Here is a 53,993-nt window from a genome sequence, read left to right as displayed (position 1 = left end):
TCGACGAAGACGCCGTTCGGCACGAGGATCGCCTTGTCGGCGAAGGGCAACCGCATTTCCGTGCCGAGGCCGAGGTGCGGCATCACCGCCTTCAGGCTGAACAGCCGGTCGATATCCGTGCCGCCGATGTGGACGCCCTTATTGGCGAGCACGTCGCTCGCGCGGTCGGCCTTCGCCCTCCCCTGCGGCGAAACGCGCACGACGGAGAAATCCGAGGTGCCGCCGCCGATATCGCAGATGAGCGCATATTGCTCCTGGGGCGCCGTCTGCTCATAGGCGAGCGCGGCCGCGATCGGCTCGTATTGGAAGGCGATGTCGCGAAAGCCTTGCGCGCGGGCGATTTCCTCGAGCGCATCCTGCGCCCGGCGGTCTGCGGCCGGATCGTCGTCGACAAAATGCACGGGCCGTCCGAGCACGACTTGCGTCACCGGCGCCCCCGCTGCGGCGTCCGCCGCCTGCTTCAGCCGCCCGACGATCAGGCCGATAATGTCCTTGAAAGTATAAGCCTTCGTCTTGATCCGGACCGTCTCGTCCATCAGCGCCGTGCCCAGCACTGATTTCAAGCTGCGCATCAGCCGCCCGTCGGCCCCGTCTACATAAGCCTGGATCGCGGCGCGGCCGAAGATCGGCTGGCCATTCGAGAAGTCGAAGAAAATGGAGCTCGGCAGGGTGCGGCTTCCGCCTTCGAGCTCCGCCAGCGCGACCCCGTCAGCGCCCTCGACCGCGACGGTCGAATTGGACGTGCCGAAGTCGAGGCCGCAAAATGACTTCGCTTCCATGCCGCACTCTTTTGGAAAAGGTCAAAGAAACAGCGCGGCCCGGGCTTCCCGGGCCGGTGTTTCCAAGATCAGCGGCTGATCGACTTGTCGATCGCCGCGCTGACGTCGTCAATGGACGCCATGCCGTCAACTTGCTTCAACTCGCCGCGCGCGGCGTAATGGGCCGAAACCGGCGCCGTTTGTATGCGGTAAGCGTCGAGCCGCGTCTTGAAGCTTTCCGGATTGTCGTCGGCGCGCACTTCCTTGCCGGCCGCGAGCGTCTCGGCGACGCGCTTGCGCATGCGGTCGACGAGGGCGTTCTCGTCCACGACCAATTCAACGACGGCGTCCAGATTCATGCGCTTGCGCGCGAGCAGCTCGCGCAGCGCTTCGGCCTGAGCGACGGTGCGGGGAAAGCCGTCGAGGATGAAGCCATTGGCGCAATCCGGCGCGTCGATGCGCTGATCGATGATGCCAATCACCACGTCGTCGGGCACAAGCTGCCCCGCGTCCATGAGCGCCTTGGCTTTGAGGCCGATGGGAGAGCCGGCGGCGACGGCGGCGCGAAGCATGTCGCCCGTCGAGAGCTGGGGAATCCCCAATTTCTCGACAAGCCTCGCCGACTGCGTTCCCTTGCCGGCGCCCGGAGGGCCGAGAAGGACCAGTCTCATCTGCGGCGTCCCTTGAGCTTCGTCTTGCGAATCAGCCCCTCATATTGCTGCGCCTGCATATGGCCGTGGATCTGGGCGACGGTGTCCATGGTCACGCTCACCACGATGAGCAGCGACGTGCCGCCAAAGTAGAAGGGGAGATTCGCATAAGCGATGAGCCCTTCCGGCAGCAGGCAGATGATCGCGAGATAGGCGGCGCCGAGCACGGTGATGCGCATGAGCACGTCGTCGATGAACTTCGCCGTGCGCTCGCCGGGGCGAATGCCGGGAATGAAGCCGCCATGCTTCTTGAGATTGTCCGCGGTCTCCGTCGGATTGAAGACGATGGCCGTGTAGAAGAAGGCGAAGAAGACGATGAGGCCGACATAGGCCAGCATATAGAGCGGGCGACCATGGCCGAAATAGGCGGAGATCGTCGCGAAAATGCTCTCGGACCCGGTCGACTGGTAGAAATTCGCAACCGTCGTCGGCAGCAGCAGCAGGGAGGAGGCGAAAATCGGCGGGATGACGCCGGCCGTGTTGAGCTTCAGCGGCAGGAAGGACGTCTGGCCTTCGTAAACGCGGTTGCCGTGCTGGCGCTTGGGATAGGTGATCAGCAGCCGACGCTGCGCGCGCTCCATGAAGACAATGAAGGCGATCACCAGGAAGGACATGGCGATGACGCCGACGATGATGCCGGTCGAGATCGCCCCCTGCCGTCCGAGCTCGAGCGTCGAGACGATGGCTGAGGGAAAGGCGGCCACGATACCCGCAAAGATGATCAGCGAAGACCCGTTGCCGATGCCGCGCGACGTGATCTGCTCGCCGAGCCACATCAGGAACATCGTGCCGCCGACGAGAGTCACGACCGTGGTGATGCGGAAGAAGAGACCTGGCTCCGTCACCACGCCCTGCTGGCCTTCGAGGCCGATCGCCATCGCATAAGCCTGGAAGGTCGCGAGCGCGACGGTGAGATAGCGGGTGTATTGGTTGAGAACCTTGCGGCCCTGCTCGCCCTCCTTCTTCAGCGACTCGAGACTCGGAAACACCGAGGTGAGCAGCTGAATGATGATCGACGCCGAAATATACGGCATGATGTTCAGAGCGAAGATGGCGCGGCGCTGCACGGCGCCGCCGGCGAACATGTTGAAGAGCTCCAACATGCCCTTCGACTGACCGAAGAAGCTTTTCGCGAAGGCGTCGGGATCGATGCCCGGCAGCGGCACATAGGTGCCGAGGCGATAGACGATGAGCGCGCCCAGCGTGAACCAGATGCGCTTCTTGAGTTCCTCGGACTTGCCGAAGGCGGAGAGATTGACGTTGGCCGCGAGCTGCTCGGCTGCCGATGCCATGGAGGAACTCCCCTTTGTCGCGCCGGTTCGTGGTCGGCGCCTTTTTGTTAGTGGCGGGCGCGGGGAGCTGGAGGGCCGCCCGTTCGCGCGCCCGGCGATTGCGTGACGCTTCTATAAGACAAAGCGGCCGCTCATGCGAGAGCGGCCGCCCAAAAACATTGCATCAGGCGCTGGCGGCGTCGCCCACGAGGAGCTTGACCGAACCGCCTGCGCCCTCGATCGCCGCAATGGCGCCCTTGGAGGCGGCCGCGACTTCGAAAGCGAGCTTCGCCTTGATCTCGCCCTGACCGAGGATCTTGACGCCGTCGCGCGGCTTGGTCACCAGACCGGCCGCGATGAGCGCATCGACGGTCACCGGCGCGGCGGCGTCCAGCTTGCCCGCGTCGACCGCCTGCTGAATGCGGCCAATGTTGACCTCATTGTAGTCGGTCGAGAACGGGTTGAAGAAGCCGCGCTTCGGCAGGCGACGATGCAGCGGCATCTGGCCGCCCTCGAAGCCCTTGATCGAGACGCCCGTGCGGGCCTTCTGACCCTTGACGCCACGGCCGCCGGTCTTGCCCTTGCCGGAGCCAATGCCGCGGCCAACGCGCATCCGGTTCTTGGTGGAGCCCGGATTGTCGGAGAGTTCGTTGAGTTTCATTGCCGCGTCCTCACTTCTCGTCGACGATTTTGACGAGATGCGCCACCTTGGCGATCATGCCGCGCACCGCCGGGGTGTCTTCCAGCTGGCGTTTGCGGCCGATGCGCGTCAGGCCGAGGCCGAGAAGGGTCCTGCGCTGACGCTCCGGACGGCCGATCGGGCTGCCCGTCTGCTCGACGGTGATCTGCTTGGTGTTCGCCATGTCAGATCCCTCCCTTAAGCGTCGACGGCGTCGGCGTCGACGCCCTGGCGGCGCGCCTGCAGCGCGGACACCTTGAGCGAACGACGCGCGGCGACCGAACGCGGCGAGTCCTCACGGCCCAGCGCGTCGAAGGTCGCGCGGATCATGTTGTAGGGGTTCGACGAGCCCTGGCTCTTGGCGACGACGTCGTGCATGCCGAGCGTCTCGAAGACGGCGCGCATCGGGCCGCCGGCGATGATGCCCGTGCCGGCCGGGGCGGCGCGCAGGATCACGCGGCCCGAGCCATGGCGGCCGTAGACGTCATGATGCAGCGTGCGGCCCTCGCGCAGCGGCACGCGGATCAGCGCGCGCTTGGCGGCTTCCGTCGCCTTGCGGATCGCTTCCGGCACTTCGCGCGCCTTGCCGTGGCCAAAGCCCACGCGGCCTTTCTGGTCGCCGACGACGACGAGGGCGGCGAAACCGAAACGACGGCCGCCCTTCACCACTTTCGCGACGCGATTGATGTGGACCAGACGATCCACGAATTCGCTGTCGCGCTCTTCCCGATCGCGATCGCGACCGCGACCGCCTTCACCTTCACGCGCCATTGTTTCTTCCGTCACTTACGCGGCGCCAGCGCCGCTCGCTTCGTTTCTCTGTCCCCCCGCGCGCGGGGAGAAGAATGCTTAGAACTGCAACCCGCCTTCGCGCGCGCCGTCGGCCAGCGCCTTGACGCGGCCGTGATACATATAGGCGCCGCGGTCGAACACCACCTCGGTGACGCCCTTCGCGGTCGCGCGCTCCGCCAGCAGCTTGCCGACGGTCTTGGCCGCTTCGACATTCGCGCCGGTCTTCAGAGCCTCGCGATTGGCCTTTTCGATCGACGAGGCGGCGACCAGAGTCTGGCCGTTCTCGTCGTCGATGATCTGGGCGTAGATCTGCTTCGACGAGCGGAACACGGAGAGACGCGGGCGGCCATAGGCGCGCTCGCGGATCGCCTTGCGGACACGCGCCTTGCGGCGCTGTTCGATGCTGACATCCTTGGCCATGGCGGCGAGTCCTTACTTCTTCTTGCCTTCCTTGCGGAAGATAAATTCGTTGGCGTATTTGACGCCCTTGCCCTTGTAGGGCTCGGGGCCGCGCAGCGCGCGGATCTCGGCCGCAACCTGGCCGACCTGCTGCTTGTCGATGCCGCTGATCGTGATCTCCGTCGGCTTCGGCGTCGCGATCGCGATGCCCGCCGGGATCGGATAATTCACGTCATGCGAATAACCGAGCGCGAGTTGCAGGACCTTGCCCTGAACCGCGGCGCGATAGCCGACGCCGGTGATCTCCAGCTTCTTTTCGAAGCCGTTCGTCACGCCGACGACGAGATTGTTGACGCGGGCGCGCGAGGTGCCCCACAGCGCGCGGGCGCGCTTGGAGTCGTTGCGCGGGTCGACCTTGATTGCGTTGTCCTGATAAGCGACGGCGACGTCGTCGGGCACCAGGAACTCGAGCTGGCCCTTCGAGCCCTTCACGGACACGAGCTGGCCGTCGACCTTGGCGGTGACGCCGGCCGGAACGACCACAGGCTTCTTGCCGATACGAGACATTGTTGCAATTCCTGTTCAGTCTGAGCGCTTGTGCGAGGTCAGAAGACCTTGCACAGCACCTCGCCGCCGACGTTGTTCTCACGCGCCGCGTGATCGGCCATCACGCCCTTGGGCGTCGACATGATGGTGACGCCCAGGCCATTGGCCACGCGCGGCACCGCGTCGACCGCCGCATAGACGCGACGACCCGGACGCGAAACGCGCTCGATCTGCTTGATCACCGGTTCGCCGTCGAAATATTTCAGCTCGATCTCGAACTCGGTCCGGCCATTGCCGAAATCGGTCGTCGAATAGCCGCGGATGTAACCCTCGTCCTTGAGCACGTCGAGGACGTGGGCGCGCAGCTTCGAGCCGGGCGTCGACACTTTCGACTTGCGGCGCATCTGCGCATTGCGGATGCGGGTGAGGAGATCTCCCAAAGGATCGTTGATCGCCATCTCTCAGGGTCTCCTTACCAGCTCGACTTCACCAGGCCCGGGATCAGGCCGCGGGACCCGAGCTCGCGCAGCGCGATGCGCGACATCTTCAGCTTGCGATAAAAGGCGCGCGGACGGCCGGAAACCTCGCAGCGGTTGCGAATCCGGATCGCCGCCGAGTTGCGCGGCAGCTGCGCCAGTTTGAGGCGCGCCTCGAACTGCTCCTCGATGCTCAAGGAGTCGTCGTTGGCCCTCGCCTTCAGCCGCTCGCGGCGGCCGGCGTAGGACTTCACGAGCCTCGCCTTCTTCTTGTTGTTCTCGATCGCGCTTTTCTTCGCCATGAGTGGTCTTGCCTTTCGGTATCCGCGTTTGAGGGCTTAGAGAGCCCTCACTGCCGGAACGGGAAATTGAACGCCTTGAGCAGGGCGCGCGCTTCTTCGTCGGTCTTGGCCGTCGTGCAGACGATCACGTCCATGCCCACAATCGACTCGGTCTTGTCGTAGTCGATTTCCGGGAACACGATGTGCTCCTTGATGCCGAGCGCGTAATTGCCGCGGCCGTCGAAGGACTTCGGATTGAGGCCGCGGAAGTCGCGCACGCGCGGCAGCGCCACGGTGATCAGACGGTCGAGGAATTCGTACATGCGGGTCTTGCGAAGGGTCACCTTCGCGCCGATCGGCATGTTCTCGCGCACCTTGAAGGTCGAAATGGCCTTGCGGGCGCGGGTGACGACCGCCCTCTGGCCGGCGATCAATCCGAGCTCGCTCGCCGCCGAGGTCACCTTCTTGGTGTCGTTGACCGCTTCGCCGACGCCCATGTTGAGAACGATCTTCTCGATCGTCGGCACTTCGAGCGGGTTCTTGTAGCCGAACTGCTGGATGAGCTGCTCGCGCACGACCTCGTCGTAATGCTTCTTCATGCGCGGCGTATAGCCCGCGACGCTCGCCTTGGCGACGGCGGCGGTTTCAGCCTTCGCCGGCTTCTCCTTGGCGGCGGCCTTCGGAGCCTTGGCGGCGGACTTTTCCGCCTTGGGCTTCTTTTCCTCAGCCATCGATCAATTCTCCGGAACGCTTGGCGACGCGGACCTTGCGGCCGTCGTCGAGAATCTTGAAGCCGACGCGCGTCGCCTTGCCGTCCTTGGGATCGGCGATCGCGAGATTGGACAAATCGATCGGCGCCGCCTTGTTGACGATGCCCGCTTCGCGGTCCTTCGTCTGACGCTGATGGCGCTTCACCATATTGACGCCGTCGACGAGCGCGCGGCCCTCGTCGGGGATCACGCGCAGCACCTCGCCCGACTTGCCCTTGTCGCGGCCGGCGAGAACGACGACCTTGTCGCCCTTCTTGATCTTGGCGGCCATTACAGCACCTCCGGCGCGAGCGAAATGATCTTCATGTGGTTCTTGGCGCGCAATTCGCGCGGCACCGGCCCGAAGATGCGCGTGCCGATCGGCTCCTGCTGATTGTTGATCAGCACCGCGGCGTTCGAATCGAAGCGGATCACCGAACCGTCCGAACGCTTGATGTCCTTCGAGGTGCGCACGACGACGGCCTTGAGCACGTCGCCCTTCTTCACGCGGCCGCGCGGAATCGCCTCTTTGATGGAGACGACGATAATGTCGCCCACGCCGGCGTATTTCCGCTTCGAGCCGCCCAGCACCTTGATGCACATCACACGGCGGGCGCCGGAATTGTCGGCGACGTCGAGATTTGTTTGCATCTGAATCATGGCTTACCCGCCTTTCACTCCGGTCTGGTTTCGGCCCCGCCCGATCGCGGCGGCCGACTTCGTCCGGAAAACCTGATGTTCAATTTCAGCGCGCTTCCCCAGCGCATGAGACATGCGTTGGGGAAGCGCGCCAGATTTTCAAGGGCTCGAGCGGTCTCTATAAAGGGCTACGACCCTTTTCTCAACCGGCTCGAGCGGCGTATTTACGCGTTCGCGCCGTTTTCGACAACCCGCCAGCGCTTCAATTTCGAAATCGGCGCCGTCTCTTCGATCGTCACGGCGTCGCCGACCTTGAACGCGCCGCTCTCATCGTGCGCGTGATAATGTTTCGTGCGGCGCACCGTCTTCTGGAACAGCGGGTGGGTGAAACGGCGCTCGACCTTCACGACCACGGTCTTGTTCTGCTTGTCGCTGACGACGACGCCCTGGAGAATTCGCTTCGGCATGGCGCTCTCTTACCTTACTTTCCGGCGCTTTTCTGCGCGGCGATGGTCTTGGCCCGGGCGATGTCGCGGCGGATGACGCGCACGCGGGCGGTGTTCTCGAGCTGGCCGGTCGCCCGCTGGAAGCGCAGGTTGAACTGCTCCTTCTTGAGCTTCAGCACTTCGTCGTTGAGCTGGTCCTCGGTCATCGCCTTGATGTCCGAGAGGCGCTGCTTGGATTTCATGTCGTCCTCCCCCTTACTCGGCGATGCGTTCGATGAAACGGGTCTTGATCGGCAGCTTGGCGGCGGCGAGCGTCAGCGCCTCGCGGGCGAGCGGCGCGGGAACGCCGTCGACCTCGAACATGATGCGGCCGGGCGCCACGCGCACCGCCCACAATTCCGGCGCGCCCTTGCCCTTACCCATGCGGACTTCGGTCGGCTTCTTGGAAACCGGCACATCCGGGAAGATGCGGATCCACACGCGGCCGGCGCGCTTCATGTGGCGCGTCATGGCGCGGCGGGCCGCCTCGATCTGACGCGCGGTGATGCGCTCGGGCTCGAGCGCCTTCAGGCCGAACTGACCAAAGTTCAGCGAGAAGCCGCCCTTCGCGGCGCCGTGGATGCGGCCCTTGAAGGCCTTGCGGAACTTGGTGCGCTTTGGTGACAGCATGAGTGGTGCTCTTTAATCTTGTGCGTGTTGCGCCTCAGGCGGCGTCGCCGCGGGGTTCGCGCGGCTCGCGACGGCGGCGGTCGCGGTCGCCGCGCTCGCGGTCACGCTCGCCGTGGTGATCGCCGCCGGCGGAAGCCGCCTCGGCCGCACGGCGCTCCTGCGCCATCGGATCGTGCTCGAGAATCTCGCCCTTGAAGATCCAGACCTTGATGCCGCAGGCGCCATAGGCGGTGTGGGCGGTCGCGGTGCCGTAGTCCACGTCGGCGCGCAGCGTATGCAGCGGCACGCGGCCCTCGCGGTACCATTCGAGACGGGCGATTTCGGCGCCGCCGAGACGGCCCGAGCAGTTGATGCGGATGCCCTGCGCGCCGAGACGAATGGCCGACTGGACCGCCCGCTTCATGGCGCGACGGAAGGCGACGCGGCGCTCGAGCTGCTGCGCGATCGATTCGGCGACCAGCGCCGCCTCGGTCTCGGGCTTGCGCACCTCGACGATGTTGATGACGACCTCGGAGCCCGTGAGCTTGGCGACGAGTTTGCGGATCTTGTCGATGTCCGCGCCCTTCTTGCCAATCACCACGCCCGGACGGGCGGAGTGGATCGTGACGCGGCACTTCTTGTGCGGGCGCTCGATGACGATCTTGGAGACCGCCGCCTGCTTCAGCGTCTTCGACACCGCCTCGCGGATCGCCATGTCCTCGTGCAGGAGCTTGGCGTATTCGCCCTTGCCCGCGAACCAGCGCGAGTCCCAGGTGCGGTTGACGCCGAGGCGCAGCCCGATCGGATTAACCTTCTGACCCATGGTTCGTAATCCTTTAGGCGTTCGCTTGCGCTTCGACTTCGCGCACGATGATCGTGAGGTTCGAGAACGGCTTCTCGATCCGGCTGGCGCGACCGCGGGCGCGGGCGTGGAAGCGCTTCATGACCAGCGCCTTGCCGACGAAGGCCTGGGCGACGATCAGGTCGTCGACGTCGAGGCCATGATTGTTCTCGGCGTTGGCGATGGCGCTCTCCAGCGTCTTCTTGACCTCGTGCGCGATGCGCTTTCTGGAAAACTCCAGATCGGCGAGCGCGCGATCGACCTTCTTGCCGCGGATGAGCTGGGCGAGAAGATTGAGCTTCTGCGGCGACACGCGGATCATGCGGGCGACGGCGCGCGCCTCATTGTCCGCGTTTCGGGGCGGGTTGGCCTGCTTGGACATTTGCGCTTAGCCCCTCTTCGCCTTCTTGTCCGCCGCATGACCGTGGAAGGTGCGCGTCGGAGCAAATTCGCCGAACTTGTGCCCGATCATGTCTTCCGACACGGACACGGGAATATGTTTCTGGCCGTTGTGGACGCCGAAGGTCAATCCGACGAACTGCGGCAGAATGGTGGAGCGGCGGCTCCAGATCTTGATGACTTCGGAGCGGCCCGACGCGCGCGATGTCTCCGCCTTCTTCAGCAGATAGCCGTCGACGAACGGGCCTTTCCAGATCGAGCGAGCCATGGATCAGCCCTTCTTCTTGCGGTTGTGCCGCGAGGACACGATGAAACGGTCGGTGGACTTGTTGCTGCGGGTCTTCTTGCCCTTCGTCGGCTTGCCCCACGGGGTCACCGGATGGCGGCCGCCCGAGGTGCGGCCCTCGCCGCCGCCGTGCGGATGGTCGATCGGGTTCATGGTGACGCCGCGGTTATGCGGGCGACGGCCGAGCCAGCGCGAGCGACCGGCCTTGCCGATCGAGGTGTTCATGTGGTCCGGGTTCGACACCGCGCCGATGGTGGCGAAGCATTGGCCGTGAACCAGGCGCTGCTCGCCGGAGTTCAGGCGGATGATGACATAGCCCTGATCGCGGCCGACGATCTGCGCATAGGCGCCGGCCGAACGCGCGATCGCGCCACCCTTGCCGATCTTCATCTCCACATTGTGGACGATAGTGCCGACGGGGATATTGGCGATCGGCATGGCGTTGCCGGGCTTCACGTCGACCTGCTGGCCCGAGACCACCTCGTCGCCGACCGCGAGACGCTGCGGCGCGAGGATGTAGGCCAGCGTGTCGTCCGCATAGCGGATCAGCGCGATGAAGGCCGTGCGGTTCGGGTCATATTCCAGCCGCTCCACCTTGCCGACGACGTCGAGCTTGCGCCGCTTGAAGTCGACGAGGCGATAGGCCTGCTTGTGGCCGCCGCCGCGGAAACGGACCGTCACGCGGCCCATATTGTTGCGGCCGCCCTTGGAGGTCTTGCCCTCGGTCAGGGCTTTGACCGGCTTGCCCTTGTAAAGGTCGCTGCGGTCGACGATGACGAGCTGGCGAAGGCTCGGCGTGACCGGCTTGAATGTCTTCAGCGCCATTGTTCTGTCCTCACGCCTTCTCTTTACAGTCCGGTCGTCACGTCGATCTTGTGGCCCTCGGCGAGCGTGACGACGGCTTTCTTGACGTCGCTCTGCTGGCCGCGGACGCCACGGAACGCCTTCACCTTGCCCTTGCGGACCAGGGTGTTCACGGACTCGACCTTCACGTCGAAAAGACCCTCGACCGCCGCCTTGATCTGCGGCTTGGTCGCGGTCTTGGCGACCTTGAAGACCACCTTGTTGTTCTCAGAGGCGAGCGTCGCTTTCTCGGTGACGACCGGGGCGACGATCACGTCGTAATGGCGCACGTCCTTGCTCATTTCAGGCGCGCCTCCAGCGCGTCCACCGCGGCGCGGGTCAAGACCAGCTTCTCGCGACGAATGATGTCGTAAACATTGACGCCCTCGACCGGCAATACGTCGATCTGCGGGATGTTGCGGGCGGCGAGCGCGAAATTGTCCTGCGGCGCGCCGCCGACAATGATGATCGCGTTCGACAGGCCGGACTTGGCGAAGCCTCCGGCGAGAATCTTCGTCTTCGGCTCGGCGAGCTCCGCCTTTTCCCAGATGATGATGCCGCCGTCCTTGGCCTTCGCCGAAAGCGCGTGCTTCAGCGCGAGCTGACGCACCTTCTTCGGCAGGTCGTGCTCATGGCTGCGCACCTGCGGACCGAAGGCGCGGCCGCCGCCGCGGAACTGCGGGACGCGGGCGGAGCCGTGACGGGCGCCGCCGGTGCCCTTCTGCTTATACATCTTCTTGCCGGTGCGGGCGATGTCCGCACGGTTCTTGACCGCATGGGTGCCGGCGCGGCGCTTGGCGAGCTGCCAGCGGATCATCCGGTGGATGAGGTCCGCACGCGGCTCGAGGCCGAAGATGTCATCGGAAAGTTCGATCGAACCGGCCGCCTGGCCGTCGAACGACGTGACGTCGATCTTCACGGCTCAGTCCTCCTTCTTTTCTTCTTGAGCGGGGGCCGCTTCGGCCTGGCCGGCCTCGGCGAGGCGGAACTTGCCCGGCTGCGGCGCGTCCTTGGGGAGCGCGCGCTTGACGGCGTCGCGCACATAGATCCAGCCGCCGGCGGTGCCCGGAACGGCGCCTTCGACGAGCAGCAGGCCGCGCTCGACGTCGGTCTGCACCACGCGCAGATTCTGCGTGGTCACGCGCTCCACGCCCATGTGGCCGGCCATTTTCTTATTCTTGAAGGTCTTGCCGGGGTCCTGACGGCCGCCGGTCGAACCATGCGAACGATGCGAGATCGACACGCCGTGCGACGCGCGCAGGCCGCCGAATCCCCAGCGCTTCATCGGACCGGCGAAGCCCTTGCCGGTCGAGGTGCCGGTCACGTCGACGAACTGGCCGACGACGAAGTGATCGGCGGTGATCTCGGCGCCAACCGGCAGCAGCTCGTCCTCGTTCACGCGGAACTCGGTGAGTCTCAGCTTGGGTTCGACCTTCGCCGCGGCGAAGCGCGTGCGCTCGGCCTTGGAGACATTCTTCACTTTGGCGCGGCCGATGCCGAGCTGAACGGCGGTGTAGCCGTTCTTCTCCTTGGTGCGCTGAGCGACGACTTGGCAGCCGTCCAGCTTCAGCACCGTGACCGGCACATGCTCGCCCGCCTCTGTGAAGACGCGGGTCATTCCGACCTTTTGCGCGATGACGCCCGACCGCATGTTCATTATTCCTTCGCGAGGCGGCTGCCTGGGGGGCCGCCCAAATCCGTTCTTAGAGCTTGATCTCGACGTCGACGCCCGCGGCGAGATCGAGCTTCATCAGCGCGTCCACCGTCTGCGGGGTGGGATCGACGATGTCGAGAACGCGCTTATGGGTTCTGATCTCGAACTGCTCGCGCGACTTCTTGTCGATATGAGGCGAGCGGTTCACCGTGAACTTCTCGATCTTGGTCGGCAGCGGGATCGGGCCACGGACCTGGGCGCCGGTGCGCTTCGCCGTGGAGACGATCTCCTTCGTCGACGTGTCGAGAATCCGGTGATCGAACGCCTTCAAGCGAATCCGGATATTTTGACCGTTCATTGTCTCGTCCTTTGGGACCGCGAGCCTGCTTCAGCCCGCCTTCATGCGCCGCGCGCGGTGAGAAGCGCGCGGCCTTGTTCACAAGAGCGAGCCGAAACGACCCGCGGTCCAGATTCGCTTCTTACTCGATGATGCTGGCGACGACGCCCGCGCCGACCGTGCGGCCGCCTTCGCGGATGGCGAAGCGCAGCTTCTCCTCCATGGCGATCGGCACGATCAGGCTCACTTCCATCGTGACGTTGTCGCCCGGCATCACCATCTCGACGCCCTCGGGGAGCGTCACGATGCCGGTCACGTCCGTCGTGCGGAAGTAGAACTGCGGACGATAGTTGGTGAAGAACGGCGTGTGGCGGCCGCCCTCTTCCTTCGTCAGAATGTAGGCCTCGGCCTTGAACTTGGTGTGCGGCTTCACCGAACCCGGCTTGCACAGCACCTGGCCGCGCTCCACGTCCTCGCGCTTCGTGCCGCGCAGCAGGCAGCCGACGTTGTCGCCCGCCTCGCCCTGATCGAGCAGCTTGCGGAACATCTCGACGCCCGTCACCGTCGTCTTCGTCGTCGGGCGGATGCCGACGATCTCGACTTCCTCGCCGACCTTGACCACGCCGCGCTCGATGCGGCCCGTCACCACCGTGCCGCGGCCCGAAATCGAGAACACGTCCTCGACCGGCATCAGGAACGGCTGATCCTTCGGACGCTCCGGCTGCGGGATATAGCGGTCGACTTCCTGCATCAGCTTCAGGATCGCGTCATGGCCGATCTCGGGCGTCTTGCCCTCGAGCGCCGCCAGCGCCGAACCCTTGACGATCGGAATGTCGTCGCCGGGGAACTCGTACTTGGACAGCAGCTCGCGCACTTCGAGCTCGACGAGCTCGAGAAGCTCCGGATCGTCGACCATGTCGACCTTGTTCAGGAACACCACCAGCGCCGGCACGCCGACCTGGCGGGCAAGCAGAATGTGCTCGCGGGTCTGCGGCATCGGGCCGTCGGCGGCGGACACGACGAGGATCGCGCCGTCCATCTGCGCCGCGCCGGTGATCATGTTCTTCACATAGTCGGCGTGGCCGGGGCAGTCGACGTGGGCGTAGTGGCGGTTCTGCGTCTCATATTCGACGTGCGCCGTCGAAATCGTGATGCCGCGCGCCTTCTCCTCCGGAGCCTTGTCGATCTGGTCATAGGCCGTAAACGTCGCGCCGCCCGTCTCCGCCAGAACCTTGGTGATCGCCGCCGTCAAAGACGTCTTGCCATGATCGACGTGGCCGATCGTCCCGATGTTGCAGTGCGGCTTCGTGCGTGAGAATTTTTCCTTGGCCATGGCCGTGCTCCTTCAGAGAGTTCGCTTACCGTTCGCGTTCGCGGGATCAGGCGTATTTCGCCTGCACCTTCTTCGACTCCGCTTCCGGCACCTGTTCATAGTGATCGAATTGCATCGTATAGCTGGCGCGGCCCTGCGTGCCGGAGCGCAGCTGGTTGACGTAGCCGAACATGTTGGCGAGCGGCACCATGGCGTTGATCACCACGGCGTTGGCGCGCATGTCCTGGCCCTGGATCTGGCCGCGACGCGAGTTCAGATCGCCGATGACGAAGCCGGTGTATTCTTCCGGCGTCACCACCTCGACCTTCATGATCGGCTCGAGCAGCACCGAACCGCCTTTGGTGAGCGCCTCGCGGGTCGCCGCGCGGGAGGCGATTTCGAAGGCGAGAACCGAAGAGTCGACGTCGTGGAAGGCGCCGTCGATGAGGGTCGCCTTGAGATCGACGACCGGGAAGCCGGCGAGGATGCCCGAGCTCGTCACCGACGCAATGCCCTTGTCGACGCCGGGGATATATTCCTTCGGCACCGCGCCGCCGACGATCTTCGATTCGAACTCATTGCCCTTGCCGGCTTCGTTCGGCTCGTAAATGATCTTGACGCGGGCGAACTGACCGGTGCCGCCGGTCTGCTTCTTGTGCGTGTAGTCGATCTCGACCTTCTTGCCGAGACGCTCGCGATAGGCGACCTGCGGCGCGCCGATGTTGGCGTCGACCTTATAGGTGCGTTTCAGAATGTCGACCTTGATGTCGAGATGCAGTTCGCCCATGCCCTTGAGGATGGTCTGGCCGCTCTCCTGGTCGGTCGAGACGCGGAAGGACGGATCTTCGGCCGCGAGCTTCTGCAGCGCGATGCCGAGCTTCTCCTGATCGGCCTTCGACTTCGGCTCGATGGCGATCTCGATGACCGGCTCCGGGAACTCCATGCGCTCGAGAATGACGGGCTTCTGCTGGTCGCAGAGCGTGTCGCCCGTGCGGGTCTCCTTGAGGCCGGCGAGCGCGACGATGTCGCCCGCATAGGCTTCCTTAATGTCCTCGCGGTTGTTGGCGTGCATGAGCAGCATGCGGCCGATGCGCTCCTTCTTCTCCTTCGTGGAGTTCAGGACGGTCGTGCCCGATTCGATCTTGCCCGAATAGACGCGCGCGAAGGTGATGGTGCCGACGAAGGGGTCGTCCATGATCTTGAAGGCGAGCATGGAGAAGGGCTCGGCGTCGGAGGGGTTGCGCACCATCTCCTCGCCCGTGTCCATGTTGACGCCCTTGATCGCCTCGCGATCGACCGGCGACGGCAGATAATGAACCACCGCGTCGAGCAGCGGCTGCACGCCCTTGTTCTTGAAGGCCGAGCCGCAGAACACCGGATGGAAGGCGACGGTGCGAACCGCCTTGCGGATGAGCTTGTGCAGCGTCTCCTCGTCCGGCTCCTGGCCGTCGAGATAGGCGGACATGGCGTCGTCGTCGAGTTCGACCGCCGCCTCGATCAGCGCGGTGCGATATTCCTTCGCCTTGTCGAGAAGGTCGGCCGGAATTTCTTCGTCATGGTATTTCGCGCCGAGCCCTTCGTCTTCCCAGACGACCGCCTTCATGCGGACGAGGTCGATGACGCCCTTGAAATTGTTCTCGGCGCCGATCGGGAGCTGCACGCAAACGGGCTTGCCGCCGACGCGCGTCTTGATGTCGTCGACGCAACGGAAAAAGTCGGCGCCGATCTTGTCCATCTTGTTGACGAAGACGATGCGCGGCACGCCATATTTATCGGCCTGGCGCCAAACGGTTTCGGTCTGCGGCTCGACGCCCTGATTGCCGTCGAGAACGCAGACAGCGCCGTCGAGCACGCGCAGCGAACGCTCGACTTCGATCGTGAAATCGACGTGGCCGGGAGTGTCGATGATATTGAGGCGCTTGCCGTTCCAGAAGGTGGTCGTCGCGGCCGAGGTGATCGTGATGCCGCGCTCCTGCTCCTGCTCCATCCAGTCCATCGTCGCGGCGCCCTCATGCACCTCGCCGATTTTGTGGCTCTTGCCGGAGTAATAGAGGATGCGCTCCGTCGTCGTCGTCTTGCCGGCGTCGATATGCGCCATGATGCCGAAGTTGCGGTAGTCCTCGATCGGATGCGAGCGGGCCATAACGAATGTCCTCGTGAGAGCTTTGACGACGCCTTACCAGCGGTAATGCGAGAAGGCGCGGTTGGCTTCCGCCATGCGATGGGTGTCTTCGCGCTTCTTCACCGCGGCGCCGCGGTTGTTGGAGGCGTCGAGCAGTTCGGCCGACAGACGGTCGACCATGGTCTTGTCGTTACGGGCGCGGGCGGCGGTGATGATCCAGCGGATCGCCAGCGCCTGGCGGCGCTCGGTGCGCACTTCGACCGGGACCTGATAGGTGGCGCCGCCGACGCGGCGGGAGCGCACCTCGATCGCCGGCGCGACATTGTCCAGCGCCTGCTTGAAGACCGCCAGCGGATCGCTCTTGGCCTTCGCCTCGACCTGATCGAGGGCGCCGTAAACGATCGCCTCGGCGACCGACTTCTTGCCGTCGTACATGATCGAGTTCATGAACTTCGCGAGCACCACATCGCCAAACTTGGCGTCTTCGATGACTTCGCGCTTCTCGGCCCGGTGACGTCTCGACATGACCTAATCTCTCTTTTTCACCGTCATGGCCGGCTCGTCCCGGCCATCCGCTGATCGTGTTTCGTAAGACCCCGGTTCTCGCTTCGCTCCGCCGGAGACGATCGCCGCTCAGGCGGCGATCACTTCGGACGCTTGGCGCCGTATTTCGAACGGCGCTGCTTGCGGTCCTTGACGCCCTGCGTGTCGAGCACGCCGCGCAGAATGTGGTAGCGAACGCCCGGAAGGTCCTTCACGCGGCCGCCGCGGATCATGACAACCGAGTGCTCCTGAAGGTTGTGCCCTTCGCCCGGAATATAGCCGATCACCTCGAAGCCATTGGTCAGGCGCACCTTGGCGACCTTGCGAAGCGCCGAGTTCGGCTTCTTCGGCGTCGTCGTGTAGACGCGGGTGCACACGCCGCGCTTCTGCGGGCAGGCGCCGAGATGGCGGGCCTTCTCGCGATACGTCTTCGGGTGACGCGGCTTGCGGATCAACTGGCTGATCGTCGGCATCAAAAAGTCCTTCGCTTCGCTCTAATCGCGAATGGCGGATGTTCGGGTTGACCCGCCGGCGCGCCGCTTAAGACGCGCAAACGAGCGAAGCGCCGATGGCCGCAAGGGCCAGGGCGCTCCTGACGCAGAGGACCCCGAGCGTGACCCGGGATCGTGCCTTCCTGTCCGACGCCGCAAGGCGACGGTATGAATACCAATCCGGCTAGGCCGGCTTTGCTTGGCGGTCACAGGCAAGGCGACAGCGTATAAGTTCGAAGGGTCGCGAGCGCGGCGCTCACCGACGGCGTGAACTTACGGCCTGTCGAAAGTGCGCGGAACCTAATCGCGCCTTCGCAACGCGTCAAGCGCAGATTGAACGCCGGCGCGAGAAAAATGCCGAAGAAAAATTGGGCGCCCCGCGCGGTCCGCCGCTGCGGCCAGCGGATGGCGGCGCCGCGCGGCCGAGTTCGAGGCCGTTTCGGCCTCGCTTCGAGGGACGAGCGCGGCTGCGCTTGCGCGCTTTGGTCGCAGAGTCCGAGGACTCGGTTCCCTTTGCGAAAACCGGTAAAAGGCTTCAGCGGCGCCAGCGCGCCGACAATGATTCCAGAAACGATAGAGGGAGAAAAATCCATCATGAGCCATGTCGCGCATGAACTGCACGAAGAATTCCCCGAAAAGGCCCAGGCCATCCATGCGCTGAAGGCGAGCAACGCGCATTTCGCGCGCATCGCCGAGGAATATCACACGCTGAACCGCTCGATCCATCGTATGGAGACCAACGTCGAACCCGTCGACGACGCGACCATCGAGGACCTGAAGAAAAAGCGCCTCTCGCTCAAGGACGAGATCGCGGGCTTCCTCACCGAGGCCTAAGGGCGCGCCTGGCCCCTTTCGACGCGCAATCGGCAGGGGCCGCGGCTTTCCAGCAGCAAGTCAATCAGGACGCGGCGGCGAAACGCGCCAGTTCGGCGAGCGCCGCCTCGGGCGTTTTCACAGCCGCGTTGAAGACGAGCCGGGCCGTGGCGTCGGCGCTGGCGAGATCGATCCCCTCGGGGTCGAGGCCGGTCGCCCGCCACTGTCCCGCTTTCCCGCCCGCAAGCTTCGCCGCACATTCCGCGACAACGCGGGCGTGGTCGGCGTTGAGCTTCGCCAAAGTCTCAGTTTCGGCGGCCAGGAGCGCCTCGGCCCCGGAGAGGTCGGTCAATAGATAGCTCGGCCCGAAATCCGCCGCGCGGGCGAATCCGCCATTGAGATGCACCGCCTCGATCTCCGCCCGCCAGAAGGAAAAGTCAGGAAAGTCGGCGTAAAGCTGCGCCTTGGGATTGCGGCGCAGGAAGCGGGCGCGGGCGTCCGGGTTCTCTGTGCGGGCGGCCGTCGCGACGAGGGTCAGGCGCGGATGGGTCATGGGGTCGCCCTTGCCGCCCTGGGCGAGCAGCAGCGACAACCGATTGTCGCGCTCGAGATGGCGCGTATGCTGGGCGAGCCGCGACAGCAGCAGGATCGGCGCGCCGTCGTAATCCGTGGCGATCGCGGTCAATGTGGCGAAAGGCGCGCCGCTCTCCGTCAAAGTCGCCAGGGTCGCCGTGCGGATCGACCGCAAGAGTCGCTTGGATTCCGCCAAAGGATCGAAGTCCGGATCCTGTCGGGGGTCGCGCAGGGGCGGCCCGTCATTGGCTATCGTCATGATTTTGCCTGCATTCCTGTCTCAAAGCGGCATCGGGGTCGCAATAGCGGCCGAATGTGTATATAAGAGAGGCATGAGGCTGTCGCAGGCAGGCATGCCTCTTTGATGCGCATCAGGCGTTCTTGGCCGCTTGAAGGGCCACATTTCAGCCGCGATGGGCCGGGACTTTACGGGCGACGGAGGCCCGAAAGTCGTCGGGCGACATAACAGGCCTCGCGCCCGGATCGGGGCTTCCTCCGGGCGCTTCGAGGGCAAAAATGTTCCGCGGGTCGCCAGCCGCGCCTATCGCCGCCAACAAAGCAAAGGGTGATCATGCCGACCATCGCTCTCGTCGACGACGATCGCAACATTTTGACCTCGGTCTCCATCGCGCTCGAGGGCGAAGGCTACCGCGTGCAGACCTACACCGACGGCGCTCAGGCGCTCGACGGATTGCGCGCCAATCCGCCGGATCTCGCGATCTTCGACATCAAGATGCCGCGCATGGACGGGATGGAGCTTCTGCGCCGTCTGCGGCAAAAATCCGATATTCCAGTGATTTTCCTCACCTCCAAGGACGAGGAAATCGACGAATTGTTCGGCCTGAAGATGGGCGCGGACGACTTCATCCATAAGCCCTTCTCCCAGCGCCTGCTGGTGGAGCGCGTCAAGGCGATCCTCCGCCGCGCCAACCCCAAGGAGGCGGCCGCCCAGAAGGAAACGGAAGCCAAGGTCCTGGAGCGCGGCGCGCTGGTGATGGACCCCGAACGCCACACCTGCACCTGGCGGGGCGACCCGGTCGTGCTGACCGTGACCGAATTCCTGATCCTCCAGTCGCTCGCCCAGCGTCCCGGCGTGGTGAAGAGCCGCAACGCCCTCATGGACGCCGCTTATGACGACCAGGTCTATGTCGACGACCGCACCATCGACAGCCACATCAAGCGGCTGCGCAAGAAGTTCAAGGTCGTCGACTCGGATTTCGAGATGATCGAGACGCTTTACGGCGTCGGCTACCGATTCAAGGAAACGTAACGGCCTTTGCCCATGGGCGCATCCGAGAGCGGCGAATTGCTGGCGGAGGACGCGGCGGAGGCTCCCGTCGCCGACGCGGCGGCGGCGCGCGTCGTCGACGCCCCCGTCCGGCCGTCGTCGCGGCGGACGCGGCCGCTCGGCGTGCGCCTGCGCCGGCTGTTGCATACCGCGCAGTCGCATCTCTCGTCGTCGCTGACGCGCCGCATCGTCGTCCTCAATCTCGGCGGCCTCGTCGCCTTGCTCGGCGGCTTTCTCTATCTCAACCAGTTTCGCGAAGGCCTGATCGACGCGCGGGTGCAGAGCCTGCAGACTCAGGGCGAGATCATTGCGGCCGCCGTGGCGGCCTCCGCGACCGTCGACACCGACGCCATCACGATCGACCCCGAAAAGCTTCTGAAGCTTGCGCCGGGTGAAAGCGCCAGCGCCGGAGAGGACCAGCTGGCGCTCGAATTTTCGTTGAACCCCGAGCGCGTTGGACCGCTTCTGCGCCGGCTCGTCTCGCCGACGCGGCTGCGCGCGCGCATCTATGACCGCGACGGCTATCTGCTGCTCGACTCGCGCTCGGTCTCGGGGCGCACGAATATTCTGCGCTTCGACCTGCCGCCGGCGGGCCAGGGCGCGACCATCGACGCCTCGTCCTTTCTGCAGAAGACGCTGGACGCGATGCGCCGATTGACGCGCCGGCCGGAGCTGCCGCTCTACGAAGACATCGGCATGGGCAACGGCAAGACCTATCCAGAGGTCGAGAGCGCGCTCGAGGGCCGGGCGCATTCCGTCGTGCGCGCCAACGCCAAGGGCGAAACCATCATATCCGTCGCCGTGCCCGTGCAGCGGTTTCGCTCCGTGCGCGGGGCGCTGCTGCTCTCCACCATGGGCGGCGACATCGACGCCGTCATCGCCACCGAACGCTGGGGGATCATCCGCATCTTCCTCGTCTCGGCCGGCGTGATGCTGCTGCTGTCGCTCTTCTTCACCAACACCATCACCGAACCCATGCGCCGCCTTGCGGAGGCCGCGGAGCGGGTGCGCCGAGGCGCAAAGTCGCGCCACGAAATTCCGGATTTTTCCGATCGGCCCGACGAGATCGGGCATCTTTCGGCGGCGTTGCGCGACATGACGACGGCGCTTTACAACCGCATCGAAGCGATCGAACATTTCGCCGCCGACGTGGCGCATGAACTAAAGAATCCGCTTACCTCCCTGCGCAGCGCCGTCGAGACCCTGCCAATCGCCAAGACGGACTCCGCGCGCGACCGGCTGCTCGCCATCATCAAGCATGACGTCGGCCGGCTGGACCGTCTCATCAGCGACATCTCCGACGCCTCGCGCCTCGACGCCGAACTGGCCCGCGCCGACATGCAGGACGTCGATCTCTCCAGGGCGCTCATCACGGTGGTGGAGATCGCCCGCGCCGTCGAGCGCGGCGACGGCGTGGGCGTCGAGCTGACCATCCGCCATTCTTCCAATGAGGCGCCGCGGTCGCGCTGGCGCGTGCTGGGCAATGACTCACGCCTTGGCCAGGTGTTCAACAATCTCATCGACAACGCCCGCTCCTTCTCCAAACCGGGGGACAAAGTGCGCGTCTCGCTCTGGCCGGAGCGCGCCAAGGGACCGGGCGGCGCCGCCCTTGAAGGCTATGAGATCATCGTCGACGACGACGGGCCGGGCATCCCGGCAGGCGCCTTCGAGCGCATTTTCGAGCGCTTCTACACCGACCGGCCCGAACAGGGCTTCGGCCAGAATTCGGGCCTCGGTCTCGCCATATCCCGGCAGATCATCGAGGCGCACGGCGGCCGCATACGCGCGCTCAATCGCACCCTCGCCCATCCCGACGGCGCCGACGAGCCGGAGCCCGGCGACACGGTTCTGGGGGCGCGGTTCGTCGTCTGGCTCCCGTCGGCGCGATGATGGCGCAAGCGCCAGGCGCCCCTCCCCCCGCCGCCTATCTCCACGCCAATGCGCTGGCGCTCGGCGAAAAGGGGCTGCTGCTGCGCGGCCCCTCGGGCGCTGGCAAGAGCGCCCTCACCCTCGCCCTGATTGCGCGGATTGAGGCGTCGGGCGCCTTTGCGCGGCTCGTCGGGGACGACCGGGTGCGGGTCGAGTCGCACGGCGGGCGGCTCGTCGCGCGGCCGCATCCGGCCATCGCCGGGCTGATCGAGGTTAGAGGCATCGGCCCTGTCCGAGTTCCCTTCGAGAAGGCCTGCCGCCTCAGCGCCCTTGTCGACGTCGGCCGTCCCGGCGAGACGCCGGCGCGCTTCCCCGAAGAGGCTGAAAAAAAAGTCGTGCTGCAGGGCGTCGCCCTGCCGCGCCTTTACGTCCAAGGCTGCGACGACGCCGCTCTTGCGCGAATCGTCGTTTTCCTTCAAAGCGTTGACACAAATTGAAGCGTTGTCGCGCTTTTTGCTTGCCAATTTCGCGGCGACGCACAAAATGTCGGCCCTGGCGAGCGCCCGATAAAATAGGCATGGGCGGGTCGGCTCAGCTTGTATATGCTGCCGTCGGGGGCGAAAAGCCGCGGCGGGATGAGCAACAGAACCGCTTCGCGCAGCGCGAGACGTCTTCATGAGTGGTAGGGTCTGATGATCGGAATGGTCTTGGTGACCCATGGCCACCTCGCCACGGAGTTTCGCTCCGCGCTCGAACACGTCGTCGGGCCGCAGAAGCAGCTTGTCTCCATTTCCATCGGACCAGAAGACGACATGGAGCGCCGCCGGGCCGACATTCTCGAAGCGATCCACAAGGCCGACAGCGGCGACGGCGTGGTGCTGCTCACCGACATGTTCGGCGGCACCCCTTCCAATCTGGCCATTTCGGTGATGAACGGCGGCAAGGTCGAAGTTCTCGCCGGGGTGAATCTGCCGATGCTGATCAAGTTGGCGTCGGTGCGGGATACGGCTACGCTCGAGCAGGCGGTGCTCCAGGCTCAGGACGCCGGGCGAAAGTATGTCTATATCGCCAGCCGCGTTCTCAACCCGAAGTGATTTCACGATGACCGAAGCGCAGGAGCGGGGGGCCGACACGGCCGTTTCCCGCGAACTTCCGATTATCAATCGCAAGGGCCTGCACGCCCGCGCCACCGCCAAATTCGTCCAGTGCTGCGAGAAGTTCGACGCCGAGATCACCGTCGCCAAGGACGGCGAGACGGTCGGCGGCAGCTCGATCATGGGCATTCTGACGCTGGGCGCCGGCCAGGGCTCGACGATCACCGTGACCGCCAGCGGCCCCCAGGCCAGAGAAGCGCTCGACGCCCTCGACGCGCTCGTCGCCAATCGCTTCGGCGAAGACGAATAAGTCGAATCCCGCCGGCCGCTTCAATTGGGTTTGGGGTCATCTCTTATCGGCTTGGGACGGCTGCGCCGCTCTCCGCGCAAGCGAGAACCCGATGGGAACGAACAGGCTGGAAGCCGTCAGTGACGGCGTCTCGGCGATCGTCATCACCATCATGCGCTGGAGCTGAAAGTTCCGAACGGAGAAGACGTCAGGGCGCTCGTTGCGCTGTGGCCGGCGTTTTCGAGCTACGCGCTCAGCTTCATCTACATCGGCGTTTACTGAAACAATCATGATCACCTATTGAAAGCCGCACGGGTGAACGGCGCCGCGTTATGGGATCCGCGCATCGAAAAGCAGGTCGAGACGGCCGAGGGCGAGAAGTAGCGCCGCGCGCGAGAGCTTCAAAGCCGCAGTTTATCTAGCGTGATCGGCAAGTCGCGCACGCGCTTTCCCGTCGCGTTATAGACCGCGTTGGCGATCGCGGCGGCGACGCCGACAACGCCAATCTCGCCGACGCCCTTGATCCCGAGCGGATTGGCGTCATGCGCTTCCTCTACGAAGATGACGTCTATGTCGCGGATATCGGCGTTCACCGGCACGTGATACTCGGCGATGTTGGCGTTCATGATGCGGCCAAATCTGTGATCGATCAGCGTCTCCTCGTGCAACGCCATGCCGATCCCCCAGACTACGCTGCCGGATATCTGGCTCTTCGCGGTCTTCGCGTTCAAGATGCGCCCGGCGGCGATCGCGCTGACGACCCGCGTGACGCGGATGACGCCAAGCTGCTCGTCGACTCTCACCTCCACAAAAATCGCCGAGTGCGTGTTATGCGCGCGCGCCGCGTCATCGCGGGGCTCGGTGGCTTTTTCCTGCTCGACGCGGTCGACGCCGCTGTGGCGCATGATGTCAGCGATCAGGGCCGAATGCGACGGCTCGCCCGTCGTCACGAGCTTGCCGTCGACCAGCGCAACCTCGCTGTCCGCCGCCGTCGCAAATGGCGAGTCCGGCATCCGCTTCGCAAGCCGCAACAGTTCCGCGCGGATGGCGCCCGCCGTCGTCGCAATGCCGTTCGCCACCGAGGCGGCGATCCACGAACCGCCCTCGACAGGCGATTGGGGGAGGCTCGAATCCCCGAGCTTCACGCTGACGCTGTCGAGAGGCGACCCAAGCATGTCGGCCGCGACCTGCGCCATGATGGTATAGGTTCCGGTGCCGATGTCGGAGGTTGCGCAGGCGACTTCTGCATGGCCGTTCGCGCCGAGCGCGATGCGCACGGCGATTGGCATCTGCAGCGCCTCCCACATGCCGGTCGCCATGCCCCAGCCGATCAGCTCGCCGTCGTCCCGCATCGAACGCGGTTCCCGATTGCGCTTCTCCCAGCCAAAGGCTTCGGCCCCCTGGCGGTAGCATTCGCGCAGCGCCTTGCTGCTGAACGGTCGATCGTTATTCTGATCGCGATCGGAGTAGCACCGCAAACGCAGCTCGAGCGGATCGATCTCGAGCGCGACGGCAAGTTCGTCCATGGCGGATTCGAGCGCGAATAACGCCGTCGGCGCGCTGGGCGCGCGCATGTCGCAAGGGGTCGGAAGATCCAGCCGCGCGAGCCGATGCGCGTATTTCGCATTCGCGCATTTGTACAGCAGGCCCGACCAGGCTGTTTCTTGCCGGTAGAAATCCTCGTATGTCGAGGTGATCGTCAGCGCGTCATGGGCGATGGCGGCGAGAGTTCCGTCGGCGTTTGCGCCCAGCTCGACGCTTTGGCGCATGGCGGGGCGGTAGCCCAGCACATACATTTGTTGTCGCGTCAACGCGACCCGGACCGACCGTCGCAGCGCGCGCGCCGCGAGGACCGCCAGCATGACCTGAAACTGCGGGCGCAGGCCCGAGCCGAACGCGCCGCCCACGAAGGGCGAGACGACGCGCAAGTCTTCCGGCCGCATCTCGAACACCTTGCACAAGTATTGCTGGACGTTCTGGACGCCTTGCGTCTTGTCATAGACGGTGAGCCTGCCGTCGCCCTCATAGACGACTGTCGAGGCGAAAAGCTCCATCGGATTATGATGCTCGATCGGGACAAAGTAGTCCCCGGCGTGGCGGGTCGTCGCAGCGGCGAGCGCCTCGTCGGGCCGACCGCGGGTCTTTGGCGGGGTGAACTGCGCGTCTTGCGACGAGTCCGACGGCGCCTTTAGGGGAATGGCGGCCGCGAGGTCGCGAAACATATCGGTCCGATGCGGCTCGCTTTCATAGTCCACCACGATCAATGAAGCCGCAAAGCGCGCGATCTCGGACGTTTCGGCGACGACGAGCGCGATCGGCTGGCGATCGAACATGATCCGGTCGTCGAAGAGCGGCCGGAACGGCGCGCCCTCAGGCGACGTGGCGTCTTTATAGGCCTCGTCGTCGTCCGGCAGGGGCGGCCGGTTTTCGTGCGTGAAGACCTCGATGACGCCGGCGACGCGCAAGGCGGCTTCGCAATCGATGCGCAGGATGCGGCCCTTGGCGATCGTCGACGTCGCCACGCCGCCGTAGGCCAGCCCCGGCGCGTCGAATTCCGCCGCATATTTTGCAGCCCCCGTCACTTTAGCGAAGCCGTCGACACGGGATGTGGGGGCGCCGATGTAACGGGTCATGGCGTGCTCAGCTGATTCTCTTGGACGACTGCGATTGCGGCGCGCCGCGTGCGGCCTGGGTCAGCGCGCGCAGGATGCAACGGCGCGCGAGATCGAGCTTGAAGTCGTTGCGCCCGTAGCCTTTGGCGCCGCGCAGCAGCACGTCCGCCGCGCGCGCGAAGACGGCCGCGTCGGCGGGTTGGCCCCGCAGGGCCCTTTCGGCTTCCGGATCGCGCCAGGGCTTGTGGGCGACGCCGCCCAGCGCCATACGTCCCTCCACGACGACGCCGCCGTCGAGTTCGAGCCCGACCGCCACCGAGACCAATGCGAAGGCGTAGGAGAGCCGGTCGCGGATTTTAAGATAAGTGTAGTGCGTCGGGAAGCCTTTCGGCGGCAACTCTACGCCGGTGATGATCTCGCCTGGCTCGAGGGTCGAGTCGCGCTCCGGCGCATCGCCCGGCAGGCGGTGGAAATCGGCGAACGGGATCGCCCGGTCTCCAGAGAGCCTCGCGACGTGCACAGTCGCCTCCAACAGCGCGAGCGCCACGCACATGTCGGATGGGTGCGTGGCGATGCAGGCGTCGCTGGCGCCGAGAATCGCATGCATGCGATTTTGCCCGCCGATCGCCGAACAGCCGCTTCCCGGCGCGCGCTTGTTGCAGGGCGTCGCCGTGTCGTAGAAATAATGGCAGCGCGTGCGTTGCAGGAGGTTGCCGCCCGTCGACGCCATATTGCGCAATTGCTGCGACGCGCCGGACAGGATGGCGCTGGCGAGGACCGGATAGCGTTGCTCGATGAGCGGATGGCAGGCGAGATCGGCGTTGGGGACGAGCGCGCCGATCCGCAGGCCCCCGCCGGGCGTGTTCTCGACCTGCTTCAACGGCAGCCGCGTAATGTCGATGACGGTCGTCGGTCGTTCGACGTCCATCTTCATGAGATCGATGAGATTGGTGCCGCCTGCGACGAATTTCGCGGTTGGATCTGCGGCGATCAACCGGATGGCGTCCGCGACATCGGCCGAGCGCGCGTAGCGGAAGGGGATCACGATCGCCTCATCACGTCTTCGATCGCCGCGACGATATGGGGATAGGCGCCGCAGCGGCAGATATTGCCGCTCATCAGTTCGCGAATGTCGTCGGCGGTCTTGGCCCTGCCCTCCGCGAGCAACCCCACGGCCGAGCAGATCTGTCCGGGCGTACAGTAGCCGCATTGAAAAGCGTCATGGTCGATGAAGGCCTGCTGCACGGGATGCAGTGCGCCATTCGTCGCAAGACCCTCGATCGTCGTGACCTCCGCCCCGTCGAGCATCACCGCGAAAGTGAGGCAGGAATTGATGCGCCGCCCGTCGACCAGCACGGTGCAGGCGCCGCACTGGCCCTGATCGCAGCCCTTCTTCGTTCCGGTGAGATCGAGATGCTCGCGCAACAGATCGAGCAACGACGTGCGGGGATCGAGCGTGACCGAGTAGGGCAAGCCATTGACGTTCAGACGCACCGGGACGCCGCCCGTCGCGGCGGGGCGCGCCGCGGCGGGCGGCGGCGCATCGACCTGCTGCAAATCAGAGGACACGCCCTCGACCGGCATTGGCGTTCCTTTCGAAGCTTCATCTATGTGGCGAAAGAACCGGGTTCCGCCTTAAAACGTGGCCGCATCGTAACCATCCGGGCCCGGCGAAGTTCCGCGGCGTCCGCAAAGTTCTTGCGCGGCGCCGCCTACGCCTGTAAGCGCCTTTCGTCGGGCGCAACGGCGGACAAGAGCGATGTCGGTCCTCAAGATCTATGGGCGGGTTCTCGGCCTCTTGCGCCCGCAGGCGCGGCTGTCGCTCATTCTCGTCGCCGCCAATCTCTCTCTCGCCATCGCACAATTCGCCGAGCCGACGCTGTTCGGGCGGATCATCGACCGGATGACCCAAGCCCAGGCGCCGGGACAGACCCTGACCTGGAGCGATCTTCTGCCGCTGCTTCTGGCGTGGGCGGGCTTCGGGCTGTTTTCGATCGGCGGCGCCATTCTCGTCAGCCTCAACGCCGACCGCCTCGCCCATCGACGCCGGCTCGCGGTTCTGTCGGATTATTTCGAGCATGTGCTCAATCTGCCGCTGACCTACCACACCGGCGTCCATTCCGGACGGCTGCTGAGGACGATGCTCGAAGGGTCTTCGGCCATGTTCGGCCTGTGGCTGTCCTTCTTTCGCGAGAACTGCGCCTCCTTCGTCGCGCTCTTCATTCTCTTGCCGGCGACGCTCCTTCTCAATTGGCGATTGGGCGGCTTGCTGATGCTGCTCGTCGCCGTCTTTTATGTCGCGACGAGCTATGTGCTGCGCCGCACCGAGGCCCTGCAGGGCGCGGTCGAGCGCCACAACTCCTCTCTCGCCGAACGCGCCTCCGACGCGCTCGGCAATATCCCCGTCGTTCAGAGCTTCACGCGCATCGAGAGCGAATCCCATGCGCTCAAGCGCATCATCGATGATCTGCTCGCCGCGCAAATGCCGGTCTTGTCCTGGTGGGCGCTCGTCGCGGTCGCGAGCCGCGCCTCGGCGACGCTGACCATCCTGTCGATCTTCCTGCTCGGGACCTGGCTGCATCTCCATGGCCAGGCGTCGATCGGCGAGATCGTCACCTTCACCAATTTCGCCACCATGCTCATCGGCCGGCTGGAGCAGGTCGTCGGCTTCGTCAATGTGCTGTTTCAGCAGTCAGCGAAGATCGCCGAGTTCTTCGCCGTGCTCGATACGCAGCCGTCCGTCGCCGACCGGCCCGACGCGCGCGACGCCGGCCGCCTCGCGGGAGCGGTCGCCTTCGAGAACGTCACTTATTCGTATGACGGGCGCCGCAAGGCCGTGAAGAACGTGAGCTTCAAGGCCAAGCCCGGCCAGACCATCGCGCTCGTCGGCGCGACGGGGTCGGGCAAGTCGACCACGCTCGGCCTGCTGCATCGCGTCTTCGACCCGGACGAGGGCGCCGTGACGATCGACGGCGTCGACATCCGCGCTTTCACGCTGGTGTCGCTTCGTCGCAACATCGGCGTCGTGTTTCAGGAGCCGATGCTTTTCGCCCGCACCATCGAAGAGAATTTGCGCATCGGCGACCCCGACGCGACCGACGCCGACATTGCGCGGGCGCTGGAGCTGGCGCAGGCCTCCGATTTCGTCCTGCGCCAGAGCGACGGCCGCGAGACGCTCGTCGGCGAGCGCGGCCGCTCGCTCTCGGGCGGCGAACGCCAGCGCCTCTCCATCGCCCGCGCTTTGCTCAAGGACCCGCCGATCCTCGTCTTCGACGAAGCGACCTCCGCCCTCGACGCCACGACCGAGCGCCAGATCCAGAAGGCGCTGGAGGCGGCGACCCGGGGCCGCACCACTTTCGTCATCGCCCATCGCCTCGCCACCGTGCGCAACGCCGATCACATTCTGGTCTTCGATCAGGGCGAGATCGTCGAAGCCGGCTCCTTCGACGCCCTCGTCGCCAAAGGCGGCCGCTTCGCGACGCTGGCGGCGGCGCAATTCATGACCGAGCCCACGACGCCGGCGGCGGGTCTCGAAGGGCTGATCGAGCCGACGGCGCCGCAGGCGCGGGCGGGTTGATCCAGCCCCAGGCCTTGCCAAGCGCCAGCGATGGCGGGAGACTGCATAAGCTCTGACTGGCCGGCAGGTCTGGACGCCCGCCCGCCTGCGGCGGCGAGGAAACGACGCGATGGCGACTCTCGCGGAAGTCCAACTGCAGCGCCTCAAGGCCGAGCGTCCGCCGACCTTCCCGTCGAATGCGAGCGGCGCCGACCGGGTTCAGGCGCTCGCCGCCGTGCTTCGACCCAATCTGCCCGAGAATTTCCGGGCGCGGATCGACAGCGGATCCGTCGCAATCGGCGAAGTGGGCCGGCCTGACCCCGACGCGGAAACGGTGCGCTTCGAGGACGGCAGCAACGCCATCATCGTCACGAGCGGGATGATGCACTTCGTTTATGCAGTGACGCGCGCGATGAGCGGCGTGGCGACGTTCACCAGCAATGGCGCTCCGACGACGCCCCAGGCCAAATCCGTCGAAGAGGCGGTCGCGCTCATTGCGGACGTATTCAAAATGTGGCGGCGCCATTGCCAACCGACGCTGATCGACCTCTGGCGCAAGAAGGGGCCGATCGAACATGCGCGCTTCCCGGTTGCGCCGCAGATACTCGCGATCGCCGAGGATCTGGCCTCCTCGGCCGAACTGTTCATGATCGCGCACGAATTGGCGCACGCCTGTTTCAATCTGGGCCTCACCAAACCGCGTCTCGCCAATGAGGAGACGAGCGCGGACATGCTCGGGCTGGGCTTCTACGCCCAGCCGGCGAGCCAGCTTGTCGGGGTCAGAACCGCCTTTGCCGGCGCCGTGCTGGCGGTGAGGATCATCGCCGCGCTGGAACGCTCTGGCGCACGCTTCTCGGCCGCCTATCCGCCTTGCGGCGCGCGCGTCCAAAACATGCTGCAGGAACTCCGCGCCTTCAGCCCCAGCCAGCAATTCTACGACGAAGCGTCGACGATCTTGGTCGCTCATCTCGACATGATGGACGACGTCGACCGTCGGCTGGGGAAGCCTGACCAACCCCGGCTCGACCGGCTCTGGCAGGCGCGTGTCAGGATGATCGCCGTGCTGCAGGAGATCGGCTGCGGCCGACAGGCGCCCGGCCGGTTTCCTGAGATGTGGGAGTTGACCCAAAGGGATCTGACGGCCGCGGAACAGACCGAACTCGCCGCGACTCTGGTGCGCTACCTTGAAAAACCCGACCCCGACTGCGTGTTCCTGCCGCAAGACATGCGCGGCGCGATGCTGGGGGGCCTCGGCAAGGGGGTTGCGCTGCTGTCGGAACCGGCGCGGGCGCTCTTCGCGCTCTGATCGCTGTCCGCTGGGCCGGCGCGCAGCGGCGACGGAGCCCTTCTCTGACGCCGCTCTTGCGCGGCGCCCGTTTCCGGGGAAGAGTGAGGCATTGCTCAGCTGGGAGCGCTCCCCATGGTTTTTCTCGGATATCTCATTGCGTTTCTTGGCGTTGTGCTCATTTTCATCGGCGTCGTCGCCGCCGCGCTAAAGGTCGGCGCGGAGCGAGGCGCGGGGATGATCAAGGCCGAGGATACGCTCGCCAAGGTTCTGGGCGCCCTGCCCAAGGTGATCGAGGCGCTCGCCAAGGCGCCGAAATGGCTGGCGATGATCCTCGTGGGTCTCTTCATGGTGTGGTTTGGCTCTGCGCTCGCCTCGGGCGGCTGGCCTTTCGGCCGATAGGCTGAAAACGCCTCTGCGCAGCATTTGCCGGGCGCTGAACCTCTCGCGCTTACTGCGACAATGGGCAGCGCCTTCCCTGGAAGGAATGTAAGAAAGTCAAATTGACCTTGAGGCTTGCCGCTCCGTAAATTCGGGCTCAACCGCCGCAAGCGGCGTTTAAGGTTGAGAAATGAGCGGCTTATGCCCCAGACTGCACGCCCGGCGCGTCTCGTTTTATCGCTTGTCCTGACCCTGCTCGCCTCTAACGCCCTCGCGCTGGAAGCGCCGCAGACGGCGTCCGACGAGGCGGGGCTCACGCCGCTGGAGCGGCTGGGCAAACGCATTTTCGAGGATAAGTCGCTGTCGCGCCCGGCCGGGGTCGCCTGCGCCTCCTGTCACGACGCCGCGACCGCCTTTCAGGGCGCCAACGGCTCGCCCGTCCCCGCCGTGGCGCGCGGCTCGAAGCCCGAGTCGCTCGGCAAGCGCAATACGCCTTCGATCATGTACGCCTCCTTCGCGCCGCCCTTCGGCTTCATCGACGAAAAGAACGAAGAGACGGGCAAGGTCGAGAAGATTCCCGCGGGCGGACAGTTCCTCGACGGAAGGGCGAGCGACCTGCTCGCGCAATTCGAAGGCCCGCTGCTCGACCCCCTCGAAATGAACGCGCCTTCCAAGCGCTTCGCCGTGGAGACGATCCGCGACGGCGTCTATGCGCCGCTCGCCCGCGAGGTCTATGGCGACAAGCTCTTCGATGAGCCCGACGCCGCCTTCGAAAAGCTCGCCCAGGCCGTCGTCGCCTATGAATCGAGCCCGCGCTTCCATCCTTTCGCGTCGAAATTCGACGATTTTCTGCGCGGCAAGGCGGAATTGACGCCGCTCGAAAAGAAGGGCTTCGCGCTCTTCAAGGACCCCAAGAAAGGCAATTGCCTCGCCTGCCACGCCGGCGCGGAAGAGTCGCGCGCGCCGCAGGACTGGCTCTTCACCGACTTCACTTACGACGCGCTCGGCGGTCCGAAGAATGCGGCGATCGCCGCGACCGCGACGACGCCCGATCTCGGGCTGTGCAAGCGCCCCGGCCTCGACAAGTTCGCGCCCGCGGGCTTCGACGTCGCAAGCGTCTGCGGCGCTTTCAAAGTGCCGACCCTGCGCAATATCGCCGTCACCGGCCCCTATCTGCACAATGGCGTCTTCACGAAGCTGCGCGACGTCGTCGCCTTCTACGCGACGCGCGACACCGATCCGAAGCGCTGGTACGGCAAGGCCGAGAAATTCGACGATCTGCCGGCGGATTATCGCGGGAACGTCAATACTGACGAAGCGCCCTATGACCGCAAGCTCGGCGAGAAGCCGCGCCTCTCCGAAAAGGACATAGACGCATTGGTCGCTTTCCTGGAAACGCTGACGGACAAGCCGAAACCTTGAGTCTCGGCGGGATTGCCCGCCCTCGACCGCTGACTATCTCCCTTCTGCGAGGAGGCCGCTCGCTCGTCCGTTTGGGAGAATGACATGAATCGCAGGACTTTGATGGCGCTCATGGGCGCTGCGCTCCTGGCGCGCCCGGGCCTTTCAGTCGCTCAGGAAAACCACGTCGCCGAGGCGATCTCCCATGCGCGCGAGGCCGTCGGCCAGGGCCTCGACGGCAAGGCGGATGGGTTGACGGACCACGCCAAACAGGCGCTCGAGCACGCCGAGGCGGCGCAGAAGGAAAAATCCAACCGCCATGTCCGCGCCGGGATCGTGCATTTGAAACAGGCGATCAAGCAAGGCGAGAAGAACCGGGCGACGGCCGCCACCCGACATGCGAAAGCCGCGCTCGCGCATCTGGAGCAGGCCCCGCGCTGAGCGGCCACAGGGCCGCGCGTCGATCACCCTGCGACGAGCCCGAAGCGGGCAAGCGTCGCGCGCAGCTGCGCGTCCGGCGTCTTGCCGCTGGTGAAGACCGCGCGCGCCTGACCCGTTCCCGCGAAAGGCTCGTCGAAACCGCGCTCGCGCAGCACCTGGTCCGCGCGCCGGGCGATGGCGGGAGCCGGATCGATCCAGTCCACCGGCCAGGGCGCGAGCCGCCGAAAATCGTCGACGAGCAGCGGATAGTGCGTGCAGGCGAGAACGACCGCGTCGGTCCGCCGTCCATCCGATTGGACGAAGCAGGGCGCAATCTCCGCGGCGATGTCTTCGTCACAGACTCCCTGCCCCTGCATCTGGCTTTCGGCGATGCGCGCCAGCGTCCCCGAGCCGACGAGCGTCACGCGGCAATGCGCGGCGAATTGCGCGATGAGATTTTGCGTATAATCGCGCGCCACCGTGCCGGGCGTGCCGAGCACCGAAATGAGATGCGACCGCGAGCGCTCCGCCGCGGGTTTGATCGCCGGCACCGTGCCGACGAAGGGGAGTTGCGGCCAGTGGTCGCGCAGATCGGGAAGCACCAGCGTCGAGGCGGTGTTGCAGGCGATGACGACAAGATCGGGCGCATGGCCGGCGATGAGCGTCTCCATCACCGCCCTGACCCGCTGCACGAGATCCCCCTCCTTCCAGGAGCCATAGGGAAATCCCGCGTCGTCGGCGCAATAGACGTAATCGGCCCCCGGCCGCAGCTTGATGATCTCGGAAAAAACCGTGAGGCCCCCGAGGCCGGAGTCGAAAACGAGAATTTTGGGCGGTCGGGTCATCTGGCGTTGTGCGAAAAGGCGCGGGAATCGCGCAGGGAGGATAGGACGCGTTTTCGCGGGCAAGATCAAACGCGCGTGAAACGACTTAGGCGTGGCCATCCTCTGTGGCGGGTTGTAACAATGAACGCGCCAACCTTTCATGAATGAGGATTGTCATGAAGAAAAGCATTTTCAGCCTGCTTTTGGGAACGTCATTGGCTCTTTCCGACGTCGCGGCGCAGGCCTGCACGCGCATCGTCTACGACACCGGCGATGGGTCCTACATCGTCGGACGCACCATGGACTGGATGGTGGATCCCGCCACCGATCTCTGGGCCTTTCCGCGCGGCATGAGCCGGGACGGCTCCGCGGGGCCGGGCTCGATCAAATGGTCCGCCAAGCACGGTTCGGTGATCAGCTCCTTCTACAATCTCGCCACGGTCGATGGAATCAACGACGCCGGGCTCGTCGCCAATGTGCTCTATCTCGTCGAAGCCGATTACGGCGACGCCGCGGCCTCCAGGAAGCCGAAGCTCTCCATCGGCGCCTGGGCGCAATATGCGCTCGACAATTTCGCGACGGTCGCCGACGCGGTGACGGCGCTGAAGAAGGAGCCTTTCGTTCTCGTCGCGCCGGACCTGCCGGGGGGAAAAAAGGCCGCCGGCCATCTTTCGCTCGCCGACGCCGCCGGCGACAGCGCCATTTTCGAATATCTCGGCGGCAAGCTCGTCATTCATCACGGGCCGCAATACCGGGTCATGACCAATTCGCCGTCCTATGATCATCAGCTCGCGATCACCGCCTATTGGAATACGGTTGGCGGGCTGGAATTCCTCCCCGGCACGGCGCGCGCCTCCGACCGTTTTGCGCGCGTCAGCTGGAATCTTTACGCCGCGCCGAAGGAAAAGGACCCGCGGCTCGCAACCGCCACCGTCTTCTCGCTGATCCGCGCCGTCTCCGTCCCGCTCGGCATCAGCGACCCCAAAGAGCCCAATATCGCCTCGACGATCTGGCGCACGGTCTCGGACTCCAGGGCCAAGCGCTATTATTTCGAATCGTCGTACAGCCCGTCGATCTTCTGGGTCGATCTCGACAAGCTGAAGCTCGACGCCGGCGCGAAGCCCATGAAGCTCGATCTCAAGGGGCATCCCATCCTCGCCGACGAGGTGTCGGATAAATTCGCGCCCGCCGAGCCCTTCAAATTCATCGGGCAGTGACAGGCTAAAGGGGAAAGGGTCGCGGCCGCGAGACTGAGGCGCAGGTCGGGGATGAGGCATAAGCGTCTAATTAAAGGAATAAAAAGCCCCTCATGCCGAGGAGCCGCCGAAGGCGGCGTTTCGAAGCGCGAGGGGCGATGGCGCGTTCTTCTGGGGCCTGCGCCGCGACCCTACGTCGCCGCTTTTCCTTGCCCTCCCCCGCCCCTCTGGTGTATAAGGCGTCAAATTCCATCTCATAACGATCATCCAGGGTGGTCGCCGTTGAGAGTGGGGCCCCGCCGGGGACCCGCTCTTTTTTGTTTGGCTCACCCGAACCGCAGGACCGAAGCTTGACCGAAAACGCCGCCTCCATCGACGCCGCCCTGGACGAGCCCCGCCTCGTCGGCGAGACGGGCGTCGCCGCGCGCGTGGCGCATCTGGCCGAGCCGGTGCTCGCGCAGCTGGGCTTCCGCCTGGTGCGCGTCAAGCTCATGCAGCAGAACGGCCAGACCCTGCAGATCATGGCCGAGCGTCCGGACGGGACCATGACCATCGACGATTGCGAGGCGGCGAGCCAGGCTCTGTCGCCGGAACTCGACGTCGCCGACGTCATTACAAACGAATATCGGCTGGAGGTTTCCTCTCCCGGCGTCGACCGCCCGCTCGTCCGCGTTTCGGATTTCGCCCGCGCCATCGGCCATGAGGCGCGCATCGAGCTCACGCATCCGCTCGAATCCGGGCGCAAGCGCTTCCGCGGCCTCATTCGGGGCGTCGAGGGCGAAGGCCGCGGCGCCAATCTGGCGCTCGAGCGCACCGATGCGCGCTCGGATGAAGAGAAGCTCGTCGTGCTGCCGCTCGCCGACCTCGACGAAGGCAAGCTGATGCTCACCGAGGCGCTCATCCGCGAGTCGCTGCGCGCCGGCAAGCTTCAGCAGGCCGCCGAGGACGAGGAGGTCCCAGGCGAAGACGAAGCAGAACGCCCGCGCCGGGGGCCGGGCCGTTTCCGCGGTCCGCAGAAAGGCAAAGCCAAGCCGCTGGTCCCCGCCGGCGTGCAGACGCACTTCAAGAAAGGTCCGGGGCCCGCGAAGCCCCGCGCCCCCCGCTCTCAGGGAGACTGAGCCATGGCCGTCAGCGCCAACAGACTCGAGATTTTGCAGATTGCCGACGCCGTCGCGCGCGAAAAGTCGATCGACCGCAACATTGTGATCGCCTCCATGGAGGACGCGCTGCAGAAGGCGGCGCGCTCGCGCTACGGCCAGGAAACGGAGGTGCGCGCCGAGATCAATCCGCGCACCGGCGAAGTCCGCTTCTCGCGTCTCCTGCTCGTCGTCGACAAGGTCGAAAACGACGCGACGCAGATTTCGATCGAGGACGCGCGCAAGCGCAATCCGGCGGCGCTGTCCGGCGACTGGATTTCCGAAACCCTGCCGCCCTTCGACTTCGGCCGCATCGCCGCGCAATCGGCGAAGCAGATCATCGTGCAGAAGGTGCGCGAGGCGGAGCGCGACCGCCAGTATGAAGAATACAAGGACCGGATCGGCGAGATCGTCAACGGCGTGGTCAAGCGCGTCGAATACGGCAATGTGATCATCGATCTCGGCCGCGGCGAGGGCGTCATCCGCCGCGACGAGATGATCCCGCGCGAAATGTTCCGCCCCGGCGATCGCGTGCGCGCCTATGTCTACGACGTGCGCCGCGAGCAGCGCGGCCCCCAGATCTTCCTGTCGCGCACCCATCCGCAGTTCATGGCGAAACTGTTCAGGCAGGAAGTGCCGGAAATCTACGACGGCGTGATCGAGGTGAAGTCGGTCGCCCGCGATCCGGGCTCGCGCGCCAAGATCGCCGTCATCTCGCGCGATTCCTCCATCGACCCCGTCGGCGCCTGCGTCGGCATGCGCGGGTCGCGCGTGCAGGCGGTCGTGCAGGAACTGCAGGGCGAACGCATCGACATCATCCCCTGGTCGGCGGACGCCGCGACCTTCATCGTCAACGCGCTGCAGCCCGCTGAAGTGGTGAAGGTGGTTTTGGACGAAGACTCCTCCCGCATCGAAGTGGTGGTGCCGGACGATCAGCTGTCGCTCGCCATCGGCCGGCGCGGCCAGAACGTGCGTCTGGCCTCGCAGCTTACCGGCTGGGACATCGACATTCTGACGGAGGCCGAGGAATCCGAACGCCGTCAGCGCGAATTCGAGGAGCGCACCCGCGTCTTCATGAGCGCGATCGACGTCGACGAGGTCGTGGGCCGCCTGCTGGCCTCGGAAGGCTTCCGCTCCGTCGAGGAGCTCGCCTATGTCGAGCTACCGGAACTCGCCTCGATCGAAGGCTTCGACGAGGAGACCGCCGGCGAGATTCAGGCCCGCGCCCGCAATTATCTCGAGCGGCTCGAGGCGGAGAACGAAGCGCGCCGCGTGGCGCTCGGCGTTTCCGACGAATTGCGCGAGATCGAAGGCCTCACCAGCGCCATGATGGTCAAGCTGGGCGAGAACGACGTGAAGACCATCGAGGATTTCGCCGGCTGCGTGCCCGACGATCTCGTCGGATGGACCGAAAAGAAGGATGGCGAGACCACCAAGCACGCGGGCTTTTTCGACGGGATCGACCTGTCGCGGGAAGAGGCCGAGGCGATGATCATGGCCGCGCGCGTGCGCGCCGGCTGGATCGAGGCGCCGGAGGCCGAGGAATCCGAAGCGGCCGAAGCGACCGCGGCGGAGGGCGAATAGGACGGTGACGGCCGTGGCGGCGAATGAGCGCGAGAGCGAGCGGACCTGCATCGTCACGCGGCGGCGCGAGCCGCCGGAGGGGCTGATCCGCTTCGTGCGCGGCCCCGACGGCGTCGTCGCGCCGGATATTCGCGCTCGTCTGCCCGGCCGCGGCGTCTGGGTCGGCGCCCGGGCGGCGCTCGTCGCCGAGGCGGCAAAAAAGCGCATGTTCGCGCGCGGACTGAAGGAGCAGGTGGAGACGCCGCCCGAACTCGTCCAGGACGTGGACCGGCTGCTCGAGGCCGATTGTCTGCAGATGCTCGCCCTGGCCAATAAGGCGGGCGTGGTGACCGCGGGTTTCAACAAGGTCGAGGATTTATTGGCGAAAGGCGGGGCCGCGATTCTGGTTGAAGCGGCGGACGGCGGCGCCGACGGCAAGCGCAAGCTGCGTCAGGGCGCGCGCCGGGCGAGCGCGGGAAAACAGGAAAACGATGGCGTTTTGCCCATCGTCGGCTTATTTACCTCGAGCCAATTGGATTTGGCTTTAGGGCGCACAAATGTGATACATGCTGCGCTCGCCCCCGGCGGGCCGAGCGCGGGTTTTCTGGCGCGCTGCCGCCGACTGGCGGCTTACCGGGGCGTGGCGCTCGACGGCGCGCCCCTTGTGGCGCAGGCGATGCGGGATGGGCAGCCGGACGCCGAGGGGCGTGCGGACGAGGCGATGAATTCAAGCGGGTCGGAAGCGGCCGAGGATCGGAAGCTGGATGAGTGAGAGCGAGAATAGCGACAAAACCCTGACCGTCGCGCCGTCGAAGACGCTGCATCTGAAGCAGCGGCCGGCCGGCGAGCAGGGCACGGTGCGCCAGAGCTTCTCCCATGGCCGCCAGAAGGTGGTCGTGGTCGAGAAGGTCAAGCGCCGCGCGCCTGGCCATGAAGCGCCCAAGGCTGCGACTGCGCCCGCCCAGCCGGCGTCGCCCGCCGTCGCGCCGCCTTCGCCCGCTCCGAGGCCTGAACGTCCCGCGCCAGCGCCGCGCAGCGGCTCCGGCGTCGTGTTGCGCGCGCTGACCGACGAAGAGCGCGAGGCCCGCGCCCGCGCGCTGGTCGACGCCCGCTCCCGCGAGGAGGAAGAGCGCCGCCACGCGGAGGCCGAGGCAAGGGTTCGCGCCGAACGCGAGGAGCGCGAGCGCGCCGAACGCGTCGCCGCCGAAGCGCGCAAGCGCGAGGAAGAGGATCGCCTCGCACGCGAAGCCGAATCGAAACGCAAGGCCGAGGAAGAAGCGCGCCGCCGCCTGCCGCAGGAGCCAAGCGTTCCGAGCCCGGCCGCCGCCGCCAGGCCCGCGGCCGCGCCCCCCAGAGCCGCCGGGCCAGCTGGCCGCGCGCCGCAGGCCGAGGGGCCGGCCAAACGGCCGCCCGTGCGCACCATCGGCGCGCCGCCCGCGCCGCCGCGCCCCACGCCCCCGCGCGCCGGCGAGATGAAGAATCGCGGCCGTCTCACCGTCACCACCGCGACGAGCGACGAGGGTGAGGAGCGCACGCGTTCCGTCGCCTCCTTCAAGCGCCGCCAGCAGCGCCTTTTCCGCGGCCAGGTGGAGCAGAAGGAAAAGATTTCACGCGAGGTCGTGCTGCCCGAGACGATTACGATCCAGGAACTCGCCAACCGCATGTCGGAGCGCGCCGTCGACGTCATCCGCCTGCTGATGAAGCAGGGCGAGATGCACAAGATCAACGACGTCATCGACGCCGACACGGCGCAGCTCGTCGCCGAGGAGATGGGCCACACGGTCAAGCGCGTCGCCGAGTCGGACGTCGAGGAGGGCCTGTTCGATACGCCCGACGTCGAGGGCGATCTCGAGCCGCGTCCGCCGGTCGTCACCATTATGGGCCACGTCGACCACGGCAAGACCTCGCTGCTCGACGCGATCCGCCAGGCCAATGTCGTGGCCGGCGAAGCGGGCGGCATCACCCAGCACATCGGCGCCTATCAGGTGACCTCGCCCGGCGGACAGCCGATCACCTTCATCGACACGCCCGGCCACGCGGCCTTCACCGCCATGCGCGCCCGCGGCGCCAAGGTGACGGACATCGTCGTTCTGGTCGTCGCGGCCGACGACGGCGTCATGCCGCAGACGATCGAGGCGATCAATCACGCCCGCGCCGCGGGCGTGCCGCTGATCGTTGCGATCAACAAGATCGACAAGCCGGACGCCAAGCCCGAGCGCGTGCGCACGGAGCTGCTGCAATACGAGGTGCAGGTCGAAAGCATGGGCGGCGAGACGCTCGAAGTCGACGTCTCCGCCAAGCAGAAGACCAATCTCGACAAGCTGCTCGACGCCATCTCGCTGCAGGCCGAAGTGCTCGACCTCAAGGCCAACGCCGACCGCGCCGCCGAGGGCACGGTGATCGAGGCGCGCCTCGACAAGGGCCGCGGCCCGGTCGCCACAATGCTGGTCCAGCGTGGCACGCTGCATGTCGGCGACATCATCGTCGCGGGCACGCAATGGGGCCGCGTCCGCGCGCTCCTGGACGACAAGGGCGCGACGCGGCAGGAGGCGGGACCGAGCTTCCCCGTCGAGATTCTCGGCTTCAACGGCACGCCCGAGGCGGGCGACCGCGTCGCGGTCGTCGAGTCCGAGGCGCGCGCCCGCGAGATCACCGAATATCGCGAGCGCCTGAAGCGCGACAAGCTCGCCGCCCGCGGCGGTTCGGCGCGCGGCACGCTCTCGGACATGATGAGCCAGCTCAAGACCGCGGGCCGCAAGGAGTTCCCGCTCGTCATCAAGGGCGACGTTCAGGGCTCGGTCGAGGCGATCGCCGCGGCGCTGGAGAAGCTCGGGACGGACGAAGTCGGCGCCCGCGTGGTGCACGCCGGCGTCGGCGGCATCTCGGAATCCGATATTGCGCTGGCCGAAGCCTCGCATGCGGCGGTCATCGGCTTCAACGTGCGCGCCCATAAGGAAGCGCGCGAGGCGGCCGAACGCGCCGGCATCGAGATCCGCTATTACAACATCATCTACAATCTCGTGGATGACGTGAAGGCGGCCATGTCGGGCCTGCTCGCGCCGACGTTGCGCGAGACCATGCTCGGCAATGCGCAGATCCTCGAGGTCTTCGACATTTCCAAGGTCGGCAAGGTCGCAGGCTGCCGCGTCACCGACGGCACGGTCGAGCGCGGCGCGAATGTCCGCCTCATCCGCGACAATGTCGTGGTGCACGAGGGCAAGCTCTCGACGCTCAAGCGCTTCAAGGACGAGGTCAAGGAGGTCGTCGCCGGCCAGGAATGCGGCATGGCCTTCGAGAACTACCAGGACATGCGCGCGGGCGACGTCATCGAGTGCTACCGCGTCGAGGAAATCAAGCGGACGCTTTGACCCCCGCTTCCTTGCGTCTTGGCCGGGCTCGTCCCGGCCAGCGACGCCGGGCGGCGGGAAGCTGCGAGCGCCGATGCGGCGCCTCTCGAGTTTGAACCATCGAAACGGGAACGCCCGCGTCGAGCGCGGGCGCGACGTGTTGCCAACAGCGTAGTTGCCTTATGTCTCGATCCCATCATTCAGCCGGCTCCGCGCCGTCGCAGCGCATGTTGCGGGTCGGCGAACTCGTGCGCCACGCCGTCGCGCAGCTGCTGTCGCGCGGCGACGTCAGCGATCCGGTGCTGGACAAGCATGTCGTCACCGTCTCGCGGGTGAAGATGAGCCCCGACCTCAAACTCGCGACCATCTATGTGATGCCGCTCGGCGGCAAAGACGAGCCGGATGTGTTGGCGGCGCTCGACCGCCACAAGAAATTTCTGCGCGGCGAGATCGCGCATGAAGTCAATCTCAAATTCGCGCCGGAAATCCGTTTCCGCATCGACGACAGTTTCGACACGGTCTCGCGCATCGACGCGATCCTCACTTCCGAACGCGTGAAGCGCGACCTCGAAGCCGAGGATGACGACGCGCCGGACAACGCCTGAGAGACAATGAGTCAGAAAAAATCCAATCGCGCCGTCGTCGACGGCTGGGTGGTGCTCGACAAGCCTGTCGGGATGACCTCGACCCAGGCCGTCTCTCGCCTCAAGCGCATCTACAACGCCCAGAAGGCCGGCCACGCCGGCACGCTCGATCCGCTCGCGTCTGGCATTCTGCCGGTCGCCTTCGGCGAAGCGACCAAGACCGTGCCCTTCGTTCAGGACGGCGAAAAGGCCTATCGCTTCACCGTGCGCTGGGGCGCCGAAACCAATACGGACGATTCCGACGGCGAGATCGCGCGCGTGAGCGAGAAGCGGCCTGAGCGCGCCGACATCGAGCGGCTGCTGCCGCAGTTCATCGGCGACATCCTGCAGACGCCGCCGCAGTTCTCGGCGATCAAGATCGCCGGCGAACGCGCCTATGACCTCGCCCGCGGCGGCGCGCAGGTGGAGTTGAAGGCGCGCGCAGTGACCATCCATGCGCTGACGATCGAGTCGTTTTCTCCCGAGGAGACGGTCTTCGTCATGGAATGCGGCAAGGGCGCTTATGTGCGCGCCATCGCCCGCGATCTCGGCCGACTGCTGACGTGCTACGGCCACGTCACCGCGTTGAGGCGCACGCGGGTCGGGCCCTTTCTGGAAGAGGACTCCTTCACGCTCGACGAAATCGAGACGCAGGGCATGGCCGCCGACGCGCTGCTTTCGGTCGAGGCGGGCCTGTCGGAACTGCCTTGCGTCGTCGTCGATCGCGACACGGCCGCACGCCTGCGGCGCGGCGGCTCGGTGATCCTGCGCGGCCGCGACGCGCCGCACGGGGGCGTGGTCTACGCCGCCTGCGGCGGCGCGCCCGTCGCCTTCGGCGAAGTCGTCGAGGGCGCGCTCGTTCCCTCGCGCGTCTTCAACCTGCCGTTCTGAACCGAGCGGCCCGGACCTTCATCCCAACCCTGTCGCCGCGCCCGGGGAGAGAGCGACGGGCTCGCCGAGCAGCGTCGCGATGTTCGTCTCGGAGAGGCTCGGACGCCAGTCGGCGCAGCGGCCCGCGAGCGCGAAATGATGCGCGCCGCGCCGCCAATGCGCGAGGCGCCAATCGTCCCCGGCGGCGACGTCGCGCATCGTCACGCCCGGCGGATCGAGCGAAATGACGAAACTGTTGAGCGGGCGGGAAAGCCCCTCGCCGGTCGCCTTCACAACCGCTTCCTTGAGCGTCCAGATCGCAAAAAAGGCGTCGCGCCGGGCCTCGCCCTCGAGCGCGCGCAGCAAGGCGGCTTCTTCCGGGGCGAAGAATCGCTCCGCAAGCTTCATGCTTTCGGCGCGCCGATGGGCGGGCTCGACGTCGACGCCGATCTCGACCCCCTCGGCCAGCGCCACGGCGACCATGCCGCGCGTATGGGTCATGCTGAAACGCAGATCCTGCGGCGGATCGACGAGGAAAGGCTTGCCGCGCTCGGCCGCCGCAAAGCGCCAGTCCTGCGGCGCCCCGCCCGCGCGTCGGGACAGTTCCGCGCGCAGCAGCGCATGGGCGCCGATATAGGCCTGACGGTCTTCCTCGAAGGCGAAGCGCCCCGCCCGCGCGCGCTCCTCTTCGTTCAGCAAGGCGGCGAGCCGCGGCCAGTGCTCCGGGGCGGCGCCCCGCAAATCGAGCGATTGGACCGCAACGTCCACGGGCGTCAGGACACTCCGAGCTTCTTCTGCAGATTGGTCGACGAGGTCGTGTATTGGAACAGCAGCTTCTTCTCGGGATAGATGTAGCGGTGCGCCTTCTGCGCCGCCAGCGCGCCCTCGTGGAAGCCCGAGAGAATGAGCTTGAGCTTGCCCGGATAATAATTGATGTCGCCCACGGCGAAGATGCCGGGGTGGCTCGTCTCGAATTTCTCGGTGTCGACCGGGATGAGATTCTCGTTGAGCTGGAGGCCCCATTCGGCGACGGGGCCGAGCTTCATGGTGAGGCCGAAGAAGGGCATCATGCGGTGGCAGGAGAGCTTTTCCTCGACGCCGTCATTGCCCTTCAGCGTCACGCTGGAGAGCTGGCCGTCGGCGCCCTCGACCGTGGTGATCTGGCCGAGCCGGAAGGAAATCTTGCCTTCTTTCACGAGGTCCTGCATCGCCGAGACGGAATGCGGCGCAGCGCGGAAGGCGTCGCGGCGGTGGACGAGGGTCAGGCTCTTGGCGACCGGCTGCAGATTGAGGGTCCAGTCGAGCGCCGAATCGCCGCCGCCGACGATGACGACGTCCCTGTCCCGGAAATCCTCCATGCGGCGGACGGCGTAGAAGACGGACTTGCCCTCATATTGCTCGATCGTCGGGATCGGCGGCTTCTTGGGCTGGAACGAGCCGCCGCCGGCCGCGATCACCACCACCTTGGCGAGGAAGACCTTGCCGGCGTCGGTCGTGAGACGGAAGGACGGCTTCTCGGGCGTGCCGAGCGAGGTGAGCGTCTCGACCATTTCGTTGAAATGGAAGGTCGGATTGAAGGGCTCGATCTGCTTGAGCAGATTGTCCGTCAGCTCCTGGCCGGAGACGATCGGCAGGCCGGGAATGTCGTAGATCGGCTTCTCGGGGTAAAGCTCGGAGCATTGGCCGCCCGCGCGCGGCAGAATGTCGATGACATGACATTTGATGTCCAGCAGACCCAGTTCGAACACCGCGAAAAGTCCGGCAGGCCCGGCCCCGACGATGACGACATCGGTTTCGATCGCGGGAGGGTTCAGCTGGTTCATGTCCTAAATCCTCAATGTCTCACGGGCGGCGCGAGCCGCGCAGCCCTGCAACGCGGGACGCCTGGACGATCAAAAGGGCCGGACCGAGAAAGCGGGGAGGATCGTCGGATGCGGCCAGCCGGCCGGCGGACGCATGATCCGCCGCCTCGTGACGTTCGTCTATAGCATTCGTCGGGCGATGCAACACCAAAGCGCTGCGGCGTGGCGCCGCCCTCGCGCTCGCCTTTAGCCCTGCTGGGCGGGCGTCACGACGACGAGGCCGTCGAGTTCGGGCCGCACGGTGATCTGGCAGCACAGGCGGGAGTTGGGCTTCACGTCGAAGGCGAAGTCGAGCATGTCCTCTTCCATCTGCGAGGGCTTGCCGGCCTTCTCGGTCCACTTTTCATCGACATAGACATGGCAGGTGGCGCAGGCGCAGGCGCCGCCGCATTCCGCGGCGATTTCCGGGATGTCGTTGCGGCGGGCGGTCTCCATGACCGTCGAGCCGACCTCGCCCTCGACGGTGCGGGCCTGGCCGGTGGAATCGACGAAGGTGATCTTGACCTTGGTCGGCGCGCCGCCGCCGGGTTCGGCGCCATATCGGGTGGCGGTGTCGTCGAAGCTCATCTTCACCATGACGCGCGTCTCTTCCCTCAATTCCCGGCGGCGCTTGCGCAGCTCTTTTAACCGCAGCGCCGTCGCCCGTTCCGTCGGGCTCGGCCGAATGTTCGTGTACTTGCCGCGCTCGATTAGCACCCGACCGTGTGCCGCGCTAGCCCCCTTGAGCAAACGCCTCGGGGGCGCAAATTTCAGGGCTGGCCCAGCGTCGCCGAGACCAGCGCGCGGCCGCCGTTCCTGCGTGAAACGCGCCGTTTCAACGGCCGCCCGACGGCGTCGCCGGCTGCGACGGGCCCCAGATGAATTGAGACGGGTCGCGCTCGATGGATTTGATCGCCTGATCGAGCGTATCGACCGCCTTTCTGGCGTCGACCGCGAGCTGCTCATATTGGCGCAGGCCGCTTGCGGAGAAATGCTTGAGATTGGCCGAGGCCCCGGCGATGTTGCCGGTGATGGTCTTGAGCTGCTTGGGATCGATCGCCTTGATCGTCTGTTCCCCGGCGGCGAGAAACTTGTCGAGCCGCGCCGCGACCGGCTTCAACGCATGGGCCGTCTCCGACGCGTCCTTGATGAAGGACGAAATCTGCGCCGAGTTGTCGGCGAGCGTCTTGGTGAAAGCCTCGGCGTTTTTGAGCGTGCCGCGGATCGAGTCCTTGTTGTCGTCGAGCAGCCTGTCGAGCTTGACCAAAACCTCCGCCGCCTTGGTCGAGAGCTCGTTGACGTTGCCGAGGAGGTTCTGGATCTCCGAGCGCTCCGCCTGGATCTGCGGATAGCGCTGGCCTTTTTGCGCGACGAGCGCCGCCGCTTTCTCCGTGCCGCCGACAAGCAGCACGTCGGCGACCCCCGTGAAGCCGCGCGTCTCGAGCCTCGCGCGCGTGTCTGTTTTCACCGGCGTGAGTTCGTTGATCTTGACGAGAACGTCGACCTTGCTCGGGTCTGTCGCCGAAATGGCGAGATGCGTCACCTCGCCGACCTTGACGCCGTTGAACAAGACCGAGGAGCCGCGCGACAGGCCCGACACCGACCCGGTGAAGACAATCTGATAGATGTCCTGCTTGCCGCTCTGGCCCGACCCCGAGAACCAGTAGACGAAGCCGAAGGCGGCGAAGATCACGGCCAGCGTGAAGGCGCCGATCAGGGCGTAATTGGCGCGGGTTTCCATCCGTCTTCCTCTTAGTCCAGAAGCGAGCCGGCGAGCCTGCCGCCGCGAACCCCGTGGAAATAGGCCCTCAGCCAGGGGTGATCCGACTTCAGTAAAGTCCCGAGGGCGCCTTCTGCAATGACCCTGCCGTCGGCGAGCGCCGCTACGCGGTCGCAGATCGAATACAGGCTGTCGAGGTCATGCGTCACCATGAACACGGTCAGGCCGAGCGTCTCCTGCAGCGTGGCGATCAGATCGTCGAACTCCGCCGCCCCGATCGGGTCGAGGCCCGAAGTCGGCTCGTCCAGGAAGACCAGTTCGGGATCGAGCGCCAGCGCCCGCGCCAGCGCCGCGCGCTTGACCATGCCGCCCGACAATTCCGACGGAAATTTGTCCGCGGCGTCGGGCTTCAGGCCGACGAGCGCGATCTTGAGCATGGCGAGTTCGTCCATCAACCCCTGCGAGATGTCGCGCGTCTCCCGCATGGGCACCTGAATGTTCTGTTTGACCGTGAGGCCGGAGAACAGCGCGCCGTTCTGGAACAAGACGCCCCAGCGCTGCTCCAGCGCCCGCCGCTCGGGCGCGGAGAGCGCGTCGCGGTCCTTGCCGAAAATGCGGATCTCGCCCGCCCGCTTCGGGACGAGTCCCAGAATGGCGCGGGTGAGCACCGATTTGCCCTGGCCGGAGCCGCCGACGAAGCCCAGCACCTCGCCGCGGCGGACGTCGAGATCGAGGCCGTTCATGACGAGCTTGTCCCCGAAGCCGACGACGAGCCCGCGCACGCTGATGATCGGCGCGCCGCGCGCCGCCGCGTCTATCGCTTTGTCCTCGACGGCCGTCATCGTCCCTTCCCTCAGTAGTTGATCCCCGCGAAAAACACGGCGAAGAGCCCATCGAGCAAAATGACCATGAAGATCGACTTGACGACCGACGACGTGACCTGCCGCCCGAGCGATTCCGCCGAGCCCTCCGTCGCGAGCCCGTCCATGGCCGCAATGAGGCCGATGACCAGCGCCATGAAGGGCGCCTTGATGATCCCGACCATGAAAGTGTGAAACGCGATGGCGTCCTTGAGCAGGGAGACGAAAGCCGCCGGGCTGATGCCTCCATAGGCCCAGGAAACGAGCATGCCGCCGAACAGCGCCGCGATGTCGGCGACGAAGGTGAGCAGCGGCAGCGACAGGATGAGCGCCAAGACCCGCGGCGCGATCAGCACTTCGATCGGCGACAAGCCCATCACTCTGAGCGCGTCGATCTCTTCGCGCATCTTCATCGAACCGATTTCGGCGGTTATGGCCGAACCCGAGCGGCCGGCGATCATGATGGAGGTGAGCAGCACGCCCATCTCGCGCAGCACGAGAATGCCGATGAGGCTGACCGTGTAGCTCGACGCGCCGAATTTCAGCAGCTGGAAAATGCCCTGCTGGGCGACGATGCCGCCGACGAGGAGATTGATCAAAATGATGATCGGCGCGCTGCGCAGCCCGATCAACTCCATATGCACGACGAGCGAGGTCATGCGGAAATGCCGCGGGTTCAAGGCGACATAGGCCATGGCGGCGACGAATTCTCCAAGAAACGCCATGCCCCGGTAGAATTCCGAAAAGCCCTCCACGACCGACAGGCCGAGGTCGGCGAGCAGCGCGACGATCGCCGGCGGGCCGCGGCGCGGCGGCGGCCCGAAGTCGCGCCAGGCCGCCTGTTCCAGCATGACGCCATGCTCCGCCCGCGCATGCTCGACCGCAACGCCGACATTTTCGCGCGCCAGCATGCGCCGGGCCCGGTTGATCAGCCAGGCGCCCGCGGTGTCCAGCCGCGTGACGCCGGCGAGATCGAGCGTGACGAAACCAGCGCTTTGGCTGAGATCGACGATTTCCTGCGCCTTCTGTTCAAGCCGATGCGAGGCCGCAAGCGTCCAGTCGCCGAGCAGCGTCAGACGCGCGCCGCCCTCGAGGGGCTTCACGTCTGGCGGCGTCGGTGCGGCGTCGAGAGCCATCGGACCTCATCAAGAGAGTTGCAGTCGGCGAAGCCTTGTAAGCGGTCTTAACTTCGTGACATGCGGTCGACAAGCGCGCCGGCGCACAGCGTGGTAAATCGAAGCTTGGAGAACGCGGAGCGACATATGCGGATCGAACTCGAAGCAGCCGTCGAGGCTTTTCCCATCGCCGGGCGATTCGTCATTTCCCGCGGGGCCAAGACCGAGGCGACGGTCGTCGTCGCCCGCCTGCGCGCCGGCGACGCGGTCGGATGCGGCGAATGCGTGCCCTATTCACGATACGGCGAAAGCGTCGAAAGCGTGACGGCCCAGATTGAGCGCGTGCGCGGCCAGATCGAATCGGGCGCGGGACGGGTAGCTTTGCAGCGTCTCCTGGCGCCGGGCGCGGCGCGCAACGCCCTCGACTGCGCCCTGTGGGACCTCGAGGCCAAAATGACCGGCAGGCGCGCCCATCAAACGGCGGGCTTCGCACGGCTTGTCCCGCTCACGACGGCTTACACGCTGTCGGTCGGGTCGCCCGACGACATGCGCGCTGCCGCGATGAAGGCGGCCGATCGTCCGCTCCTGAAAGTAAAGCTCGCCGGAGAAGGCGACGACGCCCGCCTTGCCGCCGTGCGCGCCGGCGCGCCGCATGCGCGGCTGATCGTCGACGCCAATGAGGCCTGGACCGAAGAAACGCTCGTCAGCCAGCTCCAGGCCTGCGCGCGCCACGGCGTCGCGCTCGTGGAGCAGCCCCTGCCCGCCGGGCAGGACGACATGCTCGCCCGGATCGCCCGCCCGATCCCGATCTGCGCCGACGAGAGCGCCCATGACGTCGCCTCGCTCGACGCCCTGCGCGGCCGCTATGACGCCGTGAACGTCAAGCTTGATAAGACCGGCGGGCTGACCGAGGCGTTGGCCATGGCGCAGGCGGCGCAGAAAATGGGGTTCGAGATCATGGCGGGCTGCATGGTGGGCACGTCGCTCGCCATGGCGCCGGCCGTTCTCATCGGCCAGATGGCCGCCTTCGTCGACCTCGACGGCCCGCTGCTGCTCGCCAGGGATCGGGAGCCGGGCCTGGTCTACGAGGGCTCGACGTTGACGCCGCCGCCGCCGGCGCTCTGGGGCTGATCGCCTGTCCGATCACATGCCCTGCACGACCGGTTCGCCGGCGTTGAGCCAGGCGAGAATGCCGCCGCCGAAATGAGTGTTGGCGTCGCGCCGCCCGGCGAGCCGGGCCTGCTCCATGGCCGTCACCGACCGGCGCCCGGAGCGGCAATAGATCACGACCTTCTGCCCGTCGCCGACGACCGGCAGGGCGGCGGGGTTGAACCGCGACAGCGGATTGAACAAAGCCCCGGCGATATGGCCGGCCGCGAATTCGTCCGCCTCCCGAACGTCGACGAGGAGGATCGAGCCATTTGCAAGCCCGGCCTTGAGCTCGTCGAGGCCGATGTCGTTGAAGGCGGAGGCGTTCATGGGCTTTCTCTCCAGCTGTTGGTCTTGCGATTTCATTCGCATGCGGGCGGCGGTTCCGTCCAGAGCGGCGTGGGGAAGCAGAGGCCGGACGCCGTCGTTGCGTCGCGTGTGAACGCCGCATTTACGTTTGACCGCCAGAGTGTCGCCTCACCGTCGAGCTGAAGGCCTTCGTTCCCATGCAATTGCGCCATCTCGCCAGTCGCGGTCTGGAGGGGTCGACCCCCGCCGGTCGTGCGCCTCTGGCTGCGGCCCATCCGCCCGCAACGTCGGCCCCCCTCCGTCCGCCGGCGCCCTTCCCCGCGCCGGGTCCGGACGCGGGCCTGATCCTCTCCTCGATCGGGGAGCTGGCCTACCATTGGGACATCGGCCCCGACCGGCTCAGTTGGGGCCCAAATCGACGGGAAACGCTCGGCCTGGTCGCGGACGCGGATATCGATCTCGGCCACGCCTATGGCGAGCTGGTCGCCCCCGAGAGCGCCCTCTCGCGCTATGACGCCGTCATGCAGTCGACGCAGCGGGACGAGGGCGCGGGCGTGCCCTATCAGATCGTCTATGGGCTCGCAGCGCCCCGCCATCTGGGACCGGCGCCCATCGTCTGGGTCGAGGACACGGGGCGCTGGTTCGCCGGCGAGGACGGCAAGCCCGCCTACGCCCATGGCGTGCTGCGCGTGGTCACCGAACGCCACGAGGCGGAGCGCAGGGCGGCGCTCGGCGCGCAGATCGATTCGCTGACGGGCCTTCTCAACCGCGCCCAGTTCGCCGAACATCTCGACAGCGCCCTGCAGCGCAGCGAAGCGAGCCGCAAGCCCTTCGCGGTGCTGCTCGTGGCGCTGGAGAATCTGTTCGCGCTGAACCGCACCTATGGATACGACGCGGGCGACGAGGTCATTGCAGGGCTCGCCAGACGCCTGCGCGAGAATGTCCGCGCCACCGACGTCGTCGCGCGTCACGCCGGCAATAAATTCGCCCTGCTGCTCGACGCCTGCGACACGGAAGAGACGCTCTCGGCCGCCCATCGGCTGATCGGCGTCGTGAAGGACGCGCCTTTCGAAACGTCGGCGGGCCCCATTCCCGCAACGATCCGCATCGGGGGCGTCATCGCGCCGCGCGAGGGGCGCAGCCCGCAGGCCCTGTTCCGGCACGCCGAGGAAGCGCTCGATGTCGCGCGTCAGGGCGCCGGCAAGCGCTTCGTCGCCTATTCGGCGTCGCTCGCCCGTCAGGACGCGCGGCTCCGCGCGCTGCGCGTCGCCGACAACATCGTGTCCGCCTTGAGCGACAAGCGCGTCGAACTCGCCTTCCAACCGATCGTTGACGCCGCCACGGGCGGGGTCGCTTTCCATGAGGCGCTGCTGCGCGTGCGCCTGCCGGACGGCGCCTCGATCTCCCCCGCGACGCTGCTGCCCGTGGCCGAGAAAGCCGGACTCGTCCAGCTTCTCGATCAGCGCGTCATGGAGCTTGCGCTCGAGCGGCTCGCCGCCGAAGCGGATCTGCGCGTTTCCGTCAATTGCTCGATGGCGACTCTGCTCGACGCCGAGTGGCCGGAGCGCCTGGCGCAGGCGGCGGCGGCGAACCCCGCTCTCAAGGACCGGCTGATCGTTGAAATCACCGAGACGGCGATGATCGAGGACTTCGAGGCGACGCGGTCGCGGATCGCCGCCTGCAAGCGCCTCGGCGTGAAAGTCGCGATGGACGATTTCGGCGCGGGCCACACCTCCTTCCGCAATCTACGCGACCTCGCCTTCGACATCGTCAAGATCGACGGCGCCTTCATCCGCAATATCGCGACCTCCGAAGACGACCGCTTCTTCGTGAAGACCCTCATCGATCTCGCAAACCATCTCTCGCTGAAGGTCGTCGCGGAATGGGTCGAAGACGACGCCACGGCGCGCATCCTGCGCGCGTGGGGCGTCGACTATCTTCAAGGGGCGTTCTTCGGCTGCGCCGAGACGCGCCCGCCGGCGGACGGACGCGCGCGCGTTTGACGCGCGGCGATTGAAGACGCGTCTAGCGCCCGTTGGACGCTGGGCCCGCCCGACGTTTGTCACCCGGTATTGCGCAGGCCCGCCGACACGCCATTGATCGACATCAAAATGCCCTCGCGAATCTCCGCATCCGTCATGCCGGCGCGGTGGCGGCGGATGAGCTCGGCCTGAATGTAATTGAGCGGCGCAATATAGGGGAAGCGATGTTTGATCGAGCGCGCGAGCGTCGGATTGTCGGCGAGCCGCTCCTTCGTGCCGAGGATTTTTTCGAGCGCGTCCACCGAGCGGGCGTGTTCCGCTTCGATCATGCTGAAGATGCGCTCGGCCAGCGCCCGGTCCTCGACGAGATCGGCGTAGCGGCGCGCAATCTCTAAATCGGTCTTCGACAGGATCATGTCGATATTGGAGAGCAGCGAGCGGAAGAAGGGCCACTCGCGCGCCATGCGGCGCAACAGTTCGAGCCGCGCCTTCCCGTCGCGCGCCAGATAGCCGGCGATGGCCGAACCGAAGCCGAACCAGCCCGGCAGCGCGACGCGCGCCTGCGCCCAGGAGAAGCTCCACGGGATGGCCCGCAAATCCTCGATCTTGCGCGAGGGTTTTCGCGAGGCCGGGCGCGAGCCGATGTTGAGCGAGGCGATTTCCGTGATCGGCGTCGAGGCGAAGTAGTAGTCGACGAACCCGTCGGTCTCGTAGACGAGGCCGCGATAAGCCGCCATGCCGGCGCGCGACAATTCTTCCGTAATCTCCAGAAATTCCGGCGGCGGCGCCTTGTGCTGGGAGAGCAGCGTCGCTTCCAGCGTCGCGGCGACGAGCAGCTCGAGATTGACGTGGCCGATCTGCGGATTGGCGTATTTCGCCGCGATCACTTCGCCCTGTTCGGTCAAGCGGATCTGGCCGTTCACCGTGCCGGGCGGCTGGGCGAGAATGGCGTCATAGCTCGGCCCGCCGCCGCGCCCGACCGTGCCGCCGCGCCCGTGGAACAGGCGCATGGCGATATTGGGCATGGAGGCGAAGAATTCGGCGAGCGCGGTCGAGGCGCGATAAAGCTCCCAGATGCTCGTCAGAATGCCGCCGTCCTTGTTGGAGTCCGAATAGCCCAGCATGATGTCCTGCTGCGCGCCGGAATTGACGACGAGGCGCTGCACGCCCGGCAGGGCGTAGAAGGCGCGCATGATCGGCGCGGCGTTACGCAGATCGCCGATGGTCTCGAACAGCGGCACGATGATGAGATCGGCCGCCACCGCTTCCCCGTCGCGCGGGTCGAGCGTGCCGCGCATCAGGCCGCATTCCTTCTGCAGCAGCAGCACTTCGAGAAGATCGCTGACCGTCTCCGTGTGGCTCACGATGTAATGGCGGATCGCCTCGTCGCCATAGAGGCGGCGCATCTCCACGGCGCGCTCGAAGATCGCCAGTTCGCTCATCGTGCGGTCGCTGTAGACCTTCTCCGGGAGGCGCACGGGGCGCGGATCGGAGAGAAGGCGCATCAGCAGCTGCTGTTTCTCGACCTCGGCGAGCGCCGCATAATCTTCGGCGATGCGCGCGGCGGCGAGCAGCTCGGAGATCGTCTCCTCGTGGCGGTCCGAGCTCTGGCGCAGATCGAGCGTCGCGAGATGGAAGCCGAAGACCTCGACCGCGCGGATGAGCGGCTCGAGCCGCTGCGAGGCGATCACGTCGCTGTGGTGGATGCGTAGCGATTCGTCGATCGTCACGAGATCGGCGAGCAGCGCCCAGGAATTGGCGTAAGGCGCGCCCGGCGCGATGGCGTGGCGCATGGCCTGCCCGCCGGTGAGCTTTTCCAGCGTGCCGGCGAGGCGCGAATAGACGCCGATCAGCGCGCGCCGGTAGGGCTCGTTGTCGCGGTGCGGATTGTCGTCGCCGGACCGCGCGGCGAGCTCCTCCAGCGCCCGCGTGGCGCCGCCGTAGCGCCGCGAGATCGAGAGCTCCGCGCCGAGTTCATGGACCTCGACGAGATAATAGCGCAGCGCCGTCTCGCACTGCATGCGCAGCGCCGTCGCGAGCGAGTCGGCGGTGACATTGGGATTGCCGTCGCGGTCGCCGCCGACCCAGGCGCCCATGCGCAGGAAAGGCGGGACGCGCAGGCCGTCGAGCTTGGCCTCGATTTCGGCGTAGAGCCTCGGAATCTCGCGCAGGAAGGTCGAACGGTAGTAGCTCAAGGAGTTTTCGATTTCATCGCGCACGGTGAGGCGCGACTCGCGCAAGAGCTCGGTCTGCCACAATTGCATGACGCGGGCGCGCAGCTGCATCTCGTTTTGCGCGCGCTCGGACTTGCTCTTGAGCTGCTCGCGGGCGGCGAGCAAAGTGAAGATGGCGCGCTCGGTGTCGAGCAGGCTCTTGCGGCGCACTTCGGTGGGATGCGCCGTGAGCACGGGCGATATCCAGCCGCGCGACAGCGCCGCCGCGATCTTGCCGGGGCCGACGGCCGCCTTGCGCAAATGGGCGAAGGAGCGCGAAAGGCTCGGCTCGTCGAGGACGCCGCCCTCGGCGAGCGCCCGCGCCCGTTCTTTCAGCGGATGCAGATCCTCGGCGATGTTCGCGAGGTGTGAGAAGTAGCTGAAGGCGCGGATGACGGCCATCGCCTCCTTGGCGGTAAGCGAGCGCAAAAGCGCGTCGAGC

General features: G+C 66.0%; 62 protein-coding genes (2 of these 62 cut by a window edge). 21 read left to right on the top strand and 41 right to left on the bottom strand.

Annotated features, from left to right (window positions below):
• The 28 genes from RVU70_RS08960 to rpsL all read right to left on the bottom strand — a co-directional run.
• Nucleotides 1–779 carry the 5' portion of an Hsp70 family protein gene (locus tag RVU70_RS08960; RefSeq protein WP_363351084.1) on the bottom strand. It extends 517 nt beyond the left edge of the window, so 779 of the gene's 1,296 nt are visible here — the first part of the coding sequence; its start codon is at nucleotides 777–779; the stop codon falls past the left edge of the window.
• Between the two features lie 68 nt (nucleotides 780–847).
• Nucleotides 848–1,429: an adenylate kinase gene (locus RVU70_RS08955; protein ID WP_363351082.1), complete on the bottom strand. Its 582-nt coding sequence runs from the start codon at nucleotides 1,427–1,429 to the stop codon at nucleotides 848–850.
• Entirely contained in the window at nucleotides 1,426–2,760 is a 1,335-nt protein-coding gene (gene secY, locus RVU70_RS08950; RefSeq protein WP_363351080.1) for a preprotein translocase subunit SecY, read from the bottom strand. Before secY ends, RVU70_RS08955 begins: the two co-directional genes overlap by 4 nt.
• 163 nt (nucleotides 2,761–2,923) lie before the next feature.
• Entirely contained in the window at nucleotides 2,924–3,400 is a 477-nt protein-coding gene (gene rplO, locus RVU70_RS08945) for a 50S ribosomal protein L15 (protein ID WP_363351078.1), read from the bottom strand.
• A 10-nt stretch (nucleotides 3,401–3,410) separates the two neighbouring features.
• Nucleotides 3,411–3,602, bottom strand: a complete 192-nt coding sequence (gene rpmD, locus RVU70_RS08940; protein WP_363351076.1) for a 50S ribosomal protein L30 — start codon at nucleotides 3,600–3,602, stop codon at nucleotides 3,411–3,413.
• 14 nt (nucleotides 3,603–3,616) lie between these two features.
• Nucleotides 3,617–4,189: a 30S ribosomal protein S5 gene (gene rpsE, locus RVU70_RS08935; RefSeq protein WP_363351074.1), complete on the bottom strand. Its 573-nt coding sequence runs from the start codon at nucleotides 4,187–4,189 to the stop codon at nucleotides 3,617–3,619.
• Between the two features lie 78 nt (nucleotides 4,190–4,267).
• Nucleotides 4,268–4,630 (bottom strand): 50S ribosomal protein L18, encoded by a 363-nt coding sequence (rplR, locus tag RVU70_RS08930; RefSeq protein WP_363351072.1) that lies wholly within the window; start codon nucleotides 4,628–4,630, stop codon nucleotides 4,268–4,270.
• 12 nt (nucleotides 4,631–4,642) lie between these two features.
• Complete coding sequence (gene rplF, locus RVU70_RS08925; RefSeq protein WP_363351070.1) at nucleotides 4,643–5,176, bottom strand: 50S ribosomal protein L6; 534 nt, start codon at nucleotides 5,174–5,176, stop codon at nucleotides 4,643–4,645.
• A 38-nt stretch (nucleotides 5,177–5,214) separates the two neighbouring features.
• Nucleotides 5,215–5,613: a 30S ribosomal protein S8 gene (gene rpsH, locus RVU70_RS08920; protein WP_341104716.1), complete on the bottom strand. Its 399-nt coding sequence runs from the start codon at nucleotides 5,611–5,613 to the stop codon at nucleotides 5,215–5,217.
• A gap of 14 nt (nucleotides 5,614–5,627) precedes the next feature.
• Nucleotides 5,628–5,933, bottom strand: coding sequence for a 30S ribosomal protein S14 (rpsN, locus tag RVU70_RS08915; protein ID WP_363351067.1), 306 nt, complete (start codon nucleotides 5,931–5,933; stop codon nucleotides 5,628–5,630).
• 47 nt (nucleotides 5,934–5,980) lie between these two features.
• On the bottom strand, nucleotides 5,981–6,643 hold the full coding sequence (gene rplE, locus RVU70_RS08910; protein WP_363351065.1) for a 50S ribosomal protein L5: 663 nt from the start codon (nucleotides 6,641–6,643) through the stop codon (nucleotides 5,981–5,983).
• Nucleotides 6,636–6,953, bottom strand: a complete 318-nt coding sequence (gene rplX, locus RVU70_RS08905; protein ID WP_363351063.1) for a 50S ribosomal protein L24 — start codon at nucleotides 6,951–6,953, stop codon at nucleotides 6,636–6,638. The genes rplE and rplX overlap by 8 nt, the downstream gene beginning before the upstream one ends.
• Nucleotides 6,953–7,321 carry a 50S ribosomal protein L14 gene (gene rplN, locus RVU70_RS08900; RefSeq protein WP_016917723.1) on the bottom strand — a complete coding sequence of 123 codons (369 nt, stop codon included), beginning with the start codon at nucleotides 7,319–7,321 and terminating at the stop codon, nucleotides 6,953–6,955. Before rplN ends, rplX begins: the two co-directional genes overlap by 1 nt.
• Nucleotides 7,322–7,524: 203 nt before the next feature.
• Nucleotides 7,525–7,767 (bottom strand): 30S ribosomal protein S17, encoded by a 243-nt coding sequence (rpsQ, locus tag RVU70_RS08895; protein ID WP_363351061.1) that lies wholly within the window; start codon nucleotides 7,765–7,767, stop codon nucleotides 7,525–7,527.
• Between the two features lie 14 nt (nucleotides 7,768–7,781).
• The gene (rpmC, locus tag RVU70_RS08890; RefSeq protein WP_363351059.1) at nucleotides 7,782–7,988 is read right to left on the bottom strand and encodes a 50S ribosomal protein L29; all 207 of its coding nucleotides are present in this window, start codon (nucleotides 7,986–7,988) and stop codon (nucleotides 7,782–7,784) included.
• A gap of 13 nt (nucleotides 7,989–8,001) precedes the next feature.
• Entirely contained in the window at nucleotides 8,002–8,415 is a 414-nt protein-coding gene (rplP, locus tag RVU70_RS08885) for a 50S ribosomal protein L16 (protein ID WP_036285015.1), read from the bottom strand.
• A 34-nt stretch (nucleotides 8,416–8,449) separates the two neighbouring features.
• Nucleotides 8,450–9,217: a 30S ribosomal protein S3 gene (gene rpsC, locus RVU70_RS08880; protein WP_363351057.1), complete on the bottom strand. Its 768-nt coding sequence runs from the start codon at nucleotides 9,215–9,217 to the stop codon at nucleotides 8,450–8,452.
• A 13-nt stretch (nucleotides 9,218–9,230) separates the two neighbouring features.
• Complete coding sequence (gene rplV / locus RVU70_RS08875; RefSeq protein ID WP_363351055.1) at nucleotides 9,231–9,617, bottom strand: 50S ribosomal protein L22; 387 nt, start codon at nucleotides 9,615–9,617, stop codon at nucleotides 9,231–9,233.
• 6 nt (nucleotides 9,618–9,623) lie between these two features.
• Entirely contained in the window at nucleotides 9,624–9,902 is a 279-nt protein-coding gene (gene rpsS, locus RVU70_RS08870; protein ID WP_332081193.1) for a 30S ribosomal protein S19, read from the bottom strand.
• A gap of 3 nt (nucleotides 9,903–9,905) precedes the next feature.
• Nucleotides 9,906–10,745 (bottom strand): 50S ribosomal protein L2, encoded by an 840-nt coding sequence (rplB, locus tag RVU70_RS08865; RefSeq protein ID WP_363351053.1) that lies wholly within the window; start codon nucleotides 10,743–10,745, stop codon nucleotides 9,906–9,908.
• A 23-nt stretch (nucleotides 10,746–10,768) separates the two neighbouring features.
• A complete protein-coding gene (locus tag RVU70_RS08860) occupies nucleotides 10,769–11,065 on the bottom strand; it encodes a 50S ribosomal protein L23 (RefSeq protein ID WP_363351051.1) in 297 nt (98 codons plus the stop codon).
• Nucleotides 11,062–11,682, bottom strand: coding sequence for a 50S ribosomal protein L4 (gene rplD / locus RVU70_RS08855; protein WP_363351049.1), 621 nt, complete (start codon nucleotides 11,680–11,682; stop codon nucleotides 11,062–11,064). The genes RVU70_RS08860 and rplD overlap by 4 nt, the downstream gene beginning before the upstream one ends.
• 3 nt (nucleotides 11,683–11,685) lie before the next feature.
• The gene (gene rplC, locus RVU70_RS08850) at nucleotides 11,686–12,414 is read right to left on the bottom strand and encodes a 50S ribosomal protein L3 (RefSeq protein ID WP_363351282.1); all 729 of its coding nucleotides are present in this window, start codon (nucleotides 12,412–12,414) and stop codon (nucleotides 11,686–11,688) included.
• A gap of 52 nt (nucleotides 12,415–12,466) precedes the next feature.
• The gene (gene rpsJ / locus RVU70_RS08845; RefSeq protein WP_003613511.1) at nucleotides 12,467–12,775 is read right to left on the bottom strand and encodes a 30S ribosomal protein S10; all 309 of its coding nucleotides are present in this window, start codon (nucleotides 12,773–12,775) and stop codon (nucleotides 12,467–12,469) included.
• Between the two features lie 121 nt (nucleotides 12,776–12,896).
• On the bottom strand, nucleotides 12,897–14,087 hold the full coding sequence (tuf, locus tag RVU70_RS08840) for an elongation factor Tu (RefSeq protein WP_363348256.1): 1,191 nt from the start codon (nucleotides 14,085–14,087) through the stop codon (nucleotides 12,897–12,899).
• 46 nt (nucleotides 14,088–14,133) lie between these two features.
• A complete protein-coding gene (fusA, locus tag RVU70_RS08835; protein ID WP_363351046.1) occupies nucleotides 14,134–16,209 on the bottom strand; it encodes an elongation factor G in 2,076 nt (691 codons plus the stop codon).
• A gap of 33 nt (nucleotides 16,210–16,242) precedes the next feature.
• The gene (gene rpsG / locus RVU70_RS08830) at nucleotides 16,243–16,713 is read right to left on the bottom strand and encodes a 30S ribosomal protein S7 (protein ID WP_363351044.1); all 471 of its coding nucleotides are present in this window, start codon (nucleotides 16,711–16,713) and stop codon (nucleotides 16,243–16,245) included.
• A gap of 119 nt (nucleotides 16,714–16,832) precedes the next feature.
• Nucleotides 16,833–17,204, bottom strand: coding sequence for a 30S ribosomal protein S12 (rpsL, locus tag RVU70_RS08825; protein WP_026015930.1), 372 nt, complete (start codon nucleotides 17,202–17,204; stop codon nucleotides 16,833–16,835).
• A gap of 612 nt (nucleotides 17,205–17,816) precedes the next feature.
• On the opposite strand from rpsL, the gene RVU70_RS08820 reads away from it, so the two are divergent.
• Complete coding sequence (locus tag RVU70_RS08820) at nucleotides 17,817–18,056, top strand: YdcH family protein (protein ID WP_363351042.1); 240 nt, start codon at nucleotides 17,817–17,819, stop codon at nucleotides 18,054–18,056.
• 64 nt (nucleotides 18,057–18,120) lie between these two features.
• Here the strand turns inward: RVU70_RS08820 and RVU70_RS08815 are convergent, their stop codons facing one another.
• Complete coding sequence (locus tag RVU70_RS08815; RefSeq protein WP_363351040.1) at nucleotides 18,121–18,867, bottom strand: pyridoxamine 5'-phosphate oxidase family protein; 747 nt, start codon at nucleotides 18,865–18,867, stop codon at nucleotides 18,121–18,123.
• Between the two features lie 312 nt (nucleotides 18,868–19,179).
• Here RVU70_RS08815 and RVU70_RS08810 point away from each other — a divergent pair, with 312 nt between their 5' ends.
• The 6 genes from RVU70_RS08810 to RVU70_RS08785 all read left to right on the top strand — a co-directional run bounded on the left by RVU70_RS08810 (nucleotide 19,180) and on the right by RVU70_RS08785 (nucleotide 23,430).
• Nucleotides 19,180–19,878, top strand: coding sequence for a response regulator transcription factor (locus RVU70_RS08810; protein ID WP_363351038.1), 699 nt, complete (start codon nucleotides 19,180–19,182; stop codon nucleotides 19,876–19,878).
• A gap of 12 nt (nucleotides 19,879–19,890) precedes the next feature.
• The gene (locus tag RVU70_RS08805) at nucleotides 19,891–21,786 is read left to right on the top strand and encodes a stimulus-sensing domain-containing protein (RefSeq protein WP_363351036.1); all 1,896 of its coding nucleotides are present in this window, start codon (nucleotides 19,891–19,893) and stop codon (nucleotides 21,784–21,786) included.
• Nucleotides 21,786–22,262, top strand: a complete 477-nt coding sequence (locus RVU70_RS08800) for an HPr kinase/phosphatase C-terminal domain-containing protein (protein ID WP_363351034.1) — start codon at nucleotides 21,786–21,788, stop codon at nucleotides 22,260–22,262. Before RVU70_RS08805 ends, RVU70_RS08800 begins: the two co-directional genes overlap by 1 nt.
• 195 nt (nucleotides 22,263–22,457) lie before the next feature.
• Nucleotides 22,458–22,859 (top strand): PTS sugar transporter subunit IIA, encoded by a 402-nt coding sequence (locus RVU70_RS08795; RefSeq protein WP_363351032.1) that lies wholly within the window; start codon nucleotides 22,458–22,460, stop codon nucleotides 22,857–22,859.
• Between the two features lie 7 nt (nucleotides 22,860–22,866).
• Nucleotides 22,867–23,169, top strand: coding sequence for an HPr family phosphocarrier protein (locus RVU70_RS08790; RefSeq protein WP_363351030.1), 303 nt, complete (start codon nucleotides 22,867–22,869; stop codon nucleotides 23,167–23,169).
• Nucleotides 23,170–23,325: 156 nt separating this feature from the next.
• On the top strand, nucleotides 23,326–23,430 hold the full coding sequence (locus RVU70_RS08785; protein ID WP_363351280.1) for a TMEM175 family protein: 105 nt from the start codon (nucleotides 23,326–23,328) through the stop codon (nucleotides 23,428–23,430).
• Between the two features lie 119 nt (nucleotides 23,431–23,549).
• On the opposite strand, the gene RVU70_RS08780 is transcribed toward RVU70_RS08785, so the two are convergent.
• The 3 genes from RVU70_RS08780 to RVU70_RS08770 are packed head-to-tail and all read right to left on the bottom strand — an operon-like array spanning nucleotide 23,550 to nucleotide 27,344.
• Nucleotides 23,550–25,781 (bottom strand): xanthine dehydrogenase family protein molybdopterin-binding subunit, encoded by a 2,232-nt coding sequence (locus tag RVU70_RS08780; RefSeq protein WP_363351028.1) that lies wholly within the window; start codon nucleotides 25,779–25,781, stop codon nucleotides 23,550–23,552.
• Between the two features lie 7 nt (nucleotides 25,782–25,788).
• On the bottom strand, nucleotides 25,789–26,805 hold the full coding sequence (locus RVU70_RS08775; RefSeq protein WP_363351026.1) for a xanthine dehydrogenase family protein subunit M: 1,017 nt from the start codon (nucleotides 26,803–26,805) through the stop codon (nucleotides 25,789–25,791).
• The gene (locus RVU70_RS08770) at nucleotides 26,802–27,344 is read right to left on the bottom strand and encodes a (2Fe-2S)-binding protein (protein ID WP_363351024.1); all 543 of its coding nucleotides are present in this window, start codon (nucleotides 27,342–27,344) and stop codon (nucleotides 26,802–26,804) included. Before RVU70_RS08770 ends, RVU70_RS08775 begins: the two co-directional genes overlap by 4 nt.
• 175 nt (nucleotides 27,345–27,519) lie before the next feature.
• Here RVU70_RS08770 and RVU70_RS08765 point away from each other — a divergent pair, with 175 nt between their 5' ends.
• The 5 genes from RVU70_RS08765 to smbP all read left to right on the top strand — a co-directional run bounded on the left by RVU70_RS08765 (nucleotide 27,520) and on the right by smbP (nucleotide 32,824).
• Complete coding sequence (locus tag RVU70_RS08765) at nucleotides 27,520–29,337, top strand: glucan ABC transporter ATP-binding protein/ permease (protein ID WP_363351022.1); 1,818 nt, start codon at nucleotides 27,520–27,522, stop codon at nucleotides 29,335–29,337.
• Nucleotides 29,338–29,446: 109 nt separating this feature from the next.
• A complete protein-coding gene (locus RVU70_RS08760) occupies nucleotides 29,447–30,622 on the top strand; it encodes a hypothetical protein (protein WP_363351020.1) in 1,176 nt (391 codons plus the stop codon).
• A gap of 114 nt (nucleotides 30,623–30,736) precedes the next feature.
• Complete coding sequence (locus RVU70_RS08755; protein ID WP_363351018.1) at nucleotides 30,737–31,003, top strand: hypothetical protein; 267 nt, start codon at nucleotides 30,737–30,739, stop codon at nucleotides 31,001–31,003.
• A gap of 180 nt (nucleotides 31,004–31,183) precedes the next feature.
• Nucleotides 31,184–32,404 carry a cytochrome c peroxidase gene (locus tag RVU70_RS08750; RefSeq protein WP_363351016.1) on the top strand — a complete coding sequence of 407 codons (1,221 nt, stop codon included), beginning with the start codon at nucleotides 31,184–31,186 and terminating at the stop codon, nucleotides 32,402–32,404.
• A gap of 84 nt (nucleotides 32,405–32,488) precedes the next feature.
• Entirely contained in the window at nucleotides 32,489–32,824 is a 336-nt protein-coding gene (gene smbP / locus RVU70_RS08745; protein WP_363351014.1) for a small metal-binding protein SmbP, read from the top strand.
• Between the two features lie 23 nt (nucleotides 32,825–32,847).
• On the opposite strand, the gene murI is transcribed toward smbP, so the two are convergent.
• Nucleotides 32,848–33,648, bottom strand: coding sequence for a glutamate racemase (gene murI, locus RVU70_RS08740; RefSeq protein ID WP_363351012.1), 801 nt, complete (start codon nucleotides 33,646–33,648; stop codon nucleotides 32,848–32,850).
• A gap of 155 nt (nucleotides 33,649–33,803) precedes the next feature.
• Here murI and RVU70_RS08735 point away from each other — a divergent pair, with 155 nt between their 5' ends.
• The 7 genes from RVU70_RS08735 (at nucleotide 33,804) to truB (ending at nucleotide 42,383) form a co-directional block, all read left to right on the top strand.
• Nucleotides 33,804–34,844 carry a linear amide C-N hydrolase gene (locus RVU70_RS08735; RefSeq protein ID WP_363351010.1) on the top strand — a complete coding sequence of 347 codons (1,041 nt, stop codon included), beginning with the start codon at nucleotides 33,804–33,806 and terminating at the stop codon, nucleotides 34,842–34,844.
• Between the two features lie 329 nt (nucleotides 34,845–35,173).
• The gene (gene rimP, locus RVU70_RS08730; protein ID WP_363351008.1) at nucleotides 35,174–35,941 is read left to right on the top strand and encodes a ribosome maturation factor RimP; all 768 of its coding nucleotides are present in this window, start codon (nucleotides 35,174–35,176) and stop codon (nucleotides 35,939–35,941) included.
• Between the two features lie 3 nt (nucleotides 35,942–35,944).
• Nucleotides 35,945–37,543, top strand: coding sequence for a transcription termination factor NusA (nusA, locus tag RVU70_RS08725; protein WP_363351006.1), 1,599 nt, complete (start codon nucleotides 35,945–35,947; stop codon nucleotides 37,541–37,543).
• A gap of 4 nt (nucleotides 37,544–37,547) precedes the next feature.
• Nucleotides 37,548–38,294 (top strand): RNA-binding protein, encoded by a 747-nt coding sequence (locus RVU70_RS08720; RefSeq protein ID WP_363351004.1) that lies wholly within the window; start codon nucleotides 37,548–37,550, stop codon nucleotides 38,292–38,294.
• A complete protein-coding gene (gene infB / locus RVU70_RS08715) occupies nucleotides 38,287–40,890 on the top strand; it encodes a translation initiation factor IF-2 (protein WP_363351002.1) in 2,604 nt (867 codons plus the stop codon). The genes RVU70_RS08720 and infB overlap by 8 nt, the downstream gene beginning before the upstream one ends.
• Before the next feature lie 161 nt (nucleotides 40,891–41,051).
• On the top strand, nucleotides 41,052–41,474 hold the full coding sequence (gene rbfA / locus RVU70_RS08710; RefSeq protein WP_363351000.1) for a 30S ribosome-binding factor RbfA: 423 nt from the start codon (nucleotides 41,052–41,054) through the stop codon (nucleotides 41,472–41,474).
• A 6-nt stretch (nucleotides 41,475–41,480) separates the two neighbouring features.
• Entirely contained in the window at nucleotides 41,481–42,383 is a 903-nt protein-coding gene (gene truB / locus RVU70_RS08705) for a tRNA pseudouridine(55) synthase TruB (RefSeq protein ID WP_363350998.1), read from the top strand.
• An 18-nt stretch (nucleotides 42,384–42,401) separates the two neighbouring features.
• Here the strand turns inward: truB and RVU70_RS08700 are convergent, their stop codons facing one another.
• The 6 genes from RVU70_RS08700 to RVU70_RS08675 all read right to left on the bottom strand — a co-directional run bounded on the left by RVU70_RS08700 (nucleotide 42,402) and on the right by RVU70_RS08675 (nucleotide 47,919).
• On the bottom strand, nucleotides 42,402–43,130 hold the full coding sequence (locus RVU70_RS08700; RefSeq protein ID WP_363350996.1) for a 4'-phosphopantetheinyl transferase superfamily protein: 729 nt from the start codon (nucleotides 43,128–43,130) through the stop codon (nucleotides 42,402–42,404).
• Nucleotides 43,131–43,135: 5 nt separating this feature from the next.
• Entirely contained in the window at nucleotides 43,136–44,185 is a 1,050-nt protein-coding gene (locus RVU70_RS08695; RefSeq protein WP_363350994.1) for an NAD(P)/FAD-dependent oxidoreductase, read from the bottom strand.
• 225 nt (nucleotides 44,186–44,410) lie between these two features.
• On the bottom strand, nucleotides 44,411–44,800 hold the full coding sequence (locus tag RVU70_RS08690; protein WP_363350992.1) for a 2Fe-2S iron-sulfur cluster-binding protein: 390 nt from the start codon (nucleotides 44,798–44,800) through the stop codon (nucleotides 44,411–44,413).
• Between the two features lie 238 nt (nucleotides 44,801–45,038).
• On the bottom strand, nucleotides 45,039–45,944 hold the full coding sequence (locus RVU70_RS08685; RefSeq protein ID WP_363350990.1) for an MlaD family protein: 906 nt from the start codon (nucleotides 45,942–45,944) through the stop codon (nucleotides 45,039–45,041).
• An 11-nt stretch (nucleotides 45,945–45,955) separates the two neighbouring features.
• Nucleotides 45,956–46,765, bottom strand: a complete 810-nt coding sequence (locus RVU70_RS08680; RefSeq protein ID WP_363350988.1) for an ATP-binding cassette domain-containing protein — start codon at nucleotides 46,763–46,765, stop codon at nucleotides 45,956–45,958.
• Nucleotides 46,766–46,776: 11 nt separating this feature from the next.
• The gene (locus RVU70_RS08675) at nucleotides 46,777–47,919 is read right to left on the bottom strand and encodes an ABC transporter permease (protein ID WP_363350986.1); all 1,143 of its coding nucleotides are present in this window, start codon (nucleotides 47,917–47,919) and stop codon (nucleotides 46,777–46,779) included.
• Nucleotides 47,920–48,045: 126 nt separating this feature from the next.
• On the opposite strand from RVU70_RS08675, the gene dgcA reads away from it, so the two are divergent.
• Nucleotides 48,046–49,029, top strand: a complete 984-nt coding sequence (gene dgcA / locus RVU70_RS08670; protein ID WP_363350984.1) for an N-acetyl-D-Glu racemase DgcA — start codon at nucleotides 48,046–48,048, stop codon at nucleotides 49,027–49,029.
• A gap of 12 nt (nucleotides 49,030–49,041) precedes the next feature.
• Here dgcA and RVU70_RS08665 read toward each other — a convergent pair whose 3' ends face one another.
• Nucleotides 49,042–49,377 carry a rhodanese-like domain-containing protein gene (locus RVU70_RS08665; protein WP_363350982.1) on the bottom strand — a complete coding sequence of 112 codons (336 nt, stop codon included), beginning with the start codon at nucleotides 49,375–49,377 and terminating at the stop codon, nucleotides 49,042–49,044.
• 176 nt (nucleotides 49,378–49,553) lie between these two features.
• Between RVU70_RS08665 and RVU70_RS08660 the strand changes: the two genes are divergently transcribed.
• Complete coding sequence (locus tag RVU70_RS08660; RefSeq protein WP_363350980.1) at nucleotides 49,554–51,359, top strand: bifunctional diguanylate cyclase/phosphodiesterase; 1,806 nt, start codon at nucleotides 49,554–49,556, stop codon at nucleotides 51,357–51,359.
• 59 nt (nucleotides 51,360–51,418) lie between these two features.
• On the opposite strand, the gene ppc is transcribed toward RVU70_RS08660, so the two are convergent.
• Nucleotides 51,419–53,993 carry the 3' portion of a phosphoenolpyruvate carboxylase gene (gene ppc, locus RVU70_RS08655; RefSeq protein WP_363350978.1) on the bottom strand. The gene runs 227 nt beyond the window's last position, so 2,575 of the gene's 2,802 nt are visible here — the last part of the coding sequence; its start codon lies off the right edge, out of view; it ends in the stop codon at nucleotides 51,419–51,421.

Origin of the sequence: Methylocystis echinoides, from assembly GCF_040687965.1 — a bacterium.
GTDB lineage: Bacteria > Pseudomonadota > Alphaproteobacteria > Rhizobiales > Beijerinckiaceae > Methylocystis > Methylocystis echinoides_A.
This window is presented reverse-complemented; position numbering and strand designations above follow the sequence as displayed.

Coding starts and splice junctions, on each gene's coding strand:
- rpsS (WP_332081193.1), bottom strand. CDS start 9,902: ATGGCTCGCTCGATCTGGAAAGGCCCGTTCGTCGACGGCTATCTGCTG.
- rplV (WP_363351055.1), bottom strand. CDS start 9,617: ATGTCCAAGCAGGCCAACCCGCCCCGAAACGCGGACAATGAGGCGCGC.
- fusA (WP_363351046.1), bottom strand. CDS start 16,209: ATGGCCCGCTCGCATCCGATCGAGGACTACCGCAACTTCGGCATCATG.
- RVU70_RS08735 (WP_363351010.1), top strand. CDS start 33,804: ATGAAGAAAAGCATTTTCAGCCTGCTTTTGGGAACGTCATTGGCTCTT.
- rpsH (WP_341104716.1), bottom strand. CDS start 5,613: ATGGCGATCAACGATCCTTTGGGAGATCTCCTCACCCGCATCCGCAAT.
- rpmD (WP_363351076.1), bottom strand. CDS start 3,602: ATGGCGAACACCAAGCAGATCACCGTCGAGCAGACGGGCAGCCCGATC.
- rpsJ (WP_003613511.1), bottom strand. CDS start 12,775: ATGAACGGTCAAAATATCCGGATTCGCTTGAAGGCGTTCGATCACCGG.
- RVU70_RS08665 (WP_363350982.1), bottom strand. CDS start 49,377: ATGAACGCCTCCGCCTTCAACGACATCGGCCTCGACGAGCTCAAGGCC.
- rplP (WP_036285015.1), bottom strand. CDS start 8,415: ATGCTGTCACCAAAGCGCACCAAGTTCCGCAAGGCCTTCAAGGGCCGC.
- rplO (WP_363351078.1), bottom strand. CDS start 3,400: ATGAAACTCAACGAACTCTCCGACAATCCGGGCTCCACCAAGAACCGG.
- RVU70_RS08765 (WP_363351022.1), top strand. CDS start 27,520: ATGTCGGTCCTCAAGATCTATGGGCGGGTTCTCGGCCTCTTGCGCCCG.
- rplB (WP_363351053.1), bottom strand. CDS start 10,745: ATGGCGCTGAAGACATTCAAGCCGGTCACGCCGAGCCTTCGCCAGCTC.
- RVU70_RS08800 (WP_363351034.1), top strand. CDS start 21,786: ATGGCGCAAGCGCCAGGCGCCCCTCCCCCCGCCGCCTATCTCCACGCC.
- rpsC (WP_363351057.1), bottom strand. CDS start 9,217: ATGGGTCAGAAGGTTAATCCGATCGGGCTGCGCCTCGGCGTCAACCGC.
- RVU70_RS08770 (WP_363351024.1), bottom strand. CDS start 27,344: ATGCCGGTCGAGGGCGTGTCCTCTGATTTGCAGCAGGTCGATGCGCCG.
- RVU70_RS08660 (WP_363350980.1), top strand. CDS start 49,554: ATGCAATTGCGCCATCTCGCCAGTCGCGGTCTGGAGGGGTCGACCCCC.
- rpsQ (WP_363351061.1), bottom strand. CDS start 7,767: ATGCCGAAGCGAATTCTCCAGGGCGTCGTCGTCAGCGACAAGCAGAAC.
- rbfA (WP_363351000.1), top strand. CDS start 41,052: ATGTCTCGATCCCATCATTCAGCCGGCTCCGCGCCGTCGCAGCGCATG.
- RVU70_RS08675 (WP_363350986.1), bottom strand. CDS start 47,919: ATGGCTCTCGACGCCGCACCGACGCCGCCAGACGTGAAGCCCCTCGAG.
- rpsN (WP_363351067.1), bottom strand. CDS start 5,933: ATGGCGAAGAAAAGCGCGATCGAGAACAACAAGAAGAAGGCGAGGCTC.
- RVU70_RS08955 (WP_363351082.1), bottom strand. CDS start 1,429: ATGAGACTGGTCCTTCTCGGCCCTCCGGGCGCCGGCAAGGGAACGCAG.
- tuf (WP_363348256.1), bottom strand. CDS start 14,087: ATGGCCAAGGAAAAATTCTCACGCACGAAGCCGCACTGCAACATCGGG.
- RVU70_RS08780 (WP_363351028.1), bottom strand. CDS start 25,781: ATGACCCGTTACATCGGCGCCCCCACATCCCGTGTCGACGGCTTCGCT.
- RVU70_RS08695 (WP_363350994.1), bottom strand. CDS start 44,185: ATGAACCAGCTGAACCCTCCCGCGATCGAAACCGATGTCGTCATCGTC.
- rplN (WP_016917723.1), bottom strand. CDS start 7,321: ATGATTCAGATGCAAACAAATCTCGACGTCGCCGACAATTCCGGCGCC.
- RVU70_RS08805 (WP_363351036.1), top strand. CDS start 19,891: ATGGGCGCATCCGAGAGCGGCGAATTGCTGGCGGAGGACGCGGCGGAG.
- RVU70_RS08680 (WP_363350988.1), bottom strand. CDS start 46,765: ATGACGGCCGTCGAGGACAAAGCGATAGACGCGGCGGCGCGCGGCGCG.
- RVU70_RS08795 (WP_363351032.1), top strand. CDS start 22,458: ATGATCGGAATGGTCTTGGTGACCCATGGCCACCTCGCCACGGAGTTT.
- rpsG (WP_363351044.1), bottom strand. CDS start 16,713: ATGTCGAGACGTCACCGGGCCGAGAAGCGCGAAGTCATCGAAGACGCC.
- RVU70_RS08810 (WP_363351038.1), top strand. CDS start 19,180: ATGCCGACCATCGCTCTCGTCGACGACGATCGCAACATTTTGACCTCG.
- truB (WP_363350998.1), top strand. CDS start 41,481: ATGAGTCAGAAAAAATCCAATCGCGCCGTCGTCGACGGCTGGGTGGTG.
- RVU70_RS08750 (WP_363351016.1), top strand. CDS start 31,184: ATGCCCCAGACTGCACGCCCGGCGCGTCTCGTTTTATCGCTTGTCCTG.
- rplF (WP_363351070.1), bottom strand. CDS start 5,176: ATGTCTCGTATCGGCAAGAAGCCTGTGGTCGTTCCGGCCGGCGTCACC.
- rplX (WP_363351063.1), bottom strand. CDS start 6,953: ATGGCCGCCAAGATCAAGAAGGGCGACAAGGTCGTCGTTCTCGCCGGC.
- rpsE (WP_363351074.1), bottom strand. CDS start 4,189: ATGGCGCGTGAAGGTGAAGGCGGTCGCGGTCGCGATCGCGATCGGGAA.
- rpsL (WP_026015930.1), bottom strand. CDS start 17,204: ATGCCGACGATCAGCCAGTTGATCCGCAAGCCGCGTCACCCGAAGACG.
- RVU70_RS08690 (WP_363350992.1), bottom strand. CDS start 44,800: ATGGTGAAGATGAGCTTCGACGACACCGCCACCCGATATGGCGCCGAA.
- murI (WP_363351012.1), bottom strand. CDS start 33,648: ATGACCCGACCGCCCAAAATTCTCGTTTTCGACTCCGGCCTCGGGGGC.
- dgcA (WP_363350984.1), top strand. CDS start 48,046: ATGCGGATCGAACTCGAAGCAGCCGTCGAGGCTTTTCCCATCGCCGGG.
- rplC (WP_363351282.1), bottom strand. CDS start 12,414: ATGCGGTCGGGCGTCATCGCGCAAAAGGTCGGAATGACCCGCGTCTTC.
- RVU70_RS08820 (WP_363351042.1), top strand. CDS start 17,817: ATGAGCCATGTCGCGCATGAACTGCACGAAGAATTCCCCGAAAAGGCC.
- rplE (WP_363351065.1), bottom strand. CDS start 6,643: ATGGCTGAGGAAAAGAAGCCCAAGGCGGAAAAGTCCGCCGCCAAGGCT.
- RVU70_RS08755 (WP_363351018.1), top strand. CDS start 30,737: ATGGTTTTTCTCGGATATCTCATTGCGTTTCTTGGCGTTGTGCTCATT.
- rplR (WP_363351072.1), bottom strand. CDS start 4,630: ATGGCCAAGGATGTCAGCATCGAACAGCGCCGCAAGGCGCGTGTCCGC.
- smbP (WP_363351014.1), top strand. CDS start 32,489: ATGAATCGCAGGACTTTGATGGCGCTCATGGGCGCTGCGCTCCTGGCG.
- RVU70_RS08760 (WP_363351020.1), top strand. CDS start 29,447: ATGGCGACTCTCGCGGAAGTCCAACTGCAGCGCCTCAAGGCCGAGCGT.
- secY (WP_363351080.1), bottom strand. CDS start 2,760: ATGGCATCGGCAGCCGAGCAGCTCGCGGCCAACGTCAATCTCTCCGCC.
- RVU70_RS08815 (WP_363351040.1), bottom strand. CDS start 18,867: ATGACGATAGCCAATGACGGGCCGCCCCTGCGCGACCCCCGACAGGAT.
- RVU70_RS08790 (WP_363351030.1), top strand. CDS start 22,867: ATGACCGAAGCGCAGGAGCGGGGGGCCGACACGGCCGTTTCCCGCGAA.
- RVU70_RS08860 (WP_363351051.1), bottom strand. CDS start 11,065: ATGAGCAAGGACGTGCGCCATTACGACGTGATCGTCGCCCCGGTCGTC.
- rpmC (WP_363351059.1), bottom strand. CDS start 7,988: ATGAAATCCAAGCAGCGCCTCTCGGACATCAAGGCGATGACCGAGGAC.
- infB (WP_363351002.1), top strand. CDS start 38,287: ATGAGTGAGAGCGAGAATAGCGACAAAACCCTGACCGTCGCGCCGTCG.
- RVU70_RS08685 (WP_363350990.1), bottom strand. CDS start 45,944: ATGGAAACCCGCGCCAATTACGCCCTGATCGGCGCCTTCACGCTGGCC.
- nusA (WP_363351006.1), top strand. CDS start 35,945: ATGGCCGTCAGCGCCAACAGACTCGAGATTTTGCAGATTGCCGACGCC.